The organism is Lentzea sp. NPDC058450, assembly GCF_042721395.1.
GTDB lineage: Bacteria > Actinomycetota > Actinomycetes > Mycobacteriales > Pseudonocardiaceae > Lentzea.
The window spans coordinates 1-56892 of sequence record NZ_JBHXLO010000025.1 but is presented as its reverse complement, the minus strand read 5'-3'; the positions used below and the strand labels follow the sequence as shown (position 1 = coordinate 56892).

At 69.6% G+C, this 56892-nt stretch carries 52 protein-coding genes (1 of these 52 only partly in view); 20 read left to right on the top strand and 32 right to left on the bottom strand.

All coding sequences use genetic code 11. The features are described from left to right. From ACFWNN_RS31600 to ACFWNN_RS31590, 3 genes are all read right to left on the bottom strand, one after another. Position 1, bottom strand: partial view of an ABC transporter ATP-binding protein gene (locus ACFWNN_RS31600; RefSeq protein WP_382443588.1) — a 1-nt sliver only. 905 nt of this gene lie to the left of the window's left edge; just 1 of its 906 coding nucleotides falls inside the window; only part of the start codon is in view: it crosses the left edge, with 1 base visible at position 1; the stop codon falls past the left edge of the window. A 2-nt stretch (positions 2-3) separates the two neighbouring features. Further along, the gene (locus ACFWNN_RS31595) at positions 4-1647 is read right to left on the bottom strand and encodes an ABC transporter substrate-binding protein (protein WP_382443587.1); all 1644 of its coding nucleotides are present in this window, start codon (positions 1645-1647) and stop codon (positions 4-6) included. A gap of 115 nt (positions 1648-1762) precedes the next feature. Continuing rightward, on the bottom strand, positions 1763-2758 hold the full coding sequence (locus tag ACFWNN_RS31590; RefSeq protein ID WP_382443586.1) for a LacI family DNA-binding transcriptional regulator: 996 nt from the start codon (positions 2756-2758) through the stop codon (positions 1763-1765). A 264-nt stretch (positions 2759-3022) separates the two neighbouring features. On the opposite strand from ACFWNN_RS31590, the gene ACFWNN_RS31585 reads away from it, so the two are divergent. Further along, the gene (locus ACFWNN_RS31585; RefSeq protein ID WP_382443585.1) at positions 3023-3562 is read left to right on the top strand and encodes an MOSC domain-containing protein; all 540 of its coding nucleotides are present in this window, start codon (positions 3023-3025) and stop codon (positions 3560-3562) included. Here the strand turns inward: ACFWNN_RS31585 and ACFWNN_RS31580 are convergent. After that, a complete protein-coding gene (locus tag ACFWNN_RS31580) occupies positions 3559-4296 on the bottom strand; it encodes an alpha/beta fold hydrolase (protein ID WP_382443584.1) in 738 nt (245 codons plus the stop codon). The two genes, ACFWNN_RS31585 and ACFWNN_RS31580, sit on opposite strands and share 4 nt — an antisense overlap. Positions 4297-4478: 182 nt before the next feature. Between ACFWNN_RS31580 and ACFWNN_RS31575 the strand changes: the two genes are divergently transcribed. From ACFWNN_RS31575 to ACFWNN_RS31560, 4 genes are all read left to right on the top strand, one after another. After that, entirely contained in the window at positions 4479-5375 is an 897-nt protein-coding gene (locus ACFWNN_RS31575) for an anti-sigma factor RsbA family regulatory protein (RefSeq protein ID WP_382443583.1), read from the top strand. A 61-nt stretch (positions 5376-5436) separates the two neighbouring features. After that, positions 5437-6735: a wax ester/triacylglycerol synthase family O-acyltransferase gene (locus ACFWNN_RS31570; RefSeq protein WP_382443582.1), complete on the top strand. Its 1299-nt coding sequence runs from the start codon at positions 5437-5439 to the stop codon at positions 6733-6735. Positions 6736-6756: 21 nt separating this feature from the next. Next, on the top strand, positions 6757-7422 hold the full coding sequence (locus ACFWNN_RS31565; RefSeq protein WP_382443581.1) for an HAD family hydrolase: 666 nt from the start codon (positions 6757-6759) through the stop codon (positions 7420-7422). Between the two features lie 43 nt (positions 7423-7465). Continuing rightward, on the top strand, positions 7466-8068 hold the full coding sequence (locus ACFWNN_RS31560) for a VOC family protein (RefSeq protein ID WP_382443580.1): 603 nt from the start codon (positions 7466-7468) through the stop codon (positions 8066-8068). Here the strand turns inward: ACFWNN_RS31560 and ACFWNN_RS31555 are convergent. The 4 genes from ACFWNN_RS31555 to ACFWNN_RS31540 form a co-directional block, all read right to left on the bottom strand. Further along, positions 8059-9336 (bottom strand): serine/threonine-protein kinase, encoded by a 1278-nt coding sequence (locus ACFWNN_RS31555; protein WP_382443579.1) that lies wholly within the window; start codon positions 9334-9336, stop codon positions 8059-8061. The genes ACFWNN_RS31560 and ACFWNN_RS31555 overlap by 10 nt on opposite strands. A gap of 75 nt (positions 9337-9411) precedes the next feature. Further along, positions 9412-10638, bottom strand: coding sequence for an ATP-grasp domain-containing protein (locus tag ACFWNN_RS31550; RefSeq protein WP_382443578.1), 1227 nt, complete (start codon positions 10636-10638; stop codon positions 9412-9414). 93 nt (positions 10639-10731) lie between these two features. Next, positions 10732-11349 carry a ScbR family autoregulator-binding transcription factor gene (locus tag ACFWNN_RS31545; RefSeq protein WP_382443577.1) on the bottom strand — a complete coding sequence of 206 codons (618 nt, stop codon included), beginning with the start codon at positions 11347-11349 and terminating at the stop codon, positions 10732-10734. Next, positions 11346-11756, bottom strand: a complete 411-nt coding sequence (locus tag ACFWNN_RS31540) for a nuclear transport factor 2 family protein (RefSeq protein WP_382443576.1) — start codon at positions 11754-11756, stop codon at positions 11346-11348. Before ACFWNN_RS31540 ends, ACFWNN_RS31545 begins: the two co-directional genes overlap by 4 nt. A gap of 208 nt (positions 11757-11964) precedes the next feature. Between ACFWNN_RS31540 and ACFWNN_RS31535 the strand changes: the two genes are divergently transcribed. The 4 genes from ACFWNN_RS31535 (at position 11965) to ACFWNN_RS31520 (ending at position 17683) form a co-directional block, all read left to right on the top strand. Continuing rightward, entirely contained in the window at positions 11965-12291 is a 327-nt protein-coding gene (locus tag ACFWNN_RS31535; protein WP_382443575.1) for a multiprotein-bridging factor 1 family protein, read from the top strand. A 250-nt stretch (positions 12292-12541) separates the two neighbouring features. Beyond that, positions 12542-13939: a glycoside hydrolase family 28 protein gene (locus ACFWNN_RS31530; RefSeq protein WP_382443574.1), complete on the top strand. Its 1398-nt coding sequence runs from the start codon at positions 12542-12544 to the stop codon at positions 13937-13939. Between the two features lie 4 nt (positions 13940-13943). Further along, complete coding sequence (locus tag ACFWNN_RS31525; protein ID WP_382443573.1) at positions 13944-15320, top strand: glycoside hydrolase family 28 protein; 1377 nt, start codon at positions 13944-13946, stop codon at positions 15318-15320. Continuing rightward, entirely contained in the window at positions 15317-17683 is a 2367-nt protein-coding gene (locus ACFWNN_RS31520) for a TIM-barrel domain-containing protein (RefSeq protein ID WP_382443572.1), read from the top strand. Before ACFWNN_RS31525 ends, ACFWNN_RS31520 begins: the two co-directional genes overlap by 4 nt. On the opposite strand, the gene ACFWNN_RS31515 is transcribed toward ACFWNN_RS31520, so the two are convergent. Beyond that, positions 17670-18131, bottom strand: coding sequence for a MarR family winged helix-turn-helix transcriptional regulator (locus tag ACFWNN_RS31515; RefSeq protein WP_382443571.1), 462 nt, complete (start codon positions 18129-18131; stop codon positions 17670-17672). The genes ACFWNN_RS31520 and ACFWNN_RS31515 overlap by 14 nt on opposite strands. Before the next feature lie 77 nt (positions 18132-18208). Between ACFWNN_RS31515 and ACFWNN_RS31510 the strand changes: the two genes are divergently transcribed. Both ACFWNN_RS31510 and ACFWNN_RS31505 read left to right on the top strand, forming a co-directional pair. Then, positions 18209-19357, top strand: a complete 1149-nt coding sequence (locus ACFWNN_RS31510; RefSeq protein WP_382443570.1) for an FAD-dependent monooxygenase — start codon at positions 18209-18211, stop codon at positions 19355-19357. A 56-nt stretch (positions 19358-19413) separates the two neighbouring features. Then, positions 19414-20208, top strand: coding sequence for an intradiol ring-cleavage dioxygenase (locus tag ACFWNN_RS31505; protein WP_382443569.1), 795 nt, complete (start codon positions 19414-19416; stop codon positions 20206-20208). On the opposite strand, the gene ACFWNN_RS31500 is transcribed toward ACFWNN_RS31505, so the two are convergent. Beyond that, positions 20182-21444, bottom strand: a complete 1263-nt coding sequence (locus tag ACFWNN_RS31500; RefSeq protein ID WP_382443568.1) for a PucR family transcriptional regulator ligand-binding domain-containing protein — start codon at positions 21442-21444, stop codon at positions 20182-20184. The two genes, ACFWNN_RS31505 and ACFWNN_RS31500, sit on opposite strands and share 27 nt — an antisense overlap. Positions 21445-21526: 82 nt before the next feature. On the opposite strand from ACFWNN_RS31500, the gene gabT reads away from it, so the two are divergent. From gabT to ACFWNN_RS31480, 4 genes are all read left to right on the top strand, one after another. Then, entirely contained in the window at positions 21527-22810 is a 1284-nt protein-coding gene (gabT, locus tag ACFWNN_RS31495; protein ID WP_382443567.1) for a 4-aminobutyrate--2-oxoglutarate transaminase, read from the top strand. After that, positions 22807-24117, top strand: a complete 1311-nt coding sequence (locus ACFWNN_RS31490) for an aldehyde dehydrogenase family protein (RefSeq protein ID WP_382443566.1) — start codon at positions 22807-22809, stop codon at positions 24115-24117. Before gabT ends, ACFWNN_RS31490 begins: the two co-directional genes overlap by 4 nt. A 52-nt stretch (positions 24118-24169) precedes the next feature. Beyond that, positions 24170-25135 carry a LacI family DNA-binding transcriptional regulator gene (locus ACFWNN_RS31485; RefSeq protein WP_382443565.1) on the top strand — a complete coding sequence of 322 codons (966 nt, stop codon included), beginning with the start codon at positions 24170-24172 and terminating at the stop codon, positions 25133-25135. Positions 25136-25540: 405 nt separating this feature from the next. Next, entirely contained in the window at positions 25541-26062 is a 522-nt protein-coding gene (locus tag ACFWNN_RS31480) for a CAP family protein (RefSeq protein ID WP_382443564.1), read from the top strand. Here the strand turns inward: ACFWNN_RS31480 and ACFWNN_RS31475 are convergent. After that, positions 26059-26577 carry a hypothetical protein gene (locus tag ACFWNN_RS31475; RefSeq protein ID WP_382443563.1) on the bottom strand — a complete coding sequence of 173 codons (519 nt, stop codon included), beginning with the start codon at positions 26575-26577 and terminating at the stop codon, positions 26059-26061. The two genes, ACFWNN_RS31480 and ACFWNN_RS31475, sit on opposite strands and share 4 nt — an antisense overlap. Positions 26578-26691: 114 nt before the next feature. Here ACFWNN_RS31475 and ACFWNN_RS31470 point away from each other — a divergent pair, with 114 nt between their 5' ends. Then, on the top strand, positions 26692-28017 hold the full coding sequence (locus ACFWNN_RS31470; protein ID WP_382443562.1) for an amino acid permease: 1326 nt from the start codon (positions 26692-26694) through the stop codon (positions 28015-28017). Here ACFWNN_RS31470 and ACFWNN_RS31465 read toward each other — a convergent pair. After that, complete coding sequence (locus ACFWNN_RS31465) at positions 27971-29956, bottom strand: NPCBM/NEW2 domain-containing protein (RefSeq protein ID WP_382443561.1); 1986 nt, start codon at positions 29954-29956, stop codon at positions 27971-27973. The genes ACFWNN_RS31470 and ACFWNN_RS31465 overlap by 47 nt on opposite strands. Next, complete coding sequence (locus ACFWNN_RS31460; RefSeq protein ID WP_382443560.1) at positions 29953-32748, bottom strand: Tat pathway signal sequence domain protein; 2796 nt, start codon at positions 32746-32748, stop codon at positions 29953-29955. The genes ACFWNN_RS31465 and ACFWNN_RS31460 overlap by 4 nt, the downstream gene beginning before the upstream one ends. 161 nt (positions 32749-32909) lie before the next feature. On the opposite strand from ACFWNN_RS31460, the gene ACFWNN_RS31455 reads away from it, so the two are divergent. Continuing rightward, positions 32910-34088: a cytochrome P450 gene (locus ACFWNN_RS31455; protein WP_382443559.1), complete on the top strand. Its 1179-nt coding sequence runs from the start codon at positions 32910-32912 to the stop codon at positions 34086-34088. An 88-nt stretch (positions 34089-34176) separates the two neighbouring features. On the opposite strand, the gene ACFWNN_RS31450 is transcribed toward ACFWNN_RS31455, so the two are convergent. From ACFWNN_RS31450 to ACFWNN_RS31440, 3 genes are all read right to left on the bottom strand, one after another. After that, the gene (locus tag ACFWNN_RS31450) at positions 34177-34434 is read right to left on the bottom strand and encodes a helix-turn-helix domain-containing protein (protein WP_285630610.1); all 258 of its coding nucleotides are present in this window, start codon (positions 34432-34434) and stop codon (positions 34177-34179) included. Between the two features lie 265 nt (positions 34435-34699). Beyond that, positions 34700-35323: a UdgX family uracil-DNA binding protein gene (locus tag ACFWNN_RS31445; RefSeq protein ID WP_382443558.1), complete on the bottom strand. Its 624-nt coding sequence runs from the start codon at positions 35321-35323 to the stop codon at positions 34700-34702. Continuing rightward, the gene (locus ACFWNN_RS31440) at positions 35301-35480 is read right to left on the bottom strand and encodes a CsbD family protein (RefSeq protein WP_285630607.1); all 180 of its coding nucleotides are present in this window, start codon (positions 35478-35480) and stop codon (positions 35301-35303) included. The genes ACFWNN_RS31445 and ACFWNN_RS31440 overlap by 23 nt, the downstream gene beginning before the upstream one ends. 186 nt (positions 35481-35666) lie before the next feature. Between ACFWNN_RS31440 and ACFWNN_RS31435 the strand changes: the two genes are divergently transcribed. After that, a complete protein-coding gene (locus ACFWNN_RS31435) occupies positions 35667-36011 on the top strand; it encodes an ANTAR domain-containing protein (protein ID WP_382443557.1) in 345 nt (114 codons plus the stop codon). Here the strand turns inward: ACFWNN_RS31435 and treZ are convergent. The 6 genes from treZ to ACFWNN_RS31405 all read right to left on the bottom strand — a co-directional run bounded on the left by treZ (position 35930) and on the right by ACFWNN_RS31405 (position 44985). Then, on the bottom strand, positions 35930-37603 hold the full coding sequence (treZ, locus tag ACFWNN_RS31430; protein ID WP_382443556.1) for a malto-oligosyltrehalose trehalohydrolase: 1674 nt from the start codon (positions 37601-37603) through the stop codon (positions 35930-35932). The two genes, ACFWNN_RS31435 and treZ, sit on opposite strands and share 82 nt — an antisense overlap. Next, positions 37600-39678 (bottom strand): malto-oligosyltrehalose synthase, encoded by a 2079-nt coding sequence (treY, locus tag ACFWNN_RS31425; RefSeq protein WP_382443555.1) that lies wholly within the window; start codon positions 39676-39678, stop codon positions 37600-37602. The genes treZ and treY overlap by 4 nt, the downstream gene beginning before the upstream one ends. Then, the gene (gene glgX, locus ACFWNN_RS31420; RefSeq protein ID WP_382443554.1) at positions 39678-41783 is read right to left on the bottom strand and encodes a glycogen debranching protein GlgX; all 2106 of its coding nucleotides are present in this window, start codon (positions 41781-41783) and stop codon (positions 39678-39680) included. The genes treY and glgX overlap by 1 nt, the downstream gene beginning before the upstream one ends. Before the next feature lie 468 nt (positions 41784-42251). After that, the gene (locus ACFWNN_RS31415; RefSeq protein ID WP_382443553.1) at positions 42252-42554 is read right to left on the bottom strand and encodes a hypothetical protein; all 303 of its coding nucleotides are present in this window, start codon (positions 42552-42554) and stop codon (positions 42252-42254) included. Positions 42555-42642: 88 nt separating this feature from the next. Beyond that, entirely contained in the window at positions 42643-44454 is a 1812-nt protein-coding gene (locus tag ACFWNN_RS31410) for a 4-alpha-glucanotransferase (RefSeq protein WP_382443552.1), read from the bottom strand. A 105-nt stretch (positions 44455-44559) separates the two neighbouring features. Continuing rightward, on the bottom strand, positions 44560-44985 hold the full coding sequence (locus tag ACFWNN_RS31405) for a RidA family protein (RefSeq protein ID WP_382443551.1): 426 nt from the start codon (positions 44983-44985) through the stop codon (positions 44560-44562). A gap of 23 nt (positions 44986-45008) precedes the next feature. On the opposite strand from ACFWNN_RS31405, the gene ACFWNN_RS31400 reads away from it, so the two are divergent. Then, on the top strand, positions 45009-45287 hold the full coding sequence (locus ACFWNN_RS31400; RefSeq protein ID WP_382443550.1) for a hypothetical protein: 279 nt from the start codon (positions 45009-45011) through the stop codon (positions 45285-45287). Here the strand turns inward: ACFWNN_RS31400 and ACFWNN_RS31395 are convergent. Beyond that, on the bottom strand, positions 45259-46170 hold the full coding sequence (locus tag ACFWNN_RS31395; protein WP_382443681.1) for a LacI family DNA-binding transcriptional regulator: 912 nt from the start codon (positions 46168-46170) through the stop codon (positions 45259-45261). The two genes, ACFWNN_RS31400 and ACFWNN_RS31395, sit on opposite strands and share 29 nt — an antisense overlap. Positions 46171-46201: 31 nt before the next feature. On the opposite strand from ACFWNN_RS31395, the gene ACFWNN_RS31390 reads away from it, so the two are divergent. After that, entirely contained in the window at positions 46202-46651 is a 450-nt protein-coding gene (locus ACFWNN_RS31390; RefSeq protein ID WP_382443549.1) for a peroxiredoxin, read from the top strand. On the opposite strand, the gene ACFWNN_RS31385 is transcribed toward ACFWNN_RS31390, so the two are convergent. From ACFWNN_RS31385 to ACFWNN_RS31345, 9 genes are all read right to left on the bottom strand, one after another. Next, entirely contained in the window at positions 46638-47132 is a 495-nt protein-coding gene (locus ACFWNN_RS31385) for a hypothetical protein (protein WP_382443548.1), read from the bottom strand. The two genes, ACFWNN_RS31390 and ACFWNN_RS31385, sit on opposite strands and share 14 nt — an antisense overlap. Before the next feature lie 51 nt (positions 47133-47183). Next, entirely contained in the window at positions 47184-48461 is a 1278-nt protein-coding gene (locus tag ACFWNN_RS31380; protein ID WP_382443547.1) for a glycosyltransferase, read from the bottom strand. 39 nt (positions 48462-48500) lie between these two features. Continuing rightward, a complete protein-coding gene (locus ACFWNN_RS31375; protein WP_382443546.1) occupies positions 48501-49070 on the bottom strand; it encodes a TetR/AcrR family transcriptional regulator in 570 nt (189 codons plus the stop codon). A gap of 3 nt (positions 49071-49073) precedes the next feature. Then, the gene (locus tag ACFWNN_RS31370) at positions 49074-50024 is read right to left on the bottom strand and encodes an LLM class F420-dependent oxidoreductase (protein WP_382443545.1); all 951 of its coding nucleotides are present in this window, start codon (positions 50022-50024) and stop codon (positions 49074-49076) included. Between the two features lie 72 nt (positions 50025-50096). After that, positions 50097-50753: an O-methyltransferase gene (locus ACFWNN_RS31365; protein WP_382443544.1), complete on the bottom strand. Its 657-nt coding sequence runs from the start codon at positions 50751-50753 to the stop codon at positions 50097-50099. 13 nt (positions 50754-50766) lie between these two features. Next, the gene (locus tag ACFWNN_RS31360) at positions 50767-51525 is read right to left on the bottom strand and encodes an L-tyrosine 3-hydroxylase (RefSeq protein WP_382443543.1); all 759 of its coding nucleotides are present in this window, start codon (positions 51523-51525) and stop codon (positions 50767-50769) included. Beyond that, positions 51522-53006: a histidine ammonia-lyase gene (gene hutH, locus ACFWNN_RS31355; protein WP_382443542.1), complete on the bottom strand. Its 1485-nt coding sequence runs from the start codon at positions 53004-53006 to the stop codon at positions 51522-51524. Before hutH ends, ACFWNN_RS31360 begins: the two co-directional genes overlap by 4 nt. A gap of 393 nt (positions 53007-53399) precedes the next feature. Then, positions 53400-54800, bottom strand: a complete 1401-nt coding sequence (locus tag ACFWNN_RS31350) for an AMP-binding protein (RefSeq protein ID WP_382443541.1) — start codon at positions 54798-54800, stop codon at positions 53400-53402. Positions 54801-54917: 117 nt separating this feature from the next. Continuing rightward, on the bottom strand, positions 54918-55676 hold the full coding sequence (locus ACFWNN_RS31345) for a M23 family metallopeptidase (protein WP_382443540.1): 759 nt from the start codon (positions 55674-55676) through the stop codon (positions 54918-54920). Between the last annotated feature and the right edge of the window lie 1216 nt (positions 55677-56892).

The window sequence follows — 56892 nt, the reverse complement described above, 5'->3', positions numbered from 1 at the left end:
TTGCTAGCTTCCCGCGGGCTTCAGCTTCATGACGATCTGGAGAGCGTTCGGCAGGGTGGCCTGCGGCGGACCGTACGGGTCCTCCTCGGAAGGCCAGCCGACCCAGTTCTTCGTGCTGTACTCCGCACCGATCGGGCCGGCGGAGGTCGGGATCATCGGCACCTGCTCGACCATGATCTTCTGCAGCACCGCGAGGGCCTTGGCCCGCGCCGCGTCGTCGGCCGCGTTCGCGTACTCGGCCAGCGCCGTCGTCGCCTCGGGGTTGTTGTAGCGGCCGAAGTTCACGGCTGCCGTCTGCCCCATCGGCTTGATCTCCGCGCCGTCCATGATGTTCTGGTACATCTCGTACGGCGTGGCACCGGTGTTGGTCCAGCGCAGCGAGCCCTGGAACGCGCCGTTGGCGAAGTCGGTCGTCCACGCGTCCGCGGTCTGCGTGCGCACGGTCGCCTCGATGCCGATCTTCTTCAGGTCGCCCTTGATGATGTCGAGCACCGTCAGGTAGTCCGACCAGCCGGACGGGTTCGTGAGCTCGATCGTGACGGGCTTGCCGTCCGGCGCCTGGAGCACGTCGCCCGCGTACTTGAAGCCGGCGGCCGTGAGCTTGGTCTTCGCGCCCTCGACGTCGATCTTGAACTTCGCGTCCTTGTACTCCGGCGCGAGGAACGAGTCACCGGCGGGCAGCGGCATGCCGGTCTTCGACTCGAGCTTCGGGAACAGGCGGGCCTCACCCTTGACGAAGATCGCCTCGCGGTCGATCACGTCGGACATCGCCGAGCGCAGCGCGGGGTTGTCGAACGGCGCGACGGTCGTGTTCAGCCACAGGCCGTGGATGCCGAGACCGGCCGGGAACCAGAGCTTGTGGTTCGCCGGGTCCTTGTCGACGTACAGCTTTTGGTAGTCCGGGATGAAGACGTACGACCACTGGCTCGCACCGGACGCCAGCGCGGTGGTCTGCGCCGTGTTGTCGTTGTACGAGGTGTACTGGATCTCCGGAACCTTGGGCAGTTCCTGCCAGTACTCCGCGCGCCGCGCGATCGTGACGGTCTGCGAGGTGAACGACTTCAGCTCGTACGGACCGGTGCCGACGGGCTTCGGGTTCGTGTAGGTCGTCGGGTCCTGGACGGTGCTCCAGACGTGCTCCGGAATCACCATCGCGCTGATGACCTTGTTGCGGTTCACGAACTGCGGGCTCGCGAACGAGACCTCGACCTTGCCGTCCGGCGTGGCCGTGGCGGTCTCGACCTTGAGCGAGTCGCGGTTGTTGAGCGCGGGCCACTTCTTCAGGATCTCGTACGAGAAGGCGACGTCAGCGGCCGTGAGCGGCTTGCCGTCGGACCACTTCACGTTCTCCCGGATCGTGAAGGTGACCTTCTTGTAGTCGGGCGTCCAGTCCCACTTCGTGGCGAGCCACGGCACCGGGTCCTGGGCCGGACGCGTGTTGTTCACGAACGCCAGCGGCTCGTAGATCTGGTACCGGTACCCCAGCGAACCCGCCGCCGACGTGGGCAGGAACGGGTTGTGGTTCTCGGTCAGCGGCCCGTTGGGCATGCCGACGGTCAGCACGCCGGTGGCCTTCGAGGCACCACCGGAGGAGCAACCCGTCGCCGCGAGCGCCAGTGCTAACGCGACGATGATTGTTCTGCGCATGGGGGAATCTCCCGATACGACAAGCATGAGAGCGCTCTCTCATGCGTACGGCGAACTCGCCAGACGGCATGCGGTCGCCTGGCGGGTTCTCTTCGGTTGTGGTGGAGCGGGTTTGCTAGGGCGCGGATTCGCGCACGATCAACGAGGTCGGCAGCACCAGCGGGTGGTCGGGCATGGGCTGTCCCTCGAGCGTGGAGAGCAGCATCCGCGCGGCGGCGGCACCCATCTCCTGCAGCGGCTGGCGGATCGTCGTCAGCCGAGGTTCGGTGTGTCCCGCGACCGGGACGTCGTCGAAACCGACCACGGACACGTCGTCGGGGACGGTCCGGCCGGATTCGCGCAGTGCTCGCAGCACACCGACCGCCGAGAGGTCGTTCTGCGCGAAGATCGCGTCGAAGGGGATTCCACTTGCGACGAGCTTGTCCACGGCGACCTCACCACCTTCCGTGGTGAAGTCGCCATCGACGACGAGGTCCGGGTGCAGCGTCAGGCCCGCTTCCGCCAAAGCGAGCCGGAACCCGTCCAGCCTCGCCTGAGTGCACCCGAAGTGCGGTGGTCCGGTGACGACGGCGAACCTGCGGCGGCCTGCCGCGACGAGATGCCTCGCGACATCCGCGCCTCCCTGCCGGTTCGTCGTCGTCACCGAAGGGAACTCCGGGTGCGAGCCGCGGTCGTCGATCATGACGACCGGCAGGCCCGCCCGGTAGAGCGTGGAGATGTAGTGCAGCGCGTCCGGCGGCTCGACGACCAGCAGGCCGTCGAAAGCGTTGGCGGACACGTGGTTCGCGAACTGGTTCAGCGACTCGGGACCCCGGTTCAGGGTGTAGAGCAGCAGCCCGTACCCGTCCGCTTCGAGCGTGTCGACGATGCCCTGCAGCACCTCGCCCATCCACGGCCAGGTGAGCGACGGCGCGAGCATCGCGACCGTGCGGGTGCGACCCCGCGCCAGACCGACGGCGCGTGCGCTGGGCACGTACCCGATCTCGTCGATGACCTTGCGAACGCGTTGGGCGGTCGAGGCGTCCACGTCCGGCTTACCGTTCAGCACACGTGACACGGTCGCTTTGGACACCTGGGCGCGTTGGGCGACCTCTGCGATCGTGACACGCATGCCGAACTTCCTTCCGCCGCCTCCTGAAACCGGTTCCGTAACCGGTTCCGACGAGGTGTGACGGAGTCAACAGCGTGAGGTGAGCTTTAGTCAAGACTCTTGCCGGAAGTTCGTGAGAGCGTTTCCACGTACAGGTGCATCGATGCAGGTAGGACACCATCGGGTGACTCGAATTGAGATACCTTGATCGATTCGTCCGTCCGTGTTTCACTCCGCCGTTCGGCCCACCCCCAGCGTCTCAACAGTTCGTGCATGATGGGTGCCATGGGGGTTGTTACAGCGGTGTGCCGCAACGAGGAGTACACGTTCACGAAGCCGCAACGCGAGTGCATCACACTGCTCGCCGGTCTCGGCGTCGAGGGCGACGTCCACCAGGGCGTGACGGTGAAACACCGGTCGCGCGTGGCCCAGGACCCGACCCAGCCGAACCTGCGTCAGGTGCACCTGATGCACGCGGAGCTCTTCGACGAGCTGCGTGAGAAGGGCTTCGCGGTGGAGCCCGGCCAGATCGGCGAGAACGTCACCACGCGAGGGATCGACCTGCTCGGCCTGCCGACGGGAACGGTGCTGCGCCTGGGTTCCGAGGCCGTGGTCGAGGTGACCGGGCTGCGCAACCCGTGCCTGCAGATCGACGGGTTCTCGAAGGGACTGCTCAAGGAGGTCGTGGGGCGCGACGACGCCGGCGAACTCGTGCGCCGCGCGGGGATCATGTCGGTCGTGCTCGTCGGCGGGGTCGTGCGGCCGGGTGACGAGATCCGCGTCGAACTGCCGGCGCTGCCGCACCGTCCACTGGAGAAGGTCTAGTCGTTGCCGAAGTGGTCGTCGAGGATGACCGAGATCGTTCTCGGGGCCTCGACGACCGCCAGGTGCGCCGCGTCGCCGACCACGTAGAGCTCGGAGTCCGGCAGCTCGTCCGCGATCTTCCGGACCAGCTCCGTGGGCGTCGCGTGGTCCTGGGCGGCGGCGATCACGACGGTCGGCGCGTCGACCTTGGCGAGATCCGGGCGCAGGTCCATGTCCCGCACGCCCTCGACGCACGCGAGGTACGTCGGCAGGTCGACCTTCAGCAGTTCCGCGCGATGGGCCGCGACGACCTCCGGTGGGCAGAGCGGCGTGAACCAGCGTTCGACGACCCGGTCCGCGACGGCCTCCATGCCACCGTCGCGCAGCCGCGCGATCCGGTCGTCGAGCCGCGCCTTGTCCGGCACGTACGCGGTGGTGCAGACGAGCGCCAGCTTGGAGATCCGGTCGGTGTGCGCGGCGAGCCACATGCCGACCATGCCGCCGAGCGACACACCGCAGTAGTGCACCTGGCGCAGCTCCAGGTGGTCCAGCAGTTCCAGCACGTCCCGCGCGAGGTCCTCGATCGCGCACGGGCCGGGGACGGCGGGGGTCAGGCCGTGGCCGCGGTGGTCGAAGCGCAGCAGCCGGAACGGCAGGGAGAAGTCGCGCCACAGCTCGGTCGTCGTGCCGAGCGCGTTGCCGAGCACCAGCACCGGCGCGTCCTCCGGCCCGGTCAGCGTGTGGTGCGCGAGCACGGCGTCACCTCCTCGCAAGGCCCCGACATCCGCGAGTCTGCCTGGGCTTTTGCCCTTGTGCACGATGAATCGCGTTCCCGCGTTCACGCTCGTCGACAACCACCGGCCTGGCCCCCGCCGAAACACCGTTACGGGTAGCAGAATGGTGACCTGCCGCAGCCGCCGACCTCACCGGGAAGCCGATGAACTCCGTTGCCCCGTTCGCTCACGAAGCCCTCTTCTACCGCGACGAGGACGCGTTCCTCTCCGGTACGGCGAGATTCGTGGCGGACGGCGTCGACAACGACGAGCCGGTGCTGGTGGCGGTGCCGGAGGCGAGCATCGGGCCGTTGCGCGACCGGCTGGGCGGGCAGGCGGACCAGGTGCACTTCATCGACATGACGGAGGCGGGCCGCAACCCCGGCCGGATCATCCCCGGTGTGCTGATGGCGTTCAGCGCGGGCACGCGGCGGCGGTTCCGGATGGTCGGCGAGCCGATGTGGCCCGGCCGCACCGACCTGGAGTACCCGGCGTGCGTGCAGCACGAGGCGTTGATCAACACGGCCTTCGAGGGCCGCGCCGGCGTGATCCTCTGCCCGTACGACGCGTCGGCGCTACCGGGGCACGTGCTGGAGGACGCGCGGCGCACGCATCCGGTGGTGATCGACGGCGAGCGGCGGGTGGCGAGCGAGTGGTACACCGACCCGACCGGGCTCTCCGACATCTACAACGTGCCGTTGCCTCCGCCGCCGCCCGACCGCGAGGAGCACCCGTTCACCGTCGGGACGCTCGCGCACATGCGGCGGCTGGTGACGCGGCACGCGCACTGGTTGCGCCGCGAGCAGTGCGAGGACCTGGTGCTGGCCGTGAACGAGCTCGCGACCAACAGCATCCTGCACGCGTCGGGCCGCGGGGTGCTGCGGATGTGGCGCGAGGGCGACACGGCGGTCTGCGAGGTGAGTGACACGGGCGCCGGTTTCCCGCCGTCGTTCACGGGTCTCTCGGGCTTCGGGATCGTGATGGTGAACCTCTTGTGTGACCTGGTTCGCACCCACACGAGTCACAGCGGTACCACCGTTCGAGTGTACTTGGGGCGGTAGGGAGTCACCGCCATCTCATCGCAATGCGCTTGTCACGCCGACCTGTTTTCCTTGCACAGCTATGACAGACCACCTCTCCCCCCTCGACATCGCCTTCCTCGCAATGGAGGGCGACACCAATCCGTTGCACCTCGGCGCGGTCGCGACCTTCGCACCGTCCACTCCGGTGCATCCGGCCCGCATCGCCGCCGTCCTCTGCGAACGGGCGCAAGAGATTCCGCGACTGCGCCAGCGCGCGCGGTCGTCGCTGCTGGGCGGCGCGCGCTGGGTGGAAGACCCCGGTTTCGCGCCGGAGGACCACGTCTTCACGCACCACGTGCGCGGCCGCGACCGCTTCGCCACGCTGGTGTCGCACCTCATGGCGCAGCCGCTCGACCTGGCGCGCCCGCCGTGGGAGCTGCACGTGATCACGGGCCTGGCGGGTGGCCGGTTCGCCGTCGTGGCGAAGCTGCACCACTCGTTGTGCGACGGCATGAAGGCCGTTGGCCTGGGGATTCAGCTCTTCGACCCGTCCCGGCTGTCCATTCCGGACGCTTCGGCAGAGCCGTCGCGGTCGTTGCTGCCGTCCCTCCCGACGCTGCGCGGCATCAAGGACACCTTCGACATCGCGTCGTCGGTCCTGATGAACACCCGCCCGCCGACGCTGAACTCGCCGGTGCTCACCGCGTCCACCCGGCCACGCCGCGTGGTGATGTCCCGCGTGGATCTCCCGGACGTGCACCGAATCCGGCGGGCCCACGGCGGCACTGTGAACGACGTCATGCTCGCGCTCGTCACAGGTGCCTTGCGCCACTGGCTTTCCGCGCACGGCAGCGCGGGCCCGGACTCCGTCGTCCGCGCCCTGATCCCGGTTAACCAGCGCTCACGCTCCGGCGACGGCGCCTCGGGCAACCAGATCTCGGGCTTCCTGGTGTCCCTGCCGGTCGGCCTGGCCGACCCGGTCGACCGCCTGCGGTCCGTGCGCGAGCAGATGGAGTCGGCCAAGGCGGCGGGCCCGGACCGGGGCGCCGGCGCGTTGCCCCTGCTCGCCGACCGAGTCCCGCCGCTCGTGCACCGCCTGGCCGCGCCGGTGATGGGCCGCTGCGCCCCGCTGCTGTTCGACACGCTGGTCACGTCCGTCCCGCTGCCGTCCGTGCCGCTGTCCCTGGACGGCGCCGCGCTGTGCGAGCTGTACCCGGTGGCCCCCGTAGCCCCGGGCCACGCCGTGGGCATCGCGCTTTCGGTGTACCGCAACGCCGTGCACGTCTGTCTCAACACCAACCAGTCGTGGATGTCGGACGCCACCTGGCTCGACGGAGTGCTGCGCCGCGAGCTCGCGGCACTGCAGGAGACCCGCGAGCTGGTGGGTTTGCCGAGGTAGAGGCACGGGCAAACCTGCCCCATGAGCAACACCCTGGTCCTCGACGTGGACGGAACCCTGGTCGACACCAACTACCACCACACGGTGGCGTGGCTGCGCGCGTTCTCCGACGCGGGCGTCACCGTGCCGGGCTGGCAGGTGCACCGGGCCATCGGCATGGGCGGCGACAAGCTCGTCGCCGCCGTCGCGGGCGACGGGGTGGAACAGGACCACGGCGACGACCTGCGCGCCGCCTGGGAACGCCACTTCGACGCGATGCTGCCGGAGATCCAGCCGCTCGAGGGCGCGCACCGCCTGGTCCGCGCCGCCCTGGACCTCGACCTGGCCGTCGTCCTGGCCAGCTCGGGCAAGAGCAAGCACGTCGAGCACTACCTGAAGCTGATCGACCCCGGCGACGTCGCCTGGACCACGTCCGACGACGTGGACGCCAGCAAGCCGGCGCCGGACCTGATCGCCGTCGCGCTGCGGAAGGTGCAGGGGTCGAGGGCGGTCGTCGTGGGCGACTCGGTGTGGGACTGCGAGGCGGCCGGGCGGGCCGGGTTGCCGTCGGTCGGGCTGCTGACGGGTGGGTTCAGCGAGGACGAGCTGATCGACCGCGGGGCTTCCGCCGTGCACGCGGACCTGGACTCGCTGAGGGCGGAACTCGCGGACCTGCCGTTCGGGCCGGTGGACGACCCGAACGCCTGAAAATCCGTTGCGGGAACGTCCGGCTGATCGATACCCACACCGCATGTTCTCCTGGATGGACCTCAAGACCCACGACGTCCCCGCCACCGCCGAGTTCTTCGCCGCAGCCCTGGGCTGGGAGTTCCTGACGGACGAGACCGACTGGCGCAGGACCACCACGATCACGGTCGACGGCCACCTGATCGGCGGGGTGAGCGACCTCTCGAACCCGTTCTACCCGCCGGGCACACCCCCGCACATCGCCCTCTACCTGGAGGCGGAAGACGCGGACCGCCGCACGGAACTGGCCGTTTCCCTCGGCGCGCGCCTGGTCGTCCCGCCTTTCGACGCGGGCCCTCTGGGGCGCGTCGCGACGTTGGTCGATCCGTTCGGCGCCGCCTTCTCCCTGTGGGAGCGCAAGGGGTTCGAAGGGTGGACGTTCCCGCACACCGTGCTCAACGCCCCTCAGCGCGTGGTCCTGGCCTGCGCCAAGCCCGAGGACGCCTGCGACTTCTACGAGCAGACCACCGGTCGGCCCCTGTTCAACGCGGAGTTCCGGCAGGCCGGCACACCCCCGGTGTGGGAACCGGCGATCAAGATCGGTGACGGCACCGAAGTCCAGCGCCTGACCAGCCCCGAAGGACTGAGCGTCCTGCTCTACGGCTGAGTGGGCGCGAGCGAAGGGGTCGAAGCCTCAGAAGAGTTCTTGCGTTCCTTCTTCTTCTCCTTCTTCGTCTTCGTCGGCTCGCCCGTCCCCTCCGCCTCCGTCGTCTCCACCGACGCCGACGACTCCGCCCCGGCCCCGGGCTGCGGCGCACCGGGCACGCCCGGCGCCTCCCCGGTCTCCGACCCGTCCGCGGTCTGCACCACGGTCACCGTCGACGGCGTCACCGTCACGACGTGCGTGCGCGCGTCCGGCACCACGGGCCGGTCCGCGGCCGGCGCCTCGGACCCGCCGGAGAAGTTCGCCACCACCACGGCCACGGCGGTCGCCGCCACCGCGGCCGCCGCGATCGCCAAGCGCTTGCCCCGCCGGGACCGAGGCTCAGGTACGAGAGGCGCCGCAGGCACTGCGGGCTCGGCGACGGGCGCGTCCACCAGCAACGCCGGCAGCCCGCGGCTGGCCTCGAAGGCGGCGCTAAGCGAGCGGGCGCACTGGGCAGCCGTGGGACGGGCCGCCGGGTCCATGTCCGTCATCGCCGACAGCAACGACGACCACGCCAGCGGCAGGTCGATGGGGATGCGCGGAGAGCGGGCCAGCCGGGCGAGTGCCGCCTCGGCGTCGCCGCCGGGGTACTCGCTCCGCCCGGTAAGGCACTCCAGCAGCACCAGCCCGAGCGAGTACACGTCGGCCGCGGGGCCCACCTCGGTGCCTCGCACCTGTTCCGGCGACAGGTAGCCGGCGGTGCCGACCAGCACGCCGGAGGTGGTCACGCGCGTGACCTCGGCTACCAGGGCGAGGCCGAAGTCCGCCAGGTAGGCCTGCTTCTCCTCGTCGTCGATCAGGATGTTCGACGGCTTGATGTCGCGGTGCACGACGCCGAGCCCGTGCACGTGGTCCAGCACCGAGGCGATCTGCCCGCCGATGAGCGCCACGAATCGCGGCGGCAGGGGTTCGCGCATGCGCTGGCGCAGGGTGCCGCCGGGGATCTCGCGCATCACGTAGTACGGGCGGCGCGAGACGGAACCCGAGGCGTAGACCGGGATGATGCCGGGGCAGTCCAGCGCGGACAGCATCGACGCCTCGCGTTGCAGGCGCAGCTCGTCGTCGGGCAGGCCGGGGCCGGTGAAGATCTTCACGGCGACCGAGGACTCGGACGATCTGTCGTACGCGCGGTACACCTCGGCCATGCCACCTGAGCCGAGCAGTGAGCCGATCACGTAGCGGTCGTCGACCACTTCGCCCGTCAGGTCACCGTCCCAGCGCTCGCTCATGGGCCTCCGCTCCGTCGCGCAGCAGCAAAACTAACGGGTCGCCTGGAATTCGTGCCACCCGGCCGTACCTGACGATCACACGACGATCAGTCCGGCTTCGATCTCCCGGACGACCGCCTCGTCGCGTTCGAGCTGGTCAACGTCCGACGTGGCCAGCACTACCGATCCCAACGACGTCCACAGGTCATCGGTACGGGGAACCGTGGAACCTTCCCGATACGGCAGCGCATCACTCTGGTAACTCGGCAAAAGTGAGGACAGCTCGTCAAAACGAACCGAGTTGCCGAGCTCTCCGGCGGCGGGCGACGACAGGTACACCGACTTCACGTGCTGGCGTTGCAGGTACCGGCCGACCTGGGCGACGCCGTCGACGCGGTGCGCCACCATCCGGGTGATCTGGCTCTCGCCGGTGCCGAGCAGGGTGAGTTCCTGTTGCGACGCACCGGCGAGGCGCGCGCCGATCTCGATCAGCCGCGGTCCTCCGGCGGTCATCATCACCTCGACGTGCGCGGGGCCGTTGCGCACGCCCGTCGCTTCGAGCACCCGGCGGACGTAGGTGAACAGCACCTCGACGACCGGGTCCGCAGCCGGCACGAGCGTGTTCGACAGGTAGATGCCGAGCCGGTCGCCGCGGCGCTCCTTCTCGTAGCGCCACACCGAGACCAGTCCGTGCTGCCCGTCGACCGAGTACGTGTCGACCTCGTACTCGGTGCCCACCGCGAGTTCCTGCACGAGCACCTTGTCGTTGCGGAGGTCGAGCTTGTTAACGCAGCCGAGGATCCGGTGGAACTTCTCCCGCCAGTCGTCGCCGGGCATCGCCACGAACACGTCGTCGGTCCCGCCGCTGCACTGCGGCTTCAGCACGATCGGCGCGTTCTCCAGTCCTTCGTGCTTCAGCCAGCAGGCGACCTCGTCCGCGTTGTCGGAGCTGATCTGCCGCAGGTGCGGCACCTCGGCGGTGCGCAGCGCCACGGCCATCTGCCACTTGTCGCGGCGCGCGGACGAGAGCGTCAGCACGTTCGACCGGCCGGGCGCGATCAGTTCCGACAACGCCTCGGCGGCCTCGACACCGGTCTCGGTGCCGGGCACGACGGCGATCGGGTCGCGCACCGCGAGCTTCGCGGCGAGCTCGTCCAGGTCGTGCAGCACGTGGATCTCGCTGAAGTCGTCCGGGGCCCAGGTGAGCCCGCGCGGAGGCTTCTCCGTCGTCAGCACGGCGATCGCCTCGACGCCCCGTTGCCGGAACGCGGGTGCGATGCCTCGGCCGGCCGAATACGGGTCCACGACCACGATGCTGCTCACGCTTGCTCCTACCGTTGGCTCCCCTGACGAACGAGGAGGACAACAGCCGCGCCGCGAGCAGGCATTCCTGTCTCGATTGGGTCGAGACGACCATCACTCGAACCGCAACTTCTCCCGGACAGGAGCTGTCACCAGACAGCCAGAGGTCGCCCGCCACACCCGGCCGAGCCGCACGCCGAGGTCCGCGCCGCCGCTCAGGGCCTGCGCCACGAACTGCAACCCGAGCAGCTCGGCCACGATCTGCTCCGCCGCGTGCCGCACGTTCACCTCCGGCCGCAGCTCACCGCGGTCGCGCGCCAGCGACAGCAGGTCGCGCACGACGGTGACCCAGCCGATCACCTGCGCGGCCGCCGCGACGTCGAAGAACACCGCCTCCCGCAACAGCTTCGCGCTCACCCGCACGGTCAGGTCGGTCTCCAGCCTGCGCACGAACTCGAACGACATCGAGATCAACGCCTGGATCGCCGACGGCTCGACGGCCAGCACCTCGTCGCGCAACCGGTGCCACAGCAGCGACTGCTCCTCGATGATCGCGACGCCGAGCGCCTCCTTGGAGCGGAAATGGCAATACAGCGCGCCTTTCGACACATCCGCACGCGCGCACACGGCCGTGAGACTGGAACCCGTGAACCCGTCGCGGTCGAACACCTCCGCCGCGGCGCGAAGCAGGCGAGTCCTGGTGTGCGCCGCTCTCTCCCGTTGCGCGCTCATCCCCCGGTCCGCGCGAGACCGGTCGCGACGGCGGCGGCCAGCGTGTCCGGCAGGTGCCGGTACTGCTCGATCTCGCCGAGGTGCACGGACAGCACGGTGGTGAAGCGCGTCTCCACGGTCTCGCCGGTGGCCTGGACCCGCCAGCGCGCCGAGCCGATCACGGCCGCGTCGCCCCCGTCGACGATCACCTGGCGCGCGGAGAGCTGCTCCAGGCCGTAGGTGGCGAACAGGGTCAGGAACTGGGCCTCGACCTCACGCCGGCTGCGCGTGCCGAACGCCCACCGGGCGCCGTTCGGATCGGGGGACTCCCATTCCACGGCCGGTGCGCACAGCCGCGCGATGCCGGATGCGTCCTGTGCCGCGAGACGGGCCAGGAACACCTGCACCACTTCGACCGTCGAGAGCATTTCCCCACACTAACAAGTGTCTCAAAAAGTGGGCACGCACACCCCATTGGACCAGTTGTGTTTCCTCCGAACAACCGATCAAGTCATTACATCGGTGACTGAACTTTCAACGACCGCCGGTATCACCGCAATGCACGGCCCGAACTCGCGTACTTTGCGGCACTGTGGGCGTAGTCCCCCCGTCATCTCGTCGAAACGGAGCAGAACCGTGCTCAAGGCAGTCCCCCAGGCCCACGAGCACCTGGCCACCAGGCCCATCACCGACCTGATTCCCCAGGCACGGCGGGCGCAGGGCCTCACGCAGCGCGAACTCGCCGACCTGTTGTGCGAGATCTCACAAAACGACAGCGTCACTCGTGAAGAAGTGTCGAGGTGGGAACGCGGCAAACGCATTCCGGGCCCCTACTGGCGCGCCTGGATCAGTGCGGCGCTCGACGTGCCGCACGCCGAGGTCGACCGAGCGGCGGTCGCCGAACGGCAATACCGGAGGACCAGGACGGAAGTCCGCACCCTCCACCGGGTGAATACTTTGTGATGCCCGGCGGGCCGCCGCGAGAATTGTCCTGAATTCACTTTCGGCAAGCTCAGGTGGTATTGCGCCGGTCGCCGTCGAGCGCGACCGGCGAAACCTCGGAGGGCCGAGCGCTTCCACGAACCCCGGCTTCGCGCACCCGTTGACGCGGAGCCGGACACCGGTGTAGACATCGGTTGAAAAGGTTTACACATCCTTCTCGTCGCCGCCGCCGCTCGCAGTCGTACACCGCATGCGCGCGAAAGGACGGCCGATGGAGACCACCCGCCGCGACTTCCTCAAGGTCGCGGGCACCACCGCAGGCGTCACGATCCTCGGCGGCTCGCTGCCCGCCGCGGCCGAAGCGCCGGACGCCGCACCGTGGGACCAGGTTCCGCAGATCCTCGCCCGGATCGTCCCGCCCACGTTCCCGCCCGCCAGGTTCGACATCACGGCCTACGGCGCCAAGGGCGACGGCAAGACCAAGAACACCGAGGCGTTCAAGAAGGCGATCGAGGCCTGCAACGCCGCAGGTGGCGGGCACGTCGTCGTCCCGAAGGGCACCTTCCTGACCGGCGCGGTCACCCTGCTGAGCAACGTCAACCTCGTCGTCTCGCAGGACGCGACCATCAGGTTCTCCACCGACCCCAGGGACTACCCGCTGGTCTACACGCGGTGGCAGGGCATCGAGTGCATGAACTTCTCGTCGTTCATCTACGCCCGCAAGGCCGAGAACGTGGCGATCACCGGACCCGGCCTGATCGACGGCCAGGGCCCGTCCGGCCCCTGGTTCGACTACGACGGCAAGCGCCAGCCGGACTGGGAGAGGCTGCAGAAGCTGGCCGTCGACAACGTGCCCGTCGCGGACCGGAAATTCGGCATGGGCCACTACCTCAAGCCGAACATGATCACGCTCTACGAGTGCCGCAACGTCCTCGTCGAGGGCGTGCGGCTGCGCAACTCCGCCATGTGGAACGTGCATCCCGTGCTGTGCACCAACGTCACGGTCCGCGACGTCTTCGTGCACAGCCGCGGCGGCATGGTCGACGGCTGCGACCCCGAGTCGTCGCAGTACGTGCACATCACCGGCTGCCGGTTCGACTGCGGCGACGACGGCATCGCGATCAAGGCGGGCCGGGACGCCGACGGGCGCCGGGTGGGCGTCCCGAGCGAGAACATCGTGATCGAGAACTGCTCGTTCGAGGGCCGCTGGGGCGCGCTCACGGTCGGCAGCGAGATGTCCGGCGGCGTGCGCAACGTCTTCTTCCAGGACTGCACGGTGAAGAAGGGCTCGTCCTACAAACCGTTCCACGTCCTGTACGTCAAGACGAACAAGCGGCGCGGCGGCACCGTCGAGAACATCCACGCCCGCCGCATCAGGGCCACCGACGTCGACCGCGAGGCGATCATGGTGACGCTCAACTACAGCCTCACCGGCCCCGGCTTCGGCCCGATCGTGAACCCCAGGGTGCAGAACATCACCGCCGAGGGCTTCACCGTCACCGGCGTCCAGAAGACCGCGGTCACCCTGGACGGCCTGGCCGAGTCGCACATCCGCGGCGTCACCGTCTCCGACAGCACCTTCACGAACGTGACCACGGCGAAGCCGAGCATCAAGAACGCGGACGGCACCACGTTCACCGACGTGACCATCAACGGCAAGAAGGTCTGAGCCGATGTCCTTGTCTCGTCGTGACTTCGCGCGTGTGTCGGGCCTGACCGCCGCCGGCCTGCTGGTCCCCACCGGCGTCGCGGAGGCCGCCGGGGACCCGTGGCGCGAGGTGCCGCTCATCCTCGCGAGGATCTGCCCACCGCGGTTCCGGAAGAAGGACTACGACGTCACCGCGTTCGGCGCGAAAGGCGACGGCGTCACCAAGAACACCGAGGCGTTCCAGCGCGCGATCACGGCGTGCCACCGCGCCGGCGGCGGCCGAGTCGTGGTCCCGCAAGGCACCTTCCTCACCGGCGGCATCCGGCTGCTGTCCGATGTGGACCTGCACGTCACCGCGAACGCCACCATCAGGTTCTCCACCGACCCCGAGGACTACCTGCCGCTCGTGCTCACCCGCTGGGAGGGCACGCTCTGCTACAACTACCAGCCGTTCATCTACGCGTTCGAGCAGCGGAACATCGCCATCACCGGTCGCGGCACGATCGACGGCGACGCGCCCAGCGGCCGGTGGGCGAGCTGGGGCGCGGGCTCCACGGCGTTGCTGCGCCAGTGGGGCGAGGACGGCGTCCCGGTCGAGCAGCGGATCATGGGGCCGGGCAGGAACATGCGGCCCAACCTGATCCAGTTCTTCCGGTGCCGGAACCTGCTGGTCGAGGACGTGCTGATCAAGAACCCGGCGATGTGGTCGCTGCACTTCGTGTTCTCGCGCAACATCACCGTGCGCCGGGTCGAGATCTGTTCCACGAACTCGCAGGGTGACGGCGTCGACCTCGACTCGTCGTCCTACGCCCACGTGCACGACTCGAAGTTCGACACCAACGACGACTGCGTCGTGGTGAAGTGCGGCCGGGACGCGGACGGCCGCAGGGTCGGCATCCCGTCCACGCACGTCGTCGTGGAGCGCTGCAAGTTCTCCGGACGCTGGGGCGGGATCACGATCGGCAGCGAGATGTCCGGCGGTGTGCGCAAGGTGTTCTGCCGCGACTGCGAGATCAACGCCCCCGACTACCCCGGCCGCTACCCGATCAAGCACGCGCTCTACGTCAAGACCAACCAGGACCGCGGCGGGGTGATCGACGGCGTGCACCTGCGCAACGTCTTCGGCCGGAACGTCGAACGCGAGGTCCTGTTCGTGTCGATGTACTACCAGAACGGCGGCACGAAGGGCTTCTTCCCGCAGATCGACAACCTCACGATCGACCGCATGCGGATCAACGGCGGCAAGATCGCCGCCACGTTTCGCGGCTTCCCGCAGCAGCACATCCGCAACGTCCAGATCACCAACTCGACGTTCACCGGCATCGCCGAGCCGAACCTGATCGAGCACACCGACGGCCTGGTGTTCCGCAACACCACGATCAACGGGGCGGTGCCGGCATGAGACACCTGCTGACGCTCCTGCTGATCGCCGCCGGGCTGACCGCCGGCGCCCCGATCGCGACGGCAGGGTCCGGCCTGTCCTGGCAGGCCACCACCAGCCCGTTCTCCCTGGACTTCCGGGACGGCAGAACGCTGACCGGCCAGCGCGAGACGTTCTACCGACTCACCGACGGCACCCAGCACTCACTCACGAACGTCGTTGCCCAGAAACGGGTTCCGCACGGCGTGCGGTACGTCGTGGCGACCACCGAGACCGGCCGCACGGCTCAGATCGTCGTCACGCGGACCGGGCGAGGCCTGCGGGTCGGCTGGACCCTGGAGCCGGCGACCGGTGTGGCGCAGGTGTCAGCCAACCTCACCGGCTCGATGGACGAGCACTTCCTCGGCGGCGGCGCCCACACGATGTTCGTCGACCTGCAACGACGTGTGCTGCTCAACAAGGCGGTGTTCGTCGGCGCCTCGACGTTCGGCAAGTGCAACAAGAACGGCGCACCATCGACGTTCTTCCTGTCCAGCAACGGCTACGGCGTCTACGCCGACACGAAGGCCATCGGCCGCACGGCGTTCCCCGGCGCACTCGCCGACGACCACTGCGCCGACAAGCCCGCGCCGTGCCCGGTGACGTTCGGCGTGCCGGACCGGATCCAGTTGTGCTTCAAGACATCCCGGCTCGACTACGAGGTCTACGCGGGCACGCCGGAGCAGGTCAACCGCGCCTACTTCCAGCGCGTCGGCACGCCAGCCCTGCCTCCCGCCCGCCAGTTCGCGCTGACGAAGTGGCGGGACAAGTACAACCACTCCGACGAGGTGGTCGAGGACGTCACGCAGTTCCAGGCGCGCGGTGTTCCGCTCGACACGCTCTGGGTCGACAACCCGTGGGAACAGGGCCCTGAAGGCGCGCGGCCGACGTACGCGTGCATCGGCGCGCTGAAGTTCGACAAGACCATGTACCCCAACGCACAGGGCACGATCGACTGGATGCGGTCCCGTGGCGTGAATATGGGTGTGTGGGTGGCGCCGTTCCTGAACAAGACCTCGGACGGCAGGACGTGCCCGCACGACTACCCCGAGGGGTCGTTCGCGCAGTCCGACCGCACGAACGTGTGGGACCTCGACCTCACGAACCCGGTGGCCCGCGCCCACTACGAGGCACGGCTCGAAGCCGTCTTCCGGATGGGCGTGACCTTCGTGAAGGGCGACCGGGGCGAGGAGCACAACTTCGAGGAGACGACGTTCGCGGACGGCCCCGGCACGCTGATCCACAACCGGTATCCGTTGCTGTACGCGGAATCCGTGGTGAAGACGCTGCGGAAGGTGCACGGCGACGACTACACGACGTTGTTCCGCGCGGGCGGCGACGGGATGCCGGGGATCCTGCACGGGTTCTGGCAGGCCGACGCGGACATGAGCTTCGACGGGCTGCGGCTCACCACCCGGCGCGGCCTCAACTCGTGGATCTCCGGCCACCCCGTGCACGGCTCGGACATCGGCGGCTACCGCAACCTCGGCGGCGGCCCGTCGGAGTCGCTGTTCGTGCGGTGGGCGCAGCAGTCGGCGGTGACGCCGGTGTTCCAGGTCGGCAGCTCCGGCCGCAACGCGACGCCGTGGGTGTACGACGCGGCGACGTTCGAGCGGTTCCGGCGCGCCGCCGTACTGCACTACGAACTGTTCCCCTACCTGTACGCGCAGGCCGTGCGGGCTTCTCGCGACGGAACGCCGATCACGCAACCGATGGCGTTCCGGTACCCCGGCGAGGAGGCCGCGTGGCGGGCCGACCAGCAGTTCATGGTCGGACCGGACCTGCTGGCGGCGCCGGTGACGGCCGATCGGGCGGAGACCGACGGCGCGGCGGGCAGGGCCACGCCGGTCGACGTGTGGCTGCCGCGCGGTGAGTGGATCGACCTGTTCTCCGGCGAGCGGGTGACCGGTGGACGGATCGTGACGCGGGAATCCACTTTGGACGAGTTCCCGCTCTACCTCCGCGCGTCGGCGGCCATCCCGTTCCACTTCCGCACGCCGGACGTGTGGGCGAACCCGTGGGGCGTGAACGACCTCGACCGCACCGACCGGGCGGGCTGGCTGGTGTCGCCCTCCGCCCAAGGCCGGTTCGGAAAGCTCCAGGTCGACTCGTTCGGCAAGCACCTCCTCGTGACGTTGCGGGGCGCGCCGGCCGAGTCGCAGCTGATGGTGCCCGCGGACGTGCGGCGGGTCGTGATCGACGGGCAGCCCGTGCGTTCCTCGTCGCTCGAGGAGCTGCGGGGCAGGACGACGGGCTGGGCGGCGGCCTCCTCGACGCCCGGCACGGTCGGTGGCACGGTGCTGAAGCTCCACGGCTCCGGCACCGTGCTGCTCACCCTGCGGTGAAGTGGGCCTCGACGTCGGTCACGAACCGGGCGAGCAGCCGGCCGAACGCCGCCTTGTCCTCGTCCGGCCAGTCGGCGAGGGCCTCGGCGAACCAGCCGAAGACGGCTTCGAGGTAGCGCCCGGCCGCCGCGTCACCCGACTCCGCGAGCTCGACCAGCCGGGCGCGCTGGTCGTCGGGGTCGGTGACGCGGCGGACCAGACCGGCGCGTTCCAGGTCGTGCAGGTGCCGCGTGACGTGCGGGCCGACGACCTGCATGCGCGTCGCGATCTCCCCCACCCGCAGCGGCCGCCCTGCCAGGCGCAGTGTGATGAGCACCGTCAGACCTGGCCGGTCGAGCGGGATCCCGACGTGGTCCATCGCCCGTTCGACCAGGTGACTGCGGTTGAGCACGGTGCCCAGCCGCATCAGGTGCGGCAGCATCTCCGCGGGGTTTAGGGCATCGCCCATCGACTTACCTACCTAACTTAGGTATATGCTCGCGCCGGACAGAGAAGGATACCTAAGTTAGCTACTTGGAGCCTGTCATGACCTCAGTTCTGATCTCCGGCGCCAGCATCGCAGGTCCCGCACTCGCGTTCTGGCTGGCCAGGCGCGGTGTCGACGTCACCGTCGTGGAGAAGTCGCACACCCTGCGCGGCGGCGGCTACCCGATCGACATCCGCGGGACGGCGCTGGGCGTGGTCGACCGGATGGGCCTGCTCCCCCGCCTCCGGGAGGCGCACGTCGACACGCGGCGGATCACGTTCCTCAACGCCGACGGCAGCACCGTCGCGTCGATCAGGCCGGACGCGATCGCCGGTGGCGACGGCAGCGACCTCGAGGTGCGGCGAGGCGACCTGGCCGAGATCCTCCACGACACCGTGCGCGACGACGTGGAGTTCTTGTTCGACAACAGCATCGTCGCCTTGCACGAGCATCCGGGCGGTGTGGACGTGACGTTCCGCAGCGGCCTCCAGCGCACCTACGACCGCGTCATCGGCGCCGACGGGCTGCACTCGACCGTGCGCTCGCTCGTGTTCGGCGCGGAGGAGCAGTTCCACCGCTACCTCGGCTACTGCTTCGCCGGGTTCACGCTGCCCAACCACCTCGGGCTGCGCCAGGAGGCGGTGATGTGGAACGAACCTGGGCGCGCCGCGGCGTTGTACGCGGTCGGCGCGGGCGAGAGCGTGCACGGCTTCCTGAGCTTCGGGCTCGCCGAGGCGCCGTTCGGGGCGTTCCGCGACCCGGACGCCCAGCGCGACCTCGTCGCGTCGGTGTTCGAGGGTGACGGCTGGGAGGTGCCGGGGCTCGTCAAGGCGATGAACGAGGCCGACGACCTGTTCTTCGACACGGTCAGCCAGATCCGCATGCCGCAGTGGTCGTCCGGCCGGGTCGCGCTGGCCGGCGACGCCGCGCACGCGCCGTCGTTCCTCACCGGGCAGGGTTCCAGTCTCGCCCTGGTCGGCGCCTACGTCCTGGCGGGACACCTGGACGACTTCGCCGCGTACGAACGGGTGATGCGGCCGTTCGTGCTCGCGAACCAGGACCTCGTCGACGTGGGGAACGCCGAGCTGTTCCCCGGTACGGCCGAGGCCTTGGCCGCCCGCAACGAGGCGCTGCGGTCCCGCGAGACGCTGCCGGCCGAGGCTGCCCGCCCCGAGCACTCCGCGCTGACGCTGCCCGACTTCAGCTAGCCGCAAGACAGGTTCTCCACAGGCGCCTCACAGGATTCGACCGCAGTCTGAGTCGCATGACGGACAACCACGACCGCGGCCTCCAGTTCGACCTCGCCACGCTCTTCGGGCGCCGGCGGGCGTTGTCGCTGCTCGGTGGCGCGGGCCTCACGCTCGTGGCCTGCGCCCCGTCGACCACCACGACGAGCACCGGCTCCACCACCACTTCGGCCGCCGCGGGTGCGGCGCTGGAGACGATCCCCGAGGAGACGGCCGGCCCGTACCCCGGCGACGGTTCCAACGGCCCGAACGCGCTGACGCAGAGCGGGATCGTGCGTTCGGACATCAGGTCGAGCTTCGGGTCGTCCACTCGCACGGCCGAGGGCGTGCGGCTGACGATCGACCTCACGGCGCAGAAGGAGGACGGCACGCCGTTCCAGGGCGCCGCGATCTACCTGTGGCACTGCGACATGAACGGCGACTACTCGATGTACTCGGACCGCGTGAAGGACGAGAACTTCCTGCGCGGCGTCCAGGAGGCCGACGCGTCCGGGAAGCTCAAGTTCGTGAGCGTGTTCCCCGGCGCGTACTCGGGCCGCTGGCCGCACATCCACTTCGAGGTCTACCCGAGCCTCGCCGAGGCCACCAAGGCCGGCAACAAGGTCATCACCTCGCAGCTCGCGCTGCCCGAGACGACGTGCAAGGAGGTCTACGGCACGACCGGGTACACGCAGAGCGTCCGGAACATGTCGCGGACGTCGTTGCAGCAGGACATGGTGTTCCGCGACGGCACCGACGAGCAGATGGCGTCGATGTCCGGCGACGTCGCGTCCGGCTACACGGCCTCACTGACCTTCGCGGTGCAGGGCTAGCCACAGCTCCGCGCGCAGACCGGGCGAGTCGAGGGTCCGTCCCAGAGCGAGTTCGGCCTTGCGGACCCGGTTCCTGAGGGTGTGGCGGTGGATCGCGAGCTCCGTCGCGGCGGGGTCCCAGGCGCCGTGATGACCCAGCCAGACCCGCAGCGTCGCGCGGGTCTCCTCGTCCAACGGCCTGAGCAACGCCTCCGCGAACCCCTCCGGCACCTCCAGGCTGCCGGCGAGGTCCTCGAACCGGCGCACACCGGCCTTCTTCGCCTGCCGGGCCTCGCGGTAGCCGCGGGCGACCTCGGTGCGGTCCACTTCGGACGATGCGAAGCCGTCGGATTCGTTCGCGAGCACGACGATCCGGCCGTCGTGCTCAGCCCAGAAGCCGTCGTCCGGCGGGTCGTCGGTGAGGAAGACGCGGAACCGTTCGGGCAGGCCGTCGACTCCGATTCCGTTGAGCAGCAGGCGGAACTGGCCGGTCCTGAGCTCGCGGTAAGCGGCGTCGACGGCGTCGTTCTGGGCGAGGGCGAGGGTCAGCAGGGACGCGGCCGTGTTGACGATGTTGAGGTCGGCGTCGAGCGGCTCGGTCGTGCCGACGGCGAGGACTCCCCTGGCCCGGCTGCCGAGGGCCTGGAGGAAGACCTGCCGGCCGTCCGTCTCGAACGCCGCGCTGGCGAGCCCGCCGCCCAGACGGGCGAGCTCCTCACGCAGTTCCGGTACCAGGCGGGCGTTGTGGCTGTGCACGGGTTCTCCCGCCGCGTCCAGCAGCACCACCCAGCCGTTGATCCACTGCCCGAGCCGCCGCACCACGCCCGCGACCCCGCCCCGCACCGCGGCCCTGGTCAACGCCCGCTGCGCCTCGCTCGTCCGCGTCAGCGCCGCGTACTCGTCCGCCGCCAGCGCCTTCGACACCGCCTTGCTGATCGCGATGAACGGCACCTCGCGCGGCACCTCGACCAGCCCCAGCCCGGCCTCCCCCGCCTGCCGCACCAGGTCCGGCGGCACCACGTCGTGGCCCAGCCCGGTGCCGAACCCGAGTCCGACGACCCCGGCCCGCACCAGCCGGTCGACATAACCGGGCGTCAACGCGTTCAGCCCCGTCGTCAGCAGCAGTTCGCCGCCCTCCAGGAACGGCGTCGGGTCCGCGAGCTCGGTGCCGTGCACCCAGCCGACCGGCCGGGACACGTCCCCGGCCAGCACCGGCAGCCCCAGCGAGCGGGCGAGGTCGTGCAACGAGATCGGCATGTGCCACTTTGTACATCCGTTGCTCGAAAGATCGCCATTTCAGGCACTGCGCACCGCTCTGACCAGGGGCATGCTGGGGGACATGACCCGACTGCGCACCGCCATCCCCGGCCCGAAGTCGCTGGAGCTCCAGGAGCGGCGCAAGGGCGCCGTTGCCGCCGGCGTCGGTTCCGGACTGCCCGTCTACATCGACTCCGCCGACGACGGCCTGCTGATCGACGTCGACGGCAACCAGCTCATCGACCTGGGTTCCGGCATCGCCGTCACCGGCGTGGGCAACCCCGCGCCCGCCGTCGCCGAGGCGGTGCACGCGCAGATCGACAGGTTCAGCCACACCTGCTTCATGGTCACGCCGTACGACAGCTACGTCGAGGTGTGCGAGCAGCTCAACGAACTGACGCCGGGTGATCACGAGAAGCGGTCGGTGCTGTTCAACTCGGGCGCGGAGGCCGTCGAGAACGCCGTCAAGATCGCGCGGCACGTCACCGGCAGGCAGGCCGTCGTGGTGTTCGACCACGGCTACCACGGCCGCACGAACCTCACGATGGCGTTGACCGCCAAGAACATGCCGTACAAGCACCGGTTCGGCCCGTTCGCGCCCGAGGTGTACCGGGTGCCGGGCTCGTACCCGCTGCACGACGGGCTCAGCGGGCCCGAGGCCGCGGCGCGGGCGATCGCGGCGATCGAGAAGCAGGTCGGCGCGGACAACACCGCCGCCGTCGTGATCGAGCCGATCCAGGGCGAGGGCGGCTTCATCGAACCGGCCCCCGGCTTCCTGCCCGCACTCGCGCGGTGGTGCCGGGAGCGGGGCGTGCTGTTCGTCGCCGACGAGATCCAGACCGGTTTCTGCCGCACCGGGGCGTGGTTCGCGCTCGACCACGAGGGCGTGGTGCCGGACCTGATCACCACCGCCAAGGGCATCGCGGGCGGGCTGCCGCTCGCCGCGGTCACCGGGCGTGCGGAGATCATGGACGCCGTGCACGTCGGGGGGCTCGGCGGCACGTACGGCGGCAACCCGGTGGCGTGCGCCGCGGCGCTCGGCTCGTTCCGGACGATGCGCGACCGCGACCTCAACGCCGCCGCCCAGCGCATCGGCGAGACCGCGCTGGCCCGGCTGCGGGCGGTCGCGGAGAAGACCGACGTCATCGCGGACATCCGCGGCCGTGGCGCGATGATCGCCGTCGAGTTCACCGAACGCACGCCCGATGTCGCCGCACGGGTCGCCAAGGCGTGCCACGACCAGGGCGTCGTCGTGCTGACGTGCGGCACGTACGGCAACGTGATCCGTCTGCTGCCCCCGCTGGTCATCCCCGACGACCTGCTCGCCGAAGGTCTCGACGTGCTCGAAGGAGCGTTGCTCGCATGATCCCCTTCCACACCTCTGCCGACGTCGAGGCCGCCGTCGCTCGCGCGGCCGCCGTCGCTCCCGAACTGGCCGCCCTGCCGGCACACCGCCGCGCGTCGGCGCTGGACCACGTGTCGCGGCGGCTGGCCGAACGGGCCGAGGAGTTCGCCGCCGCCATCAACGCCGACTCGGGCAAGCCGCTGAAGTGGGCGCGGATCGAGGTGACCCGCGCGATCTCCACGTTCCGCTGGGCCGCCGAGGAGGCGCGCCGGTTCTCCGGCGAGCTGCAGCGCCTCGACACCGACCCGTCCGCCGAGGGCCGTCTCGCGCTGGTGCGGCGGGTGCCGCGCGGTCCGGTGCTGGGCATTGCGCCGTTCAACTTCCCGCTGAACCTGGTGGCGCACAAGGTCGCGCCGTCGATCGCGGTGGGCGCGCCGATCGTGCTGAAGCCCGCGCCGTCCACGCCGGCGGTCGCGTTCCTGCTGGGCGAGGTGCTGGCGGAGACCGACCTGCCGGACGGGGCGTTCTCGATCCTGCACCTGTCCAATGAGGACACCGCGCGGCTGGTCGAGGACCCGCGGCTGCCGGTGGTGTCGTTCACCGGCTCCGGCCCGGTCGGCTGGGGCATCAAGGAACGCGTGCCGCGCAAGCACGTCACGCTGGAGCTCGGCGGCAACGCGGCGGCCATCGTCGCTCCCGACTGGCCGGACCTCGACTTCGCGGCGCAGCGCATCGCCACGTTCGCGATGTACCAGGCGGGGCAGTCGTGCATCTCGGTGCAGCGGGTGTTCGTGCACACCGACGTGTACGACGCGGTCGCCGAAGCCGTGGTGGCGCACGTGCAGAAGCTCGACGTGGCGGGCGACGTCGGTCCGTTGATCAACGACGCGGCCGCGGACCGGGTCGCGGCCTGGGTCGAAGAGGCAGCCGCGACGGTGCTGACGGGCGGAACCCGGGACGGCCGGACGTACGCGCCGACCGTGCTGACGGACGTTCCGGAGGACTCGAAGGTCAACGTCGAGGAGGTGTTCGGGCCCGTCGTGACGCTGACGCGGGTCGCGAGCGTCGAGGAGGCGTTCGACCGGGTCAACTCGTCCCGGTACGGGCTGCAGGCCGGTCTGTTCACCACGGACGTGCGGCTGGCTTTCCGCGCCGCGCAACGACTTCAGGTCGGTGGCGTGATCGTCGGCGACGTGCCGTCGTACCGCGCGGACCAGATGCCGTACGGCGGGGTGAAGGAGTCCGGGATCGGCCGTGAGGGACTGCGGGCGGCGATGGACGACCTGACCGAGCAGCGGGTGCTGGTGCTGACCGGTCTCGATCTCTGATCATTCATCGGACGAATGGGTCGCTCTTGACCTTGACTGCGATGATTTGCGAGTGGCCGTCACGATCAGGGATGTCGCTCGCCAGGCACAGGTCTCCGTCTCGACCGTCTCGCGCGCGCTGAGTGCGCCGGGACTCGTCAAGGAGACCACCCGGCAACGGGTTCTGGACGTGGTCGCGGGGCTCGGCTACCAGCCGAACCGCGCGGCCCGCAGCCTGATCACCGGCCGCACCGGCAACCTCGGCATCGTGGTGCCCGACCTGACCAACCCGTTCTTCCCGTCGATCCTGCGCGGGGTGCAGACGAGGGCGGGCGAGGCGGGCACCTCGGTGTTCTTCTGCGACAGCCGGGAGGACCCGCGGACCGAGGCCGAACTGGTGCGCACGATGGCGTCCCAGGTGGACGGCGTGGTGCTGTGCGCGTCACTGCTGTCCGACGAGCAGGTCGTGGAGCTCGCGGAGCTGACGCCGCTGGTGCTGATCAACCGCCTGGTGCCGGGTGTCTCGTCGGTGCTGATGGACAGCGCCAACGGCATGGAGCAGGTCGTCACGCACGTGGAGTCGTTGGGACACAAGGACTACGTGTACCTGGGCGGTCCGTCCGCGGCGTGGTCGAACAACCGCCGCATGCAGGGCCTGCGTGGCCGTGCGCACGTGCTCGGCTCGTTCGAACCCAACTTCAACGGCGGCTACGCGGCGGCGGAGCAGGCGCTGCGGACCGACGCGACGGCGTTCATCTGCTACAACGACCTGATCGCGCTGGGCGTGCTCGCGTACCTCGCGGAGCACGGCGTGCGCGTGCCGGAACAGATCAGCGTGACCGGGTTCGACGACATCCTCTACGCGACGATGTGCTCACCCGCGCTGACGACCGTGCACATGCCGACGGAGTCCGCCGGCGAGGTCGCCGTGGATCTTCTCGCCACCCTGCTCGACGGCGGCCCGGTGGAGCACCGGGAACTCCCGACGAAGCTCGTGGTTCGCGCCAGCACGGCAGCTTGGACGCATTCCTCGTCCTGACCGAACAACGGGCGCGCTAAGCCGCTCCGGCCGTGAGGGAGTCGCTTCGGGTGACTCCCTCACGCGGCCAGTCGAGCAGCACTTCCGAACGATCTCTAGTCGTAGCCCCGAACGTGGCCGTCCTCGTCGGCGAGAATTTCGTAGCCATCCATGCCAAGCTCCTTCCGTGGTGTTCGACATCACAAACCATAGAACCTCGACCGCGTCCTGTGGAGTGAATTTGCACCGCAACCGGGGTAGCCATCCGTAACCCAAGGGGGTCATAGGGGGTATCGCAACCGCGTTACACCACCCGTGACCTGCCTCACACTCAAGGGCTACACCACGACTACGCAGCGCCTATCAAGACGGCAGATTCGACCTGGGGTATTGCCCACGATGCCCCGTTTAGGGGACAAACGAGTCATGCGTTGGATGCTCACCGTAATCACCGCAGCCCTCACCCTGAGCCTCACGACCCCTACCGCCCACGCGGCGGACCCCGTCGCGAAGACGGCGGAACTCATCAACGCCTATCGCGCAAAGCACGGCGTGCCGCCTCTCTCACTCGATTCCGAAGTGTCAAGAACCGCGCAAGAATGGGCGGACCACCTCCAGTCCACAAATGGCTTCGAACACCGCCCGGACAACCCGTACGGCGAGAACCTGTACGAGACGGGACGCAGCAGGCCTATCGATACAGTGATCGGTAAAGCTCTCGAAGACTGGTACGGCGAATCGCGCCGTTACGACTACGACAAAGAGATGACGCCTTCCACCGTCGACCTCTCCGTGCTCCACTTCACGGCGCTCGTGTGGAAGTCGTCGGACCGCGTGGGCGTGGGACTCTCGCAGGGCCGCAACGGCACCTACGTGGTGGTCAACTTCGCCGCACGGGGCAACACCCTGAACCACTTCAGGGCCAACGTGCTCCCGCCTGCGAGCTAGCGCAGCCCGGCGGTCTCCGTCACGGCCCTCAACGCCGCCACGACAGCGGAGAACGGCGGCAACGCGGGACCGGCGGCGGGCACCTCGCCCAGCCACCGCACCCCGCCCCCGTCGATCCGCGAGGGCGGCAACGGCACCAGCGTTCCCAGCCGGTGCGTCAGGGCACCCCGGGCCCGCAACCGGATCAGGTTCACCTGCGAGGCCTCGTCCGCCGACCCGGTCAGGATCAGCCACCGCCCGGAAGGCAGCACCACCACCGGCCCGGCCAGCATCCGCACGGCCAGGTAGTGCTGGACCTCCCCGCCCACGCCCGCGGGCATCTCCACCGCGGACACGCAGTGGTCGGTGGTCAGCAGCAGCCGGTTCTCCGAGCGCAGCACCAGCCACCCCCAGCCCGAGTAACGCTCCAGCGCACCGGAGAACGTGTCGAGTTGCGGCAAGACACCGGACGGCAACGTTCCCGACGGCCCTGCGGCGGACGTTCCGGACGGCAGTAGTCCCTTAGGCGAGTTCATCGGTCTCACCCTTCTTCGGCTTCGGTGTAACCCCGATCACACGATTTGACTCTCCGTCGCCATGAACTCACTATCGGGCCGCCATCGGCACACTCGAACGGGGCTGGAGAGAGAGTGACTCACCTGCGGGAACGGCACGTGACCATGATCGCGTTGGGCGGCGTGATCGGAGCTGGTCTGTTCGTCGGGACAGGGGCCGGCATCGCGCTGGCGGGGCCCGCCGTGCTCGTCTCGTTCGGACTCGCCGGAATTCTGGCCCTGCTCGTGATGCGCATGCTCGGGGAAATGGCGGCCGAGTATCCGAGTGGTGGCGCGTTCTCCGTTCACGCGGAAAAGGCGCTCGGGCCGTGGGCAGGGTTCACGGTCGGCTGGACGTACTGGGCGGCGGTCGGGGTGGTGCTCGCGGTCGAGGCGACCGGGGCCGCCAAGATCGCGGCCGGGTGGGTGCCGGCGGTGCCCCAGTGGGCGTGGGTGCTGCTGTTCATGGCGGTGCTGACGGCGGTGAACCTCGGCAACGTCCGGAGCTTCGGCGAGTTCGAGTTCTGGTTCGCGGGGCTCAAGGTCGCGGCGATCGTGCTCTTCCTGGTGCTGGGCGTCCTCGCCATCGCCGGACTGCTCCCCGGCGTCGCGTCGCCCGGATTGCAGAACCTCCAGGACTTCCTGCCCAACGGGTGGGGTGGCGTGCTCGCCGCCTTCATGGTCACGGTGTTCGCGTTCGGCGGGCTGGAGGTCATCACGATCGCCGCCGCGGACGCGGAGGACCCGAAGCACGCCATCAAGAAGGCGCTGAGGACCGCCATGACCCGGCTGCTCGTCTTCTACCTCGGGTCGATGGTCGTGGTCGTGACGCTGCTGCCGTGGAACGACTCCACCGTCGGCGCCAGCCCGTACGTCGCCGTGCTCGACCGGCTGGGCATCCCGGCCGCCGGGCAGATCATGAACGTCGTCATCTTCGTGGCGTTGCTGAGCGCCATCAACGCCACCCTGTACGGGGCCGCGCGCATGCTGAGCTCGCTCGCCGAACGGCAGGAGGCCCCCAGGGCGCTGCTGGCGAGGACCAACGGGGTGCCGCGCAACGCCGTGCTGGCGTCCACGGCGTTCGGGTTCTTCTCGGTGCTGCTCAACTACCTGTGGCCCGACACGGTGTTCCTGCTGCTGCTCAACGCCGTGGGCTCGGCCCTGCTGGTCGTGTGGGGCTTCGTGGCGGTCTCCCAGATCAGGCTCCGCCGCACCATGCCGAACCCGACGGTCCCCATGTGGGGTTATCCGTATCTCTCCTACGCCGCGCTGGCCGTGATCGTCGGCATCGTCGTGCTCATGCTGGCCGACGAGCAGGCCCGCGGGCAGATCCTGTCCACGGGCCTGCTCGTCGCCGCGGTGGCCGCGGTCGCGGTCAGCAGGTCAGCCGTGCGCCGGCGAAGTCTCCGCGATCGAACCTGACCCCGTCGCCGCCGTCGGCCACGACCAGGCGCAGGAACCGAGCCCCTGCCAGCGACCCCGACAGCGGGACGGCGTCGTCGCGCCACGTCCGCAGCCCGCTGTCGGCGACCTTCGTGCCGTCCGCCCAGACCTCGAAGACCGCCGACCCGAGCTGGTTCACGTCCCGCTCGTCGTCGATGCCGACGTCGGAGGCGAACCCGGTGCACCGCCCGCCCAGGTAGAGGATCATCTCGGCCTGGGCGTGCGCCCCGAGCCCCTTCGCGTACGTCCTCCCGTTGATGGTCAGGGTTTTACCGTCCCCACCGAGGTAGCCGCCGTTCGACCGGTCGCGCTCCACCGGCCCGTAGCCGCTGCGCTCGGTCGTGAACCGCACGTCACTCGCCCACACGGACCCCACGGGCCCAGGTGCGGGCACCAGCACGGCGGCGTCCACCGGACGTGACAACCGGCCGTGCCCCACCCAGGTCGCCCCGAAGGACCCGTCCAGGGCGTGTACCCCCGGTGTGACCCCGGCTGGGGGTGTGACCCTCCACCTGCTCTGCACCGACTGCGAGGTCAGCAACACCGGCGCACGGTCGGAGGACAGCCTCTCCACCTGCCACCCGGCGGGCGCGGAGAACGACGTCGACGCGTTCAGCAACGGGATCGGCGCCTGGTTCGTCGCCGTCACGGTGGCCACGAACGGCTCCCCGGCGGGCGTGATGGTCCCGGGCACCCCGGGAACCGAAGCCTCCACGTCCACAGAGGTGTCCACGGCCGGCGCGTGCCGGTACCAGTCCTGCGACGCCTTCACCCGGAAGACCGCCGTCCCGTGCGGCGGCACCGAGGCCGAGATCTGCCCGGCCGACTGGAAGTCGCGCCCGGACCACAGGTCCCGCACGGTGTACCCGACCGAGGACGGCAACCCGACCGACCGCGCCGCAACGGAGATGGTCGCGTTCACCTCGGACTCGTTGAACAACGCCACTGCCCTGTCCCCGTTGGACAGCGGCTTCACGAAGACCCAGTGACCGTCCTTCTGGGACACCACCTTCCCCTGCACACCCAGGGAGTCCTGGTTCACCGCGATGATCTCCCGGTTGCGCAGGACCTCCAGGTGTTCCGCGGAGACCTTGCGCAGATCCGCCCCGATCAGCAACGGCGCCGCCATGATCGACCACAACGCGAACTGGCTCCGGTACTCCACGGTCGTCTGCTGCCCGTTGCCGACCTCCAGCATGTCGGGGTCGTTCCAGTGGCCGGGCCCGGCGTACGCGTCCAACGGCGCGTTCAACTTCAGGATCTCGACGGTCTTGGACCACGTGTCGTTGATGTCCCCGGTGGTCCGCCACAGCTGCCCGACGCCCTCGCCCCACTCCCAGGGCCTGTTCTGCCCCCACTCGCAGATCGAGTACACGATCGGCCGACCGGTGGCGCGCAACGCGTCCCGCATCCTCGTGTACCGCTCCAGCGCGGGACGCCCCTCGTTGTTGCAGTTGTCGTACTTGAGGTAGTCGACACCCCAGTCCGCGAACGTCTGGGCGTCGATCTCCTCGTGGTCCAGCGATCCGGGCATCGTCTTGGCACAGGTCTGCACCCCGGCGCTCGTGTAGATGCCGAACTTCAGGCCGCGGGTGTGCACGTAGTCCGCCAGCGCCTTCATCCCGCCGGGAAACCGCACGGGGTGGTGCCGCAGCCGTCCGGTGGCGGGATCACGGGTCGCGTCGGCCCAGCAGTCGTCCACGTTGACGTACCGGTACCCGGCGTCCTTCAACCCCTTCGACACGAAGATGTCCGCCATGTCGCGGATCATCTGCTCGTTGATGTCGCACCCGGTGGTGTTCCAGTTGTTGAACCCCATGGGCGGCGTCAGCGCCAACGCCGGTTCGGCGACAGCAGGCGGCACGGGAACCACCACCGACGCCAGGACCAGCGTCAGCGCGGTGAGCAAGGATCTCACTTCGGCTTCTCCAAGGTGATCGCGAAGACGTGCAGGCGCGGCCCGCTCGTCCGGGGGAGGATGACGGCGGAGAGCTCTCGCGCGGGATCGACCGGAACGACCTGGTGGAAGATCGACACCTGCCGTGCGACCGGCCCGGACGGCGTGTGCATCAGCGTCGTGGCAACGGGTTCCGACTCACCGAACTGCGGCCGCTGCTGCCACGAGGTCACCCGGAACACCACCGGTTCCGCACCGTCGGCGTACTCCAAGGCCCCGGCGGCCTCGACGTTCCCGACGTCGCCGGCGGCCAGGAGGTGCACCTTCCCGTACCTGCCGGCGGGAACCGCGACGGTCTGCCCGGCGCAGACGACGTTGTTGAGGCTGGCCTCGTCGCCGTTGCGGAACTCGAACGGCACCCCGTCGTCCACCACCGACCCGGTCTGCGGCAGCTGCGCGGCCGGGTAGGTGTTGCCCAGGCCGTCGAAGTCCCCGTCCCGGCTGGTGAACTCGTTCGACAGCCCGTCGTTGTCGAACACCCCGAGGAGCTCCACCGGCGCCGCGCTCCCACCCGGCGGCAACGCGGGCAGCCCCCACCGCCGGGCGGGCGAGGTGATCCGCACCGGCGCGATCGTGAAGTCGCGCTCGCCCCGTGCGTGGATCAACGCCTCCGCGCCACGCCGCAGCTCCAGCGACACCACCCCGTCCCGCAGGCTCCACGCACACCCGCGCACCACCAGCGGCCCCTCGATGCCCGTGCGCACCCGGCACGGCTGACCGGCCTCGCTGCGCACCCGCACGAACCGCGTCCGCCCGCCCCGCCGCACCGCGCTCACCAGGAACGCGCCCTCGGTCCGGGTGTCGTGGATCGTCACGTCCTGCCACACCGCGGGCACCGCCGGAAAGACCCGGATCAGCCCGCCCCAGCTCTGGATCAGCATGTCCTGCAACGACTTCGCGGCGCTCAGCGGCGTCTCGATCACGGGCCCCGCCTCGAAGTACGACGTGTTGGGCTGGGCGAACCGTGCCACGAACTCCCGCAGGTACCGCAGCGCCTCGTCGCCGGCGGTCATCTGGGCCGCGATCGACGCCGCACCCGTGAAGGTGAAGCCCCGCAACGAACCCTCGAAGCTCAGCCAGTGCCTCAGGGAGCGGGAGATGAGGTCACGGCGCTCCGGCTGCTCCCAGTTGACCTCGCACAACGGGTAGACCGCGAGCAGGTGCGAGTAGTGGCGGTGCGACTTCGCGAACGGGACCCCGGCGCCGATCATGAACCCGCCCGCGTCCGCCGGGTACTCGACGAGCCGGTCCAGCACCTCCTGCCAGCGCGGCAGCAACGGGTCGTCGACGCGCAGGAGCCGCGCTGACTCGATCAACGTCCGGCACGACCAGCGCAGCAACGCGAGGTCGTAGTTGCAGTCCGGCGCCACCCCGTACTCGGGCGAGTAGGTCGGCAGCAGGTGCAACCGGCCGTCGTCGCCCTTGCGCAGGAAGTGCAGGTAGTAGTTCGTGGACCGGCGCAGCACCGGGAAGACCGTGTCGCGCAGCACCCGTTCGTCCATGCTGTGCCGGTAGTGCAGCCACGCGTTGTGCAGCAACCACGGCAGGTTCCCGATCTCCGGGTCCGGCGACGGGTGCAGCGGTGACCCGACGAACCCGGCGTCCTGGAACGTCGGATCGGTGCTACGCCGCAACCCCATCGAGTCGGCCCGGAACTCCGGCCGCAGCGCGTCGACCAGGACCTGCCGGTGCTCGCCGATGGTGCGCGGGATCGGGTCGAGCTCCAGGTGGTTCGACGCCAGCGCCGGCCAGTACTCCAGCTGGGCGTTGAGGTTGAACCACACCGACGGCCACGGCGTCGGCTCGAGCCACGGCCCGGTCGTCGGCATGATCGGCGCCTCGGCCCGTGCCCCGGACGCGAGCTTGTACAGCTGGATCCAGTAGAAGCTCTGCATCAACGCGTCCGGCACGGACACGAAGCTCTTGCGGTAGAAGCGATGCCACCACCGCTGGTGCTGCTGCCGCAGCACTTCCGGCGCGACCGCTGTCGTCACGGCGGTCCGCACCGACGCCTCCGCCGTCCGGTCGGGGAACGAGTGGTCGACGGACAGCAGGAGCTCCGTCCGGCCGCGCCGCTCCGAGATCCGGACCGCGGTCGCGGTCTGCCCGCCCGCCACCATCTCCTGCGTCACGAGTGTGAGACCGCCTACGGTGCGCGTCACGGGCTTCGGGTTCGGCGGGAACGTCGCGGGCGGCGGTTCGCGGATCGTGCGCGGGCTCACCGCGTCCAGCGCCTGGAACGCCGGCACCGCCCGTTCCCCGCCAGAGGCACGAACCTCCAGGTGCAGCAACGACTTCGTGGCGTGCACGAACAACCGGACGGCCAGCTCGCCGAGGTCCGTCACGATCTTGCCGCGCAGCTCCGCGTTCCACAGGTCGAGCCGCAGGTCGACGCCGGTGATCGTGCCGGCGGGCGTCAGCAGCACCCGCCCGACCGGCAGCCGCGCGACACCCCACTCGTTGCCGAACTGCGGCCGGTGGTCCTGGACCTTCGCGTGGTCCACGGTGAACCGCACGGCGTTCGCGCCGGGCTCGCGGTAGACCGACGTGGCGAGGAAACCGTTGCCCAGGAACGGTCCCTCGTACCAGGCGCGCGGAATCCGTTGCCACACCAGGTCCTGCTCGCCGAGGAAGGACTCCCAGTCGATCCGGGTCTCACACCCGCCCTGGGAGGCCGAGGCCCCCGCCGGCAACGCCGTGAGCGCCGCCCCCGCCACCACTCCGCCGAGCAACCCGCGCCGCGAAAGATCCACTCCTGCACCCTTCGAGTCTGCGGCGGCGGAGCCAAAGATCGGAGGTGTTCTCGCCGACTGAGCGTAGGGCGGCCCATCGAGACGGTCAAGACCGGTCAAGCCTCGGATGAAAGCGTTTACCGGAAGTACGCTCACACGGCCGCAGACCTTGGAGGATGCTCATGACAGCGCGTGCCTACCCGTTCGGTCCGGTGGACGGGCTCGAAGTAGACCCGACGTACCTCCAGCTCCAGCAGGACGAACCCCTCGCCCGCGTCCGGCTCCCCTACGGCGAGGAGGGCTGGCTGCTCACCAGATACGAAGACGTGCGATTAGCTCTAAGCGACCCGAGGTTCAGCCTTGCGCAGGCGGCCGTGCGGGACACCCCGCGGATGGGCCCGGTGCGGATGGGCGCGATCCTCACCGACCTCGACCCGCCGGACCACACGCGGTTGCGCCGCCTGCTGGCCCACGCGTTCACCGTGCGCCGCGTCGAACAGCTGCGCGCGAACGCCGAACGGCTGGCGCACGACCTGCTGGACTCGATGGAGAAGGCGGGCCCGCCGGCCGACCTGCTCACCGCGTACGCGGTTCCGTTGCCCGGCTTGATGGTCTGCGACCTGCTCGGCGTCCCGTACGCCGACCGCGACCACTTCCAGGACCTCGCCGCCGCGTTCATGTCGATCACGGCGCTGACCGACGACGAGAAGCTGGCCCGCCTGGGCGAGCTCGCGGGCTACCTCGCGGGCCTCGCCGACCAGCGCCACGCCCATCAGGAGGACGACCTGATCAGCGCGCTGGTCGTGGCCCAGGAGGAGGGCGACCGCCTCACGAGGGACGAACTGGTGCAGCTCACGGTGCTGTTGCTCGGCGCGGGCTACGACTCGACCGCGAGCCACATCGCCAACTCCGTCCACACGCTGCTGAAGTTCCCAGACCAGGCCGACCTGCTGCGCGCGAACCCGGACCTGATGCCCGGCGCCGTCGAGGAGCTGCTGCGGTGGATCCCCGCCCAGGAGGTCGCGGACATCATGCCCCGCTACGCCTTGGAGGACGTCCAACTCAGCGGCGGGGTGGTGCGCGCGGGTGAACCCGTCCTGCTCGCGAAGCACGCGGCCAACCGCGACCCGCGGCAGTTCCCGGACCCCGGCCGGTTCGACGTGACGCGAAATGCCAAGGGGCACCTCACGTTCGGGCACGGGCCGCACCACTGCATCGGCGCACAACTGGCGCGAATGGACGTCCAAGTCGCACTGACCGCGCTGCTGGAACGGTTCCCGGGCCTGCGCTTGACCGCTGACGTGGAATGGCGGACCGGCATGGCCATGCGAGGCCCGGTGGCCATGCGGGTCGCCTGGTGACGATCAGCCGGTGACGTTCTTCCACCGGCAGGGCTCACCCGGCCGCTCGCGTGAGCACGTCTGTTGAGCTGCGCTTCTGTCGAGGAGGCTAGGCCGACCGGCTTTGCGGGGCCAGCAGTTCGTTGATGGAATCGAGCGAGATCCCGAGCGCGCCCGCCAGGGCGGCGATGGTGAAGAAGGAGGGCGTGGGAGCGCGTCCCGTCTCGATCTTGCGCACGGTCTCCGCGGACAGTCCGGCGCGGGCCGCGATCTCGACCATGCTCTCCTCGCCGCGGGCGTCCCGCAGCAACTGACCGAGCCGCCTGCCGCGCTCCCGTTCCAGCGACGTCAGTGGGATGCGCACCATGCCTGCGGATTCTACGCGAATCAGGCGGCCCACGTGGCGTGAGAAAAGTCCGTTGCACGGCCACGTGGAGCAGGCATAGGTTCGCAGTACACAAGAGAGGAGGTGGTCCAAAGTTGTATAGCTACAGGACTCGTGAGGTGGCTGTCCGCTAGGACCGCCTTTGGTGACGCCTAGCGCAAAACCAGGTAGCCACCCGACCCCCGGACTTCGAGCGCTGGTCCCGCTCGGCCTGCTCGCGCAGGAGTCGTCCGGGGGTTGTCCCGTCTCAGGACTTCTTCAGCACGACCAGATCGGCCACGAACCGCTCGTAGGCCTCGGTGAAGTTCTCCGCCCGCACGACCGCCGACGGGTGGACGGTCACGCCGACGCGCACGCCTTCGTGCTCCAGCACCTCGCCCCGGTGCTCGGTGAGCTTGAACGACGGCCCCAGCAGCGCCTTCGCCGCCACCGCCCCCAGCGCGACGACCAGCCGGGGCTTCACCACCCGGATCTCCTCGCGCAGCCACGGGAAGCACGCCACGACCTCGCCACGCCGGGGCTGCTGGTGGATCCGGCGCTTGCCGCGCTCGACGAACCGGAAGTGCTTCACGGCGTTCGTCAGGTAGGTCTTCTCACGCTTGATCCCGGCGTCGGCCAGCGCCTTGTCGAGCAACCGCCCGGCGGGCCCCACGAAGACGTGGCCTTCGGTGTCCTCGTGGTCACCGGGACACTCCCCCACCATCATCAGCCGCGCCGGCACGGGCCCCTCGCCGAACACTGTCTGCGTGGCGTCGTGGAAGAGCTCACACCCGCGGCAGCCGGCCGCGGCCGCGCGCAAAGCCGCCCAGTTCTTCCCCTCGGGGACGAACTGGGCGGCTCCAGTGGTCTTACTTGCCGGACTTGAAGGCATCCTTGACCTTCTCGCCGGCCTGTTTGAGGGCTCCCTTGGCGCGCTCGGCGCGGCCCTCCGCCTGCCACTGCTCGTTCCCGGTGGCGTCGCCGACGGCTTCCTTCGCGCGGCCCTTGAGCTCTTCCGCCTTGTTCTCGAACTTCTCATCGGCACCCATGCAACTCGGTTACCCGGCGAGCCCGCCCCGAAACAGTTGATAAGGTGATCACTCGCGGTTGAGAACCCAGCCGCAAGCCGATGTGACGGCTTGCCCTGGGTGTGCCCGCCCTTCGCAATGCAGCTCCAGAGCTCGTCGTCACACCGGCATGCCGCTGTGACCGTGACGACGTGAGAGGAGCCGGCGGTGTCGTCCGCGAGAATCACCGCCCTGGAGGCCGAGGTGGCAGGGCTGCGCAAGGCCCTGGTGTCCCGGACCGTCATCGGGCAGGCCACAGGCCTGATCGCCGCGCGCAAGCCCTGCACACCCCAGCAGGCGTTCCAGCTGCTGGTGCACATATCACAGCACCACAACATCAAGCTGCACGTCGCCGCGGACCGGCTGGTCACGGCGTTCGTGCACGCGCACCTCGGTCGGCCGGTGGACCTGGCCGACCAGATGCTGTGGGATCACGTCGACGCGACCACCGCGAACGATTCCGGGGAGAGCGACGACGGGATCGCCGAGGAGGTCAGCAGCACGTCCCCGTGAGGCAGCGGGACGGGGGTCGTGCCGAGGTTCACCACCACGCGGGTCGTCCCGCGGTGCAGCACCAGGCACTCCCCGTCCTGCTCCACCACGAACCGGTCCAGTCGCGGGTCGGCCAGCTCCGGGCGGGAGCGCCGCAACGCGATCAGGGCCTGGTAGGTCTCCAGGACACGACCGTGGTCGCCCTCCCGCACCTCGTCCCAGCGCAGCCGCGAATTTTCGACGGTCCGCGGCGACATCGGGTCCGGCACGTCCGACTCGCCCCAGCCGTGCCGGGCGAACTCGCGCCGCCTGCCCGTGCGGACGGCCTCGGCGAGCTGCGGGTCCGGGAACGACGCGAAGAACTGCCACGGCGTGGACGCCGCCCACTCTTCCCCCATGAAGATCATGGGCGTGTACGGCGAGGTGAGCACGATCGCGGCCCCGCACAACAGCTTCCCGACCGACACGGTGGCGGGCAGCCGGTCACCGGTCGCGCGGTTGCCGATCTGGTCGTGGTTCTGCGTGTACGCGAGAAACCGGTGGCCGGGGACCAACGCCGTGTCGACCGGTTTGCCGTGGTGCTTCTCGCGGAACGACGACCAGGTGCCGGCGTGGAAGAACACCTTCTCCAGCGTGGTCCGCAACGCTCCGGGCGCCGCGAAGTCCGCGTAGTAGCCGAAGGTCTCCCCCGTCAGCGCGACGTGCAGGCAGTGGTGCAGGTCGTCCGACCACTGCGCGTGCAGTCCGTAACCCCCGCCTTCACGTGCGGTCACGAGCTTCGCGTCGTTCAGGTCGGACTCGGCGATCAGCGTGAGCGGGCGGCCGACGGACGCGGACAGGGCGTCCACCTCGATCGACAGCTCTTCCAGCACGTGCCGCGCCCTGCTGTCCGCGAGCGCGTGCACGGCGTCGAGCCGCAGCCCGTCGACGTGGAAGTCGCGCAGCCACTGCAGGGCGTTGTCGATCACGTACCGGCGGACCTCGTCCGAGCCCGGTCCGTCGAGGTTGAGGCCGGGACCCCAGTCGTTGCGGCCCGCGAAGTACGGCCCGAACCGGTCGAGGTACGCGCCGGACGGCCCGAGGTGGTTGTAGACGACGTCGAGCAGCACGGCCAGGCCGCGGGCGTGGCAGGCGTCGACGAACCGCTTGAAGCCGTCCGGGCCGCCGTACGGGTGGTGCACCGCGCCCCACAGCACGCCGTCGTAGCCCCAGCCCTCGACGCCGTCGAAGCTGTTGACCGGCATGACCTCCACGAACGTGATGCCGAGGTCCACCAGGTGGTCGAGCCTGCCGATGGCCGCGTCGAACGTACCCTCCGGCGTGAACGTGCCGATGTGCAGCTCGTAGATCACGCCACCGGGCAACGCCCTGCCGGTCCAGCCGCCGTCGGTCCACGCGAAGTCGTGTGCGTAGACCCGGGACGCCTCGTGCACCCCGTTCGGCTGCCACAGCGACCTCGGGTCCGGGTACGCCTGGCCCTCGATGACGAACGCGTAGTCGGTGCCCTCGGCAGCGGAGTGCCACCAGTCGCCGTCGCGCTTCATCTCGTGGTCGACGCCGTCGACCCGCACGTGCACCGACTCGGGCGTGGGCGCCCAGACGGAGAAGCTCACTGATCCCCCTGCACCAGCAGCGCTACCGGATAGGTGTCGAGCAACGACGCCAGGTCCTCGGTCGCCGGACGCCCGGTGAGCACGTCCGTCCACTTCGCACCCGGCAACGGCAGAACCGTGTCCTGCCAGCCCTTCTGCTCCAGCCCGACCGGAAGCCGCGTCGCGACCGTGATCACGCCGGAGCGTTCGAACGCGAGCGCGTGCTCCGCGGCCGGACCCTCGGCGCGCAGCGGCCGGTACCCGTGCAGGCCGCGCTTGCGCACGTGCAAAGCCTTCTGCACCACGAGGAGCTTCGCCGCGCCCGAGTCGTCGACCTCGGGCAGCCAGCCGGACTCGATGCGCGCCAGCAACTCCCGGCGCACCTCGTAGTCGACGGGCCTGCGGTTGTCCGGGTCGACCAGCGAGTAGTCCCACAGCTCGGTGCCCTGGTACACGTCCGGCACCCCCGGCGCGGTGAGCTGCACCAGCTTCTGCCCCAGCGAGTTCACCCAGCCGGGTGCTTTGAGGCGTTCGGCGAAGGCGGCGACCTCGGGCTCGTTCAACGCCTTGGCGGGCCACGCGGCCACCTCGGCGTCGAACTCGGCGTTCCGGTCGACCCACGACGTCTTGATCTTGGCCTCGCGGGACGCCTTCTCCAGGTACTGGCCCAGGCGCGCCTCGGTGAGCGGCCACGCGCCGACGACCGACTGCCACGCCAGGCGGTTCAGCGTCGGTTCGGAGATGCCGTACTTGCCCGTCATCGCCGCCTCGAACGCCAGGTAGGCATCCGGGATCTCCGCCAGCACCGCGAGCCTCGCGCGCACGTCCTCCGAACGCTTGGTGTCGTGCGTCGACAGGGCCGTCATGGCGCGCGGCTCCGCCGACTCGCGCCGGGCGGCCCGCTCGTGGAACTCGGCCGTGGACAGCCCGAAGCGGTCCGGCGAGCCGCCGACCTCGTTCAACGCCACGAAGTTCGTGTAGCGGTAGAACGCGGTGTCCTCGGTGCCCTTCGCGACGACCATGCCGGAGGTCTGCTGGATCCTCGTCGCGAGCTCGCCGTGCGGGTCGGCGCGGACCTGCTCGTCCAGCGCCCGCACGGCCGGCGACCTCGACAGCCGGACCGCCGTCTCCCAGTGCCGCAGCCCTTCCGGCAGGTAGGAGCGGTACACCGGGAAGTTGACCATGACCTCGGCGACGGCCCGGCACGCGTCGTCGAACTCGACGCCCTGCACCAGCCGCGCGATCCGGCGCACCTCGGCCACCAGGATCGAGTCCGCGACCTGCTGCCGGGACGCGTGCTCGACCTCGTGGAAGTTGCCGGCGAACGCGTCGGTCAGCGGGAGGAACACGCCGCAGATCTCCCGCAACGCGTCGTAGCCCGTCGTGCCGTCGACCGGCCAGCTCTGCGGCAGCGTCTCGTCCGGCCCGAGGATCTTCTCGACGACCAGCCAGCCGTCGAAGTGCTCGCGCAGCCGCCGGAAGTAGCCGCCGGGGTCGGCGAGCCCGTCCGGGTGGTCGACGCGCAGGCCCGTGACGCCCCACGACAGCACCGCGCGGTGCGTCGCCTCGAACACCTCCGGGTCCTCGACGCGAACCGCGGCCAGCTCGGTGATGTCGAAGAACCGGCGGTAGTTCAGCTCGCCGTTGCCCCGCCGCCAGTCCGTCTTGAGGTAGTGCTCGTGGACCTCGTCCGCGGCCCCCTCGCCGAGCACCGGCAGCAGGACCTTGCCCGACGACCAGTCGATGTCGAAGTACCGCGCGTACTCCGACTCCTGCCCGTGTTCGAGGACGTCCTCCCACCACGGGTTCGGCACGACCATGTGGTTCGGCACGATGTCGACGACCAGGCCCAGGTCGAGCGCCTTCAACCGCTCCTGCAACGCGACCCTGGCGGTGTCCCCGCCCAGCTCCGGCCGGGCCTGCGTCGGGTCGGTGACGTCGTAGCCGTGCGTCGAGCCCTCCCGCGCGTCGAGCATCGGCGACGCGTACAGCGCGCCGACGCCCAGGCGGGCCAGGTAGTCGGCGACGGCGGCGGCGTCGGCGAAGGTGAACGACGGGGTGAGCTGGACGCGGTACGTGGAGGACGGCGCGCCCATCAGCCCACCCGCTGCAGCACGACGAGCGAACGCGCGGTCAGCGTCAGCTGCCCGTGCGCGGCGATCGGCTTCTCACCGTTGCCCACCAGGCCGGTCGTGGTGTCCACGACGACCCTCCACTCAGGACCGTACTCGGGCTCGGGCAGCGTCACCTGGATGTCCTCGTAGTGCGCGTTGAACGCCATGAGGAACGAGTCGTCGGTGACTCGCATGCCGCGCGAGTCGAGGTCGGGGATGCCCTCGCCGTTGAGGAAGACGACGATGCACTTGCCGAGGTCGTCCTCCCAGTTCTGCTCGGTCATCTCCTCACCGGCGGGCGTGAACCACGCGATGTCGCGCAGCTCGTCGCCCTTGCGGATCGGCCTGCCCGCGAAGAACCTGCGCCGCCGGAACACCGGGTGCGCCTTGCGGAACGCCGCCACCGCGGAGGAGAACTCCATCAGCTCGGCGTTGGCCTCCAGCAGCGACCAGTCGACCCAGGAGACCTCGTTGTCCTGGCAGTACGCGTTGTTGTTGCCGTTCTGCGTGCGCCCGAACTCGTCGCCGTTCACGATCATCGGCACGCCCTGCGCGAGCAGCATCGTCGCCATCAGGTTGCGCCGCTGCCGCTTGCGCAGCGCGAGGATCTCCTCGTCGTCCGTCGGCCCCTCGACGCCGCAGTTCCAGGACCGGTTGTGGCTCTCGCCGTCCTGGTTGTCCTCGCCGTTGGCCTCGTTGTGCTTCTCGTTGTACGACACCAGGTCGTTGAGCGTGAAGCCGTCGTGCGCCGTCACGAAGTTGATCGACGCGTACGGCCGGCGGCCGTCGTCCTGGTAGAGGTCGCTGCTGCCGGTGATGCGCGACGCGAACTCGCCGAGCGTCGCTGGCTCACCCCGCCAGAAGTCGCGCACGGTGTCGCGGAACTTGCCGTTCCACTCGGTCCACAGTGGAGGGAAGTTGCCGACCTGGTAGCCACCGGGACCGACGTCCCACGGCTCCGCGATCAGCTTCACCTGCGACACCACCGGGTCCTGCTGCACGACCTCGAAGAACGTCGCCAGCCTGTCCACGTCGTAGAACTCGCGGGCGAGCGTGGCCGCGAGGTCGAACCGGAACCCGTCGACGTGCATCTCGGTGACCCAGTACCGCAGCGAGTCCATGATGAGCTGCAACGTGTGCGGCGCCCGCACGTTCAGCGAGTTGCCGGTGCCCGTGTAGTCCGTGTAGTACTGCGGGTCGTCGTCCACCAGCCGGTAGTACGACTCGTTGTCGATACCGCGCATCGACAGCGTCGGCCCGAGGTGGTTGCCCTCCGCCGTGTGGTTGTAGACGACGTCGAGGATGACCTCGATGCCCGCCTGGTGCATGGCCCTGACCATGCCCTTGAACTCCTGCACCTGGTTCAGCGGCAGCGCCGCGTAGCCGTCGTGCGGGGCGAAGAACCCGATCGTGTTGTAGCCCCAGTAGTTGCTGAGCCTGCGCTCGGCCAGCGTGTGGTCGCTGATGAACTGGTGCACCGGCATCAGCTCGACGGCCGTGACGCCCAGCTTGGTCAGGTGGTCGATCATCACCGGGTGCGCGAGGCCCGCGTAGGTGCCCCGCAGCCGCGGCGGGATCTCCGGGTGGTCGATCGTGAGGCCGCGGACGTGCGCCTCGTAGATGACGCTCTCGTTGTACGGCGTCCTGGGCAGCCTGTCGTTCGTCCAGTCGAAGAACGGGTTCACCACCACGGACTTCGGCACGTGGGGCGCGGAGTCGTCGTCGTTGCGCTCCTCCGGCGACCCGAACTTGTACCCGTAGAGCGACTCGTCCCACGACAGGCCGTTGGAGATGGCCTTGGCGTACGGGTCGATCAGCAGCTTGTTGGGGTTGCACCGCAGGCCGCGCGCGGGATCGTGCGGGCCGTGCACCCGGTACCCGTAGCGCTGGCCGGGGCCGATGCCGAGCAGGTAGCCGTGGTGGACGAAGCCGTCCACCTCCGGCAGCCGCACGCGTGTCTCGGTGCCGTCCTCGTCGAACAGGCAGAGCTCGACGTACTCCGCGACCTCGGAGAACAGGGCGAAGTTGGTGCCCACGCCGTCGTATCCGGCGCCAAGCGGGTAGGGCCTTCCAGGCCAGGGTCGCACGATGCTCCTCGTCACAGGCGGCGGGCTACGAAAGACCATATCCGGGTCGAAACGACGTGGCAGCACGCTGTTTCGGCAGGCGGTCCGATCGGTGAGGTCCTCTTCCGGGCGGGTCGTCCGGAGGCTGCGGGTCGGTCACGTCCTGACTACTACCCAGCCGGCGCCACTTGTACGCCGATCGGCGACGGTCGGATTCGACACGAACGACACCGACGACAGCGGGCGCGACGGCACGGCGCACCGCTTCGGCTCCCTGCGGCTGCGCGGACCACGCGGCTTCGCGGAGCGCGGGCAGAGCCCGCGCCCGAGCCGGGTCCGGCGCACGCCTTCTGGTCTGGTGGACGATCACACTCCGAACCCTACGAGCGGGCACCGACAATTTCGGGCGCTCTCGCCGGGTTCTCACGGGAATGGGAGAGGCTTAACTCGATCGTGTGACCGTCACCGACCGGCGACCACGGGAAGTGGTCACACTCCTTCGTGCGCGAGAACGAGCTGTCCACGTGCGGCCGTGAGCAGCGTGCGCGCTTCCTGGATCTCCGCGTACTTCAGGTGTTCACAAGCGGCTTCCGCGCACGCGAGCGCGTGAGCCAGAGCGGTGTTGTCCTGCACGGGCCCCGCGTCCCGCAGCGCGTCACGCAGCGACTCCTCCGCGCGCTGTGCCCCGGCCACCGGGTCGCCGAGCGCGGTCGGCCGCACCGAGGCCAGGACCTGCTCGACCGCCAGTTCCAGCACGCCGGTCGGATTTCGCGTGCTCAAGGCTGAGCTCATCGGGTACGCCACCTCCAAAGTCTTTCCGCCGTCGGGTGACGGCCTAACAATACTCCGCGGGTCTATGACCGGCCGTTACGCAAAAGTTTCATCTTTCGCGGTTGCGCAACGGACGGGTGATCTCCCGGACTCGTGGGAAAAATTCATCCAACTCGACCGGCAGGGGAATTCTCCAGTTGGGGTGCTCGTCGATCGTGCCCGGGACGTTCGGCTGCCGGGTTTCCCGCAGAGCGTCCTGAGGTGAGGTCAGGACCAACGCGCAGGGTGCCTGCGCGAGCAGTTCGTGGGCGCCCTCGACGCGGTCCGCGGTCTTGACGCCCTCCTGCCGCATGAGCTCGTCGAAGTCGGGGCCGTCGGGGCCCGCGAAGAACGTCGCCGCGGTGGGCAGGTCGTGGGTGGAGATGCTCGCCATCTGGTTGGGGTTCCACTGCGACGGCGGGATGAGCGGGTGGCCCTCCGCGTAGTAGTCGCGCTGGAAGTAGAGGACGGCGCTGGTGAGCATGCCGTTCTCCTGCAACGTCTTCGTGACGACGGGTTCGACCGTGCCGAGGTCCTCTCCGACCACGACCGCGCCCGCCCGGTACGCCTCCAGCGCGAGCACGCCGAGCATGGCGTCGGAGTCGTAGTGGACGTACGTCCCGCGCGACGGCGGCTCGCCCGGCGGGATCCACCAGAGCCGCCACAGGCCGGCGACGTGGTCGATGCGGATGCCGTCCGCGTGCCGCAGGACGCTGCGCAGCACCTGCCGGAACGGCCGGTAGCCGGTCTCGGCGAGCCTGTCGGGCCGCCACGGCGGCAGGCCCCAGCCCTGGCCGTCCGCGCTGAACGCGTCCGGTGGCGCGCCGACCGTCACGTCGATGGCGAACGCGTCGGGGTCCGCGAACGTGTCCGCGCCGCCGGGAGCCACCCCCACCGGGAGGTCGTGGATGACCCCGATGGCCATGCCCGCCTCGTGCGCGGCCAGCCGGACGTCCTGCAGCTGCCGGGTGCACAGGTGCTGCAGCCACGCGTAGAAGCCGACGCGGTCCTTCGGCGCCTCGCCGCGGTCCTCCGGCCACTCGCGCCAGTCCGCGCCGTGCAGCTCGGCGAACGCGCAGTAGGTGGCGAACTTCTCCAGCTCGGCGTCCATCTCGACGTCGCCGCCGGGGAAGAGCAGCTCCAGGGCCTCCCTCTTCGCCTCCCAGATCGCGTCGTACTCGATCAGGTCCTGGTTCTCCGGGCGCAGGTCGCGGATGAGCTGCCGGGTGCGCGGGCAGGCCTGGAGGAACTCGGCGGTGTCCGTGACGCGCAGGTACAGCGGGTTCGCGAAGCGGCGGCTGGTCGGCGAGTACGGCGACCGTTCGACGGGGTGCGTCGGCGCGGGCGCCTGCACGGGGTTGACCAGCACGACCCCGGCGTCGAGCTCCTGGGCGGACCGGCGGGCGATCGTGGCGAGGTCCGCGAAGTCGCCCATCCCCCACGAGTCCCGCGACCGGGCGGCGTAGAGCTGGAGCATCCAGCCCCAGGTGTGCGGCACGACCGGGAGCGTGCGGGGCGCGACGGCGAGCGTGACGGTCTGGTCCGCGGTGACGATCCGGTGCCAGCCGAGCGGGACCGAGTCGGGCACGTGCCGTTCGACGGCGAACGACGTGCCGTCCTCCAGCTCGATCGTCGCCGGGCCGCGCAGGTCGTACGTCTCGTACTCGCGGATCACGATCGTGGGCGGCAGCGTGCGCGCCGCGCGCCGTTGTTCGACGAGCTCGAGCTCACGGGTGATCGCGTCCTCAGTGGACGCGTCGACCCCGAACTGCGCCAACACCTTGACGACGACCTCGGTGTCGACGGCGACCTCTTGCTGGTCCGCGTTCTCGTACCGAGTGGCGACACCCCAAGCGTCCGCCAGCCGCGCCAACTGCTCCACGACTACAAGCTATGTCACACCCCGGTCCGCATTACCAGAGCAAATGGACCCTGGTCACCCGATGGGTGCAGGCCGGTCGAGACACCTACGCAGAGATGCATTTCATTAGACATCCGATGGGTCGCCTGGAATGGCCACGACGGCCTCCACCTCGACCAGGAAATCGGGCCCGAACAACGCGGCCACCTGAACCAGCGTGCTGGCCGGGTTGGGCACTTCCCCGAGCGCGGGCCGCAGTATTTCGTCACGGACGTCACGAATGGTCTGCACCTCTGACGCGTCCATCACGTACCAGGTGAACTTGACGACATCCGACCAGTCGGCGCCCAAACCCCGCATGACGTGACGAAGATTGCTCAACGCCTGCCGCGTCTGCGCCGCCAGGTCGTCCACTCCGACCACGCACCCGGCCGCGTCGACGGCGACCTGGCCGGAGATGAACGCGAGCCTGCCGGTGACCGTGACGGCGTGCGCGTAGCCGGGCGTCGTCGGCAGGTCGGGCAGCTCGGTGAGGCGTTCTGCGGCGGGCATGACGGCCACACTACTTTGGCCGGGTGGACCGCATCGGCGTGCTCAGTGCCAAGCCCGACCGCACGACGGGCAAGCGGCGGGAGGCTCCCGAGGTGCGCGTCCGCACGGCCGTGTACCTCGACGGACCGCTCGCGGGCCGGACGAACCCGTACTCGCCCACCGAACTCGGGGAGCACACCTCGTGCACGACGGCGGCGGTGGACGGCCGCACCACCCACACCTACGAACTGGTTGCGCTCCCCGACGGCGACGAGCCGGGCCGGCTGCGGTTCGTCAGCTCGCGGGACCGCTCGAGTTCCTGACGACCAGCCGCAGCGGGTGCTCGGCCGGTTCGATCTCGCCACCCCTGATCACCGTGAACAGGTCGGCCACAGCCCGTTCGCCCTGCTCCTTCGCCGCGCCCTCGACGGCGGTCAGCCCGACCACGCGGGTCAGCTCCTGCCCGTCCAGCGACACGATCGACACCTCGTCCGGCACCGCGCGCCCGTCCCGCTGCATGCGCAGGAAGATCCCGACGGCCGCGGCGCCGTTCGAGCTGATCACCGCCGTCGGCAGCCGTTCGCCGTCGAGCAGGACGTCGACGACCTGCTCGCCACCGTCCACCGTGGGCGAGCACCACACCGTCCACTCCGGACGAACGTCGAGGCCCGCCGCGGTCAGGATCTCGTCGTACGACTCGTCCTCACCGTCCGAAAGCACCAGTGCCACGTCCCGGTGCCCGAGCGCGCGCAGGTGCCCGACGGCCGTCTGCAACGCGTGCCGCAGGTCCGTGTCGTCCAACGCGACGTACGGGACCTCCAACGACTCCAACGCCGTCTGTTCCGCGTCGTCCAACGACATCGACAGCAGCAGCACACCGTCCACACGGCGCCCCAGCGGCAGTTCGTCGAAGAACTTCGCCCGCGCCGTGGCGTCACCGAGGACGTACAACAACACGTCGTACCCGGCCTGCCGCAACGCCCCCTCGGCCCCCGCGAGCACCGGGCTGACCTCGGCCGTGAGCACCGCGATCGCGTACCGCCGCCCACCGGCCAAAGAGGAGGCGTCGCGCGCGATCGCGTACTTCATCCGCCGCGCGATCTCGCTCACGTGCTGCCGGGTCGCCTCGGACACGCCCGGTTCCCCCCGCAGGGCGCGCGATACGGTCGCAGCGGACACCCCTGCGGCCTTGGCCACGTCGGACATGCTGGTCACGGCCCGAGCGTATTGGAGATCCATGAAGCCCGGCGACCTCGCCCCCGACTTCACCCTGCCCGACCAGGACGGCACCCCGCGCACGCTGTCCGCGCTGCTCGAGAACGGCCCGGTCGTGCTGTTCTTCTACCCGGCCGCCATGACCTCCGGCTGCACCGCCCAGAGCTGCCACTTCCGCGACCTGGCCAAGGAGTTCGCCGAGGCGGGCGCCCAGCGCGTCGGCATCTCGATGGACGACGTGGCGAAGCAGAAGGAGTTCGCCGACCTGAACGGCTTCGACTACCCGCTGCTCTCCGACACCGACGGCGAGGTGGCCGCGCAGTTCGGCGTGAAGCGCCGGTTCGGCATCACGCCGGTCAAGCGGCACACGTTCGTCATCGGGACCGGCCTCGAGATCATCGAGGTGATCAAGAGCGAGTTCTCCATGAACGCCCACGCCGACAAGGCGCTGGAGGCGCTCAGGAGTCGGTGATCGTCAGGACGCCGTAGGGCCCGGACGCCTTGCCGTCGCGGACGGTCGTGCCGTCGATCGTGTACTTGCCGTACACCTCGGCCCCGTCCGCGCCGGCCACCACGATCAGCGTGACGGGCACCGGCGTAGTGCCGGGCGGCACGTCAAGGGTCTCGGTCCACGGCAGCGTCACGTTCGTCTTGGTGCGCACGGTCGAGCCGACGGTGGCAGTGATGGAGAACGCCTTGCCGGTGCCGGTCACCTCGAACACCACGACCCGTTCGACCGGCGCCGACGAGGACGACACCGGGATCAGCGACACCGGCGTCGCCTCCGGTTCGGCGGCCTTGCGCACCGCGTCGACCACCCGGCCGCCGTAGAGCGCCGCCACGACGGCGACCAGCGCGACGAGCAGGAACGCGATCCACGGGCCCTTCGGCGACTTGCGGACGTCGTCGTGCAACGGCGGCGCGAGCCCGTACTCCTGCGGCTGGTGCGACATGGTGACCCCCTTGTTCAGGACGTCGATCGCACCTGGTCCGCCGTTACCGGATCAGCCGGTGACGACGGCGCCGCTCCGGGCGAGCCGTTCGACGTGGTCGGCGCTCAGCTCCGCCGCGTCGTGCCGCCGGTACTCCCCCGCCAGCACGCCGGCACGGTCGCGGAACGGTCCCCGCAGCACGGCCCCGACCGCGGTCCTGATCGCCTTCTCGGACGGGCTGGACGTGCGCAGGTTCAGGCCCGCTCCCGACCGTTCGACCCGCGACGCCACCTCCGGCTTGTCCTCCGTGGTTCCGGCCACCACCAACGGAACGCCTTCGGCCAACGCCAGCTGCACGCCCCCGAAACCGCCGTTGGTGACCATCGCGGAGACACGCGGCAACAGCTGGTCGTAGGGCAGGAACGGCGCCGCGAACGCGTTAGGCGGCAACGAGCCGACATCATGTGCACCGACGCTCGCCACGACGGTCACCGGTTCGCCCGCCAGCGCGCGGATCGTGGGCAGCACGAGCCGGGTCAGGTCCGTGTCGGCGACCGTGCCCTGGGTGACGTGCACGATCGGCCGTCCCGAGGCCATCGCGCGCTCCCACCAGTCCGGCAGGTCCACCGAGGGTGCCGGGTCCACCAGCGCGCCGACGAACTTCACCTGCTCCGGCAGGAACGACCGCGGGTGCTCCAGCCCGGCCACGCCGTTCTGCAGGTGCAGGTGCGGCGACACGCTCGCCAGCCCGCGCTCGCCGGCGGGCAGCCCGAGGCCGGCGAGAATCCGGTCCCGGTGCTCGAAGGCGGGCTTGAACACCACGTTGTCCAGCAACGCGCGCACCGCCGCGTAGCCCAGGCGCGCGAGCGGCCCGGTCCGGTACCGCAGCCCCGGCCCGAACGGCGGCACGTCCGGCGCGGGCAGCATCATCGGCGTCACCCCGACGCTCACCGCGCGCGGCCCGCCGAGCTGCTCCAGCACCACCGCCCCGACGTACGCGGTGTCGTGCAGCACCAGGTCGACGGGCTCGTTCGCCGCCCGGCGCAGGTCGTCCAGCTGGGTGGGGATCGGGTCGAGGAACACCGCGCGGATGTCGTAGCGCAGCTTCGCCACGCCCTTGAGCCGCGTGCGTTCAGGGAACAGCTCGTCGACGTTGCGTCCCCGGTGGTCGATCGACGGGTCCATCGCGACGAACCGAGCGCCGGTCGCGGCGATCCGGTCCTCGAACACGCGGCCCGTGCACCACCGCACGTGATGACCGCGTTCGGTCAGCGCACGGGCGATGGGCAGCAACGGCGCGACGTGGCCCGGTACGGGCATGGTCGCGAACAACAGGTTCAGCGGGGACATCGGCGCATTCCACCAGAGCGGGCTAAACGCCCGCTGTCGTCACCGCAGGCCGGCCAGCACGAAGTCGGCGATCTCGGCCGCGAGCCGGGCAGGGGTCTTCTGGCCGTCCGGCCGGAACCACATGGGCAGCTGGTTCACCACGCCCAGCGCGATCCGCACGACCGTGTCCGCCGGCACCCTCGAGCTGAACTCGCCGTCCGCCTGTCCCTTCTCCACGACCGCCTGGAACGTCTCGTGGTAGCGGCGGCGCTCGGCGCGGAACTCCGCCATCCGGTCCTCGCCGAGCCGGTGCAGCTCGCGGACGAACACCGCCGTCTCGTCAACCCGTTCGGCCGTCGAGACGACGAGGGACGCCAGGATCTCGCGGACCGTCTCGCCTGCGGGAAGGCCGAGGGCGATGATCCGGTCCATGTCCGCGGCCTGGGACGTGATCAGCAGCCGGTAGATCTCCAGCAGCAGGTCGTCCTTGGCGCGGAAGTAGTGGTACAGCGCGCCTTTGGTGATGCCGGCGGCCGTCACGATCTCCTGCACCGAGGTCGCGTCGTAGCCCTGCGACGCGAACAGCCGCACGGCCGTGGCGATGATCTTCTGCTCGGTCGCGCTGGGCACGGGTTACCTCTGGGGTGCCAGTGCGCGCACCTGGTCGACCTGGTCGCCGCCGGTCGGGAGGAGCGCGATGATCGGGGTGTCGACGCCGGCCGCCTGGTACTCGGCCACGCGGTCGCGGCACCGGTCGAGCGAGCCGTGCACGACGAGAGCGTCCACGACCTCGTCCGGGATGGCCTTCGACGCGGCCTTGCGGTCGCCCGCGGCCCACGCCTCGTGCATCGGGCGCAACACGTCGCCGCGGCCCAGCCAGTCGTGGAACGCCGCGTACGCGGGCACGGTCAGGTAGGTGCTGATCAGCATGCGGCCGAGCGCGCGAGCGGCGTCGGCGTCCTCGGTCGGGCAGACGAAGATCCGGGCCGCGAGCTCGGCGTCACCGAGTTCGGCGCGCACCTGGGCCACGTCTTCGGCGGCGAGCCAGTTCGTGATCGCGCCGTCGGCCTCGCGACCGGCCAGGCGCAGCATGTTCGGGCGCAGCGCGGCGAGCATGATCGGCACACGCTCGGCCGGCGGGCGCTCCAGCTTGAAGCCCTTCACGGAGAACGTGTCGTAGTCGGCGCTGACCTTCTCCCCCGCCAGCGCGGCCTGGAGGAACCGCAGCGTGTCGCGGGTGCGCTTGAACGGCTCTTCGAACGGGATCGCGTTCCAGCGCTGCACGATCGCGGGCGAGGACGAGCCGATGCCCAGCACGAACCGCCCGCCGGTCACCTCGGCGAGCGTCGCGGCGGTCATCGCCAGGGTGGCGGGCCCGCGCGTGTAGACGGGGGCGATCGCCGGACCGAACCGCAGGTCGTCCGACCACTGCGCGGCCAGGGCGAGCGGCGTGAACGCGTCGGTGCCGGTCGTCTCGGCCGACCACACGTCCGTGTAGCCGAGCCCGGCGAGCTCGGACACCAGCGCGCGGTGCTCCAGCACCGGCACACCGATCAACGGCAGCGTGATACCCCAACGAGCCATGAGCGCCTCCCAATCGACTTGAGGGCACCCTACCGACCGGTCGGTATGCTCACAACCTCACGCCTGGCAACCTCACTTCTTGCGGGCCATGGTCAGGCCGTCCGCGATCGGCACCAGCACCGACTCCACGCGCGGGTCGGTGCGCACGAACCTGTTGAAGGCGTCGATCGCGGCGGCGTTGCCCTCCGGCCGTTCGCCGGCCGCCTCGCCGTAGTAGAGCGTGTTGTCGGCGAGCAGCAGTCCGCCCTGCCGCACGCGGGGCACCAGCAGTTCCCAGTAGTGCACGTACCCGACCTTGTCCGCGTCGATGAACACCAGGTCGACGACCGGTTCCTCGGGCAGCTCGGCCAGGGTCTGGGCGGCCGCGCCGATCCGCAGGTCGATCTTGTCGCGCACGCCCGCCGCCTGCCACGCCTCCTCGGCGATGGCCGTCCACTCGTCCGAGAGGTCGCAGGTGATGACCTTGCCGGACGCGGGAAGCGCCTGCGCGAACGCGAGCGTGGAGTACCCGGTGTAGGTGCCGACCTCGACCACGGTCTGCGCTCCGGTGAGCTTGACCAGCAGGGACAACAGCACCGCCTGCTCGTGCGGGATCTGCATCTCCGCCGAGGCGCCGAGCTCGGCCGTGCGGGCGATCAGCTTCTCCTGCACGGCGGTCGGCTGACCTGCCTGTTCACGCACGTAGCGGTAGATCTGCGGGGTCATGACCACGGTCTTGAAGTCGTTCACGCGCGGCCTTCTCTCATAGTCGGGTGGTGAACGTCCTGAGTGTCTCTCCGCACTCGGGGCTCATCGGGTGTTTCACCAGGTCCTGGCCGATCGCGGACAAAATCGCGGCCTGCTGTGCGCGATAGCGGCTGTCGCACACGTTCTCGCGACTGACCAGGAAGAACTCGTCGAACCTCGCGCGCTCGGCGTCGGTGGTGGACATGCGCGCCCGCCCCGCCTCCCGCAGCAGCGACGGGCCGTCGGGCACGAGTCTGCGCATGACCTCCATGTGCGCCATCTGGTTCGCCTTGCTCGCGGAGAAGAGCGGTTCGGCCGCCGCGGGCCCCAGTGCGGTACGCGCCCGGCGCAACTTCCCGGGCAGTGGCTCGTAGTCACGCGCCCACCGCCCGCTGAACGCCGGGTCGAACGTCACCATCATCGGCCGGATGACGTCCTCGTAAACCTCACGGGAACAACTGCCCGAATAGGCGAGCATCACCGAGTACGCGTCGTATCCAAGCGCAGCGAGGCCCACTGACCGCGAATCCGGCTCACGTATCAACCGATCGAGTGAATCCGACAGGAACTTCCAGACCAAGAACGCGCCCTGGTGGCCCAGAAACCACCGGTGCACGGCCCGTTCGACCGGATCTTCCGGCGCGGAGATGGCGATCGGGGTGCGGAAGCACTCGTTCTCGCACCTGATCAGCTCCACGTCCGGCATCGGCAGCCGCAGCACGGGGAGATCCACCCAGGTGTGACCCCAGGTGTCTGCACAAGCGGGAGCGCTCATCGCTCACCCTCCACTTCGGACACGAGGTCGTCCAGGACGTCCGCGACCGCGGCCAGCGTCGTGTCGAGGGGCCGGTCCTCCACGATCGGAGGCACCACTTCGGCCAACGTTTCGAAAACCGCGGCGAGCCCGGGGGCCTGCGGGGGCCGCGCGCCGACGTGGACGGCCTGGCGCAGTCCGACGGCGAGTCCCGCGTGGAGGTAACGCAACAACTTGGACTGATCGAGAGCGGTGAGCGCGGCCTGCGTGCCGAACGGGACGACGTCCTGGTTGTGCAGGTTGGTCGGCAGGCTCTGCACCGACGCCGGCGTGGCCGCCCTGCGCATCGCCGCGACGGTGGCGGTGGTGCTCAGCTGGACGCCCTGGATCGCGTGGTGCCGGCCGGGTTCCGGACTCAGCATCGGCGGCAACCCGTTGGTGCGGTGGGGATCCACCAACAGGTCGAGCTGACGTTCGGCCAGGTTGCCCAGCTGCACGAGGGCGACGTTGAGCTGGTCGGCGGCGAAGGCGGCGGGCTGGCCGAAGAAGTTGCCGCCGTGCACGACCTCGCCGGTCTCCGGGAAGAACAACGGGTTGTCGCTCACGCCGTTGAGATCGCGGCGCACGACGTCACCCGCATGCCGCACGCTGGTGCCGGCCGCGCCGATCAGCTGAGGGGTGCAGCGGATGCTGTAAGGCTCTTGCAGCGGACGGTTTCCCGACGGCGTGCTCCCCGCAAGCCATGACCTGATGGACGCACCCGTTTCAGCGACGTCCGGATGCCCGAACGCGGCCAGTAGTCCAACCGACGTGAACTCGGTGCCGCAGCCGAGGACGTCGGTCATCAAGGCGGACAACAACTCCGCGGTCCGGCGCGCGCGAACCGCCTGCGCCACAGCGAGTCCCAGAACGGCCGCCGTGACCGAGACGCCGTTGACCAACGCGAGCGCGTCGCGGCCGTCCAGAACGAGCTTTGCGAGCCCTGCCCGTGTGAGCGCTTCCCCGGCCGGCATGAGTTGGTTTCGGTAGAAAGCATTTCCGTTGCCGCGCAACGCATGGGCCACATAGGCCAGTGGTTGTAGATCACCGCTCGCACCGACTGACCCCAAACGTGGTACTGCTGGGGCGAACGCGGTGTCCAGCATGGCAGTCAGCGAGTCCATGACCTGCTCGGACACTCCGGATCGCCCTTGTCCCAACGAGAACAGCCGCGCGAGGACAGCGGCCCGGGCGACGGCGGGCGGCAGCAGTTCACCGTGGCCGACGATGTGGTGCAGGATGGTGTTGTCGCTCTGCCCGGCGCCGTCCGCACGGCCCTCGAACTCGACCATCGGGCCGAAACCCGTTGTGACACCGTAGATGGAGCGTCCGGACGTGCTCACGTCGAGCACGAACTCGTGGCAGCGCGCGACCCGCTCGCGCACCTGTGCCGGAAGTTCGACGTGCAGCGGATCGCGGGCCAGTTCGAGGTGGGAGGGTTCGAGGTGTACCGCCAGAGTCAAGGCAGCAGAGGAAGTTCCGACAGGCACGACGCCTCCTGAAGGTTTTGGGGGAGCCACTCGCGACGATCCCCGTTGACCGGTCGGAGAGGAAGGGCCTTACGTACGCAGTGAGTGAGGAAAAATCTCTCAGCCGTCAGACGGCGTGATCAAGCCACCGGAGAGGTGATCGAACTCTCCGCTCACGATTCGGGCCAAAAGATCGGCGCGCTGCTCCACCGGAGTGAACCTGCCCGCAGGGCACTGAGATCTAGCCCACCTGGAAATCCGTTGCCGGCGCGGGTCGACGGAGTCGGCTTGATCACGGCCGCCTGATGACGAGCTGATGTCCTTGTGCAACAAGGAGGTCGCCGAACGCCCTGCCCGGCTCCCCGGAACCACCCGGGACGGGAACCCTCACCGGTCGGAGTTCTTGAGCAGGCGACGAAGGATCTTGCCGGACACGGACCTCGGTATCTCTCGCACGAACTCAACCTGGCGGATCTTCTTGTAGGACGCCACCTCCGCCGCGACGTAGATCATTAACTCTTCCGCCGTGACGTCGCCTTCCGTGACCACGAAGGCCTTCGGGATCTCGCCGTTAACCCGATCGGGCGCACCGATCACGGCCGCGTCCCGCACCTCGGGATGCCGCCGCAGCACGGCCTCCAGCTCCGCAGGCGCGACCTGGTAACCCTTGTACTTGATCATTTCTTTGATCCGGTCCACGACGTGGAACCGGCCGTTGTGGACTCGCACCAGGTCGCCGGTGCGCAACCAGCCGTCCACGAACGCCTCGGCCGTCGCCTGCTCGTCGTTCAGGTAGCCGTCCATGACCTGCGGGCCGCGGATCAACATCTCGCCCTCGGCGGCGTCCGTCGTGGTGCCGGGCTCGACGATCCGCGCCTCGGTGCCGGGACACAGCACGCCGACACTCGCAGGGTCGGATTCCACGTCACCGTCGAATGTCTGGTGCGTGCCACCGGCTTCCGTGAGTCCGTAGCCCTGCCGGACCGGCGCGCGAAGCCTGCGCTCGGCCTGCTCGCGGATGGCGTCGTCGAGCGGGGCGGCGCCGCAGAGGACGAGCTTGAGGTTGAGCTCGGGCACCGGTTCGTCGTGATCGGCGATGGCGGCGGCGAGCGGCGGCACCAGAAACGCCCGTGTGACGCGATGATCCGCGAGCCGCTGGAGGTACGTGCCGGGGTCGCTGCGGGGCATGGTGACGAGCGTGGCGCCGCCGAGCAGCCCGGAGTTGAGGATGATCGCGAAGCCGTAGACGTGGAAGAACGGCAGGTTCGCGGCGAGCACGTCGGTGGCGTCGATGCGCCAGCCCGGCCGGTGCTGCTCCAGGTTCGCGACGAGCGCCCGGTGGCTGAGCTTGACGGCCTTCGTCAGACCCGTTGTGCCGCTGGAGAAAAGCACGACGGCCGTGGCGTCGGGGTTTCCCGGTGGGAGCGAATCGACGTCGCCCTCGGGCAGGTCGTCGAGGTCGAGCGTGCAGGTGACCCCGGCGAGTTCCTTGAGGCGCAGGACTTCCGGCGGCGTCAGCATCGGGTTGATGAGCGCGGCCGTCGCGCCCGCGGCCATGATCGCGTGCAGCCCGACGGCGAACCGCGGCCGGTTCAGGCTGACGAGCGCGACCGTGTCACCGGGCCTGATCCCTTGGCGGACAAGGCCTTTGGCCGTCCTGCGGACCTGATGGGCCAACTGGGCGTAGGTGAGCGACTCGCCCGTGACGACGTCGACGAGCGCGAGTTTGTCGTTGTGCCGTGCGTGTTCCAACACGTGCTCGGGAACAGTGCGGTCAGGAATTGCCACCGCCGGCAGGGGGCTGCGGTAGATCACTGGCGCGACTCCGGTCTCGACGCCGCCGAGCCTCATGCCCGGCGGCGTCTTCGGAGAGTATTCGCACTTTTCGTGATCGTGTCGGCGTTCTTAGAGACTCACGCCGCGCTCGGCCAGCCAGCCCAGGGGGTTGATCTTCTGCCCGCCCTGCGCCCACACCTCGAAGTGCACGTGCGGCCCGGTCGACTGGCCGCGGTTGCCGATCGTCGCGATCTGCTGCCCGGCCTTCACCTGCGCGCCCTGCGGCACGTCGATGGTGTTCATGTGGCCGTAGACCGTGATCGTGCCGTCGGCGTGCTGAATCCGCACCCACAGCCCGAACCCGGACGCGGGCCCGGCCTCGACGACGGTGCCATCCATGACGGAGACGATCGGCGTGCCGATGGCGTTCGCGATGTCGATGCCGTTGTGGCTGGTACCCCACCGCGCGCCGAACCCGGACGTGAACTCGCCTTGGGCGGGCCGGACGCACTTGGGGCGCTTGGCTTCCTCTTCGGCCGCCTTGCGCGCCGCTTCCGCCTTCTCGGCCTCGACGCGCTTCACGTACGAGGCCTCAGCGCTCTTCAGCGCCTCCTTGACGTGGTACTGCGCCTGGATCTGCTCGGCCTGCAACAGCTTCCGGGCCTCAGCGCCGGTGTCGACGGAGTGAATCGTCTGCGGGCCCTGGGGTTCCTGCTGCCCGGTCATCGCCGCGGCGAGGTTCTTCGTGGCCGCGACGGGGACGATCCGGTCCATCGGGGTGACGCTGGTGGTCGCCTGGGCGAACCCGGCGCCGGCGAGGGCGCCGGCGGCGACGACCGCCGCAACGGCCTTCTTGCGGTCCAGGTCCACTCTGGCGAGAACGTCCACCAGCGGACCCTTCGCACGACGATGCCGTGCCAAACCTGCCTCCATGCACTCGGGGGAGTTCGGCTAACCGCGCTTCGCCTGGCGTCGGGGGGCCTGGCTGCGGGCTTCGGGGGCCCGGTGGTGGACTGGACCGCTTCGGGGGCGGGTCCGTGTCCTTGCGGTTATCGAACCGTGACATGCGGCAGGGAACGTAACCTCGCGTCACCGCGCTGAGCAAGCTAACTGGGGGTTCAGGTGATTAGGCCCACTGCTGGTCACTCTTCGTGTCCGGGTCGTGTTGTTGGTTGGTAACGGACTTTGGACCATTGCCTGTGTTGGTGTTCGTGCTGGTCAGTCGCTTGATCGTGAAAGGTTTACTGGGGCTGGTGTGGTTGGTGGGGTTTTGAGCCTGAGTCACGTCGCCAGTGCGGTGGTTGCGTTGGGTGCAGAGACCTTGACGAGTTTTGGTTGCGTCATCGCCGCTGGCGCGTCGATAGAGATTGGGGCTTGACTTCGGGGCCCTTGCGAGGCGCTGATCGGCCGGAAAAGGCCGGGCTGAAAAGCGCCCGGCCGAGCTCGAGAAGCTAGCACCTCGCACCCAAAGTCAAGCCCCAATCTCAAGCGTGCGTGGCTGAGTTTGTGCAGGTAAGTCACGTCATTACCGGTTGCCGTGGTGCGCCCAAGAAGGACGCCTCGCCTTCGGCATTGCGTTGAGGTCAGGTAGCTCGGCTACGCCATTGCGTTCGCGCGCTCTGACGGGCTCGCCTTCGGCTTCGCGTGTCCTCAAGCCATTGGTGACCTGACTCTTGGCTCGTCGCCGTCATGGCTCACCACCGACCCACACGCCCAGCCCCCACGCCCCGACTACCGCCGCTTGGCCACCTCGTCCCGGCTACCACCGCTTGGCCACCTCGTCCCGGCTATTCGCCCAGCCGGAGTGTCAGACCCTCTGAGTATGTTGGGTCGCGGGGGATCCTGCGTGCGAGGGGACGCCTGCGTCAGCCTGGACGCCAAGTCCGCACCGCCGTCTACCTCACTCCTCTTGCCCCGCCTCCCCACCCTTACCTCTCCACTCCTCCGCTGCTTCCCCTCGCTCCCTTGCCACGTCGCCCTGGCCTACGGGCCTCTTCTCACCAAAGCAAAGGGCCGCCGAAAGCCTGCTGGCGTTCGGCGGCCCCGTGGCCGGGCGGGTGGGTGCGGTACTTGTACTTCGACGACGCCGGCTTCAGCTGTTCCA

Bases quoted from the DNA above. Each gene is read 5' to 3' on its own strand.
- ACFWNN_RS31595 (WP_382443587.1), bottom strand. From the start codon at position 1,647: ATGCGCAGAACAATCATCGTCGCGTTAGCACTGGCGCTCGCGGCGACG.
- ACFWNN_RS31590 (WP_382443586.1), bottom strand. From the start codon at position 2,758: ATGCGTGTCACGATCGCAGAGGTCGCCCAACGCGCCCAGGTGTCCAAA.
- ACFWNN_RS31585 (WP_382443585.1), top strand. From the start codon at position 3,023: ATGGGGGTTGTTACAGCGGTGTGCCGCAACGAGGAGTACACGTTCACG.
- ACFWNN_RS31575 (WP_382443583.1), top strand. From the start codon at position 4,479: ATGAACTCCGTTGCCCCGTTCGCTCACGAAGCCCTCTTCTACCGCGAC.
- ACFWNN_RS31570 (WP_382443582.1), top strand. From the start codon at position 5,437: ATGACAGACCACCTCTCCCCCCTCGACATCGCCTTCCTCGCAATGGAG.
- ACFWNN_RS31565 (WP_382443581.1), top strand. From the start codon at position 6,757: ATGAGCAACACCCTGGTCCTCGACGTGGACGGAACCCTGGTCGACACC.
- ACFWNN_RS31560 (WP_382443580.1), top strand. From the start codon at position 7,466: ATGTTCTCCTGGATGGACCTCAAGACCCACGACGTCCCCGCCACCGCC.
- ACFWNN_RS31555 (WP_382443579.1), bottom strand. From the start codon at position 9,336: ATGAGCGAGCGCTGGGACGGTGACCTGACGGGCGAAGTGGTCGACGAC.
- ACFWNN_RS31545 (WP_382443577.1), bottom strand. From the start codon at position 11,349: ATGAGCGCGCAACGGGAGAGAGCGGCGCACACCAGGACTCGCCTGCTT.
- ACFWNN_RS31540 (WP_382443576.1), bottom strand. From the start codon at position 11,756: ATGCTCTCGACGGTCGAAGTGGTGCAGGTGTTCCTGGCCCGTCTCGCG.
- ACFWNN_RS31530 (WP_382443574.1), top strand. From the start codon at position 12,542: ATGGAGACCACCCGCCGCGACTTCCTCAAGGTCGCGGGCACCACCGCA.
- ACFWNN_RS31525 (WP_382443573.1), top strand. From the start codon at position 13,944: ATGTCCTTGTCTCGTCGTGACTTCGCGCGTGTGTCGGGCCTGACCGCC.
- ACFWNN_RS31520 (WP_382443572.1), top strand. From the start codon at position 15,317: ATGAGACACCTGCTGACGCTCCTGCTGATCGCCGCCGGGCTGACCGCC.
- ACFWNN_RS31515 (WP_382443571.1), bottom strand. From the start codon at position 18,131: ATGGGCGATGCCCTAAACCCCGCGGAGATGCTGCCGCACCTGATGCGG.
- ACFWNN_RS31510 (WP_382443570.1), top strand. From the start codon at position 18,209: ATGACCTCAGTTCTGATCTCCGGCGCCAGCATCGCAGGTCCCGCACTC.
- ACFWNN_RS31505 (WP_382443569.1), top strand. From the start codon at position 19,414: ATGACGGACAACCACGACCGCGGCCTCCAGTTCGACCTCGCCACGCTC.
- ACFWNN_RS31500 (WP_382443568.1), bottom strand. From the start codon at position 21,444: ATGCCGATCTCGTTGCACGACCTCGCCCGCTCGCTGGGGCTGCCGGTG.
- gabT (WP_382443567.1), top strand. From the start codon at position 21,527: ATGACCCGACTGCGCACCGCCATCCCCGGCCCGAAGTCGCTGGAGCTC.
- ACFWNN_RS31490 (WP_382443566.1), top strand. From the start codon at position 22,807: ATGATCCCCTTCCACACCTCTGCCGACGTCGAGGCCGCCGTCGCTCGC.
- ACFWNN_RS31480 (WP_382443564.1), top strand. From the start codon at position 25,541: ATGCGTTGGATGCTCACCGTAATCACCGCAGCCCTCACCCTGAGCCTC.
- ACFWNN_RS31475 (WP_382443563.1), bottom strand. From the start codon at position 26,577: ATGAACTCGCCTAAGGGACTACTGCCGTCCGGAACGTCCGCCGCAGGG.
- ACFWNN_RS31455 (WP_382443559.1), top strand. From the start codon at position 32,910: ATGACAGCGCGTGCCTACCCGTTCGGTCCGGTGGACGGGCTCGAAGTA.
- ACFWNN_RS31450 (WP_285630610.1), bottom strand. From the start codon at position 34,434: ATGGTGCGCATCCCACTGACGTCGCTGGAACGGGAGCGCGGCAGGCGG.
- ACFWNN_RS31445 (WP_382443558.1), bottom strand. From the start codon at position 35,323: ATGCCTTCAAGTCCGGCAAGTAAGACCACTGGAGCCGCCCAGTTCGTC.
- ACFWNN_RS31440 (WP_285630607.1), bottom strand. From the start codon at position 35,480: ATGGGTGCCGATGAGAAGTTCGAGAACAAGGCGGAAGAGCTCAAGGGC.
- treY (WP_382443555.1), bottom strand. From the start codon at position 39,678: ATGGGCGCGCCGTCCTCCACGTACCGCGTCCAGCTCACCCCGTCGTTC.
- ACFWNN_RS31415 (WP_382443553.1), bottom strand. From the start codon at position 42,554: ATGAGCTCAGCCTTGAGCACGCGAAATCCGACCGGCGTGCTGGAACTG.
- ACFWNN_RS31405 (WP_382443551.1), bottom strand. From the start codon at position 44,985: ATGCCCGCCGCAGAACGCCTCACCGAGCTGCCCGACCTGCCGACGACG.
- ACFWNN_RS31395 (WP_382443681.1), bottom strand. From the start codon at position 46,170: ATGTCCGACGTGGCCAAGGCCGCAGGGGTGTCCGCTGCGACCGTATCG.
- ACFWNN_RS31390 (WP_382443549.1), top strand. From the start codon at position 46,202: ATGAAGCCCGGCGACCTCGCCCCCGACTTCACCCTGCCCGACCAGGAC.
- ACFWNN_RS31385 (WP_382443548.1), bottom strand. From the start codon at position 47,132: ATGTCGCACCAGCCGCAGGAGTACGGGCTCGCGCCGCCGTTGCACGAC.
- ACFWNN_RS31380 (WP_382443547.1), bottom strand. From the start codon at position 48,461: ATGTCCCCGCTGAACCTGTTGTTCGCGACCATGCCCGTACCGGGCCAC.
- ACFWNN_RS31370 (WP_382443545.1), bottom strand. From the start codon at position 50,024: ATGGCTCGTTGGGGTATCACGCTGCCGTTGATCGGTGTGCCGGTGCTG.
- ACFWNN_RS31360 (WP_382443543.1), bottom strand. From the start codon at position 51,525: ATGAGCGCTCCCGCTTGTGCAGACACCTGGGGTCACACCTGGGTGGAT.